At 70.9% G+C, this 56845-nt stretch carries 49 protein-coding genes and 2 tRNA genes (2 of these 51 running past the window's edge); 31 read left to right on the top strand and 20 right to left on the bottom strand.

All coding sequences use genetic code 11. The annotated features are described in order from the left end of the window. The 10 genes from ACZ7L6_RS29020 to ACZ7L6_RS28975 all read left to right on the top strand — a co-directional run. Positions 1-991 carry the 3' portion of a carboxyl transferase domain-containing protein gene (locus ACZ7L6_RS29020; protein WP_471928885.1) on the top strand. 626 nt of this gene lie to the left of the window's left edge, so only the last 991 of its 1617 coding nucleotides appear in the window; its start codon lies beyond the left edge, outside the window; the stop codon is at positions 989-991. Positions 992-1005: 14 nt separating this feature from the next. Beyond that, positions 1006-2958 carry an acetyl/propionyl/methylcrotonyl-CoA carboxylase subunit alpha gene (locus tag ACZ7L6_RS29015; RefSeq protein WP_471928883.1) on the top strand — a complete coding sequence of 651 codons (1953 nt, stop codon included), beginning with the start codon at positions 1006-1008 and terminating at the stop codon, positions 2956-2958. Continuing rightward, positions 2955-3908 (top strand): hydroxymethylglutaryl-CoA lyase, encoded by a 954-nt coding sequence (locus tag ACZ7L6_RS29010; RefSeq protein ID WP_471928881.1) that lies wholly within the window; start codon positions 2955-2957, stop codon positions 3906-3908. The genes ACZ7L6_RS29015 and ACZ7L6_RS29010 overlap by 4 nt, the downstream gene beginning before the upstream one ends. A 6-nt stretch (positions 3909-3914) precedes the next feature. Then, entirely contained in the window at positions 3915-5075 is a 1161-nt protein-coding gene (locus tag ACZ7L6_RS29005) for an acyl-CoA dehydrogenase family protein (protein ID WP_471928879.1), read from the top strand. Between the two features lie 200 nt (positions 5076-5275). Next, on the top strand, positions 5276-6322 hold the full coding sequence (locus ACZ7L6_RS29000; protein ID WP_471928877.1) for an ABC transporter substrate-binding protein: 1047 nt from the start codon (positions 5276-5278) through the stop codon (positions 6320-6322). 109 nt (positions 6323-6431) lie between these two features. Next, the gene (locus ACZ7L6_RS28995; protein WP_471928875.1) at positions 6432-7241 is read left to right on the top strand and encodes a siderophore-interacting protein; all 810 of its coding nucleotides are present in this window, start codon (positions 6432-6434) and stop codon (positions 7239-7241) included. A 138-nt stretch (positions 7242-7379) separates the two neighbouring features. Then, on the top strand, positions 7380-8822 hold the full coding sequence (gene desA, locus ACZ7L6_RS28990) for a lysine decarboxylase DesA (protein WP_471928873.1): 1443 nt from the start codon (positions 7380-7382) through the stop codon (positions 8820-8822). Beyond that, positions 8806-10083, top strand: coding sequence for a lysine N(6)-hydroxylase/L-ornithine N(5)-oxygenase family protein (locus ACZ7L6_RS28985; protein ID WP_471928871.1), 1278 nt, complete (start codon positions 8806-8808; stop codon positions 10081-10083). The genes desA and ACZ7L6_RS28985 overlap by 17 nt, the downstream gene beginning before the upstream one ends. Continuing rightward, positions 10080-10628, top strand: coding sequence for a GNAT family N-acetyltransferase (locus ACZ7L6_RS28980; RefSeq protein ID WP_471928869.1), 549 nt, complete (start codon positions 10080-10082; stop codon positions 10626-10628). Before ACZ7L6_RS28985 ends, ACZ7L6_RS28980 begins: the two co-directional genes overlap by 4 nt. Next, a complete protein-coding gene (locus ACZ7L6_RS28975) occupies positions 10625-12397 on the top strand; it encodes an IucA/IucC family protein (RefSeq protein ID WP_471928867.1) in 1773 nt (590 codons plus the stop codon). The genes ACZ7L6_RS28980 and ACZ7L6_RS28975 overlap by 4 nt, the downstream gene beginning before the upstream one ends. 89 nt (positions 12398-12486) lie before the next feature. On the opposite strand, the gene ACZ7L6_RS28970 is transcribed toward ACZ7L6_RS28975, so the two are convergent. Next, complete coding sequence (locus ACZ7L6_RS28970; RefSeq protein WP_471928865.1) at positions 12487-14082, bottom strand: beta-N-acetylhexosaminidase; 1596 nt, start codon at positions 14080-14082, stop codon at positions 12487-12489. A gap of 62 nt (positions 14083-14144) precedes the next feature. On the opposite strand from ACZ7L6_RS28970, the gene ACZ7L6_RS28965 reads away from it, so the two are divergent. Next, the gene (locus ACZ7L6_RS28965; protein WP_471928863.1) at positions 14145-15008 is read left to right on the top strand and encodes a DUF4429 domain-containing protein; all 864 of its coding nucleotides are present in this window, start codon (positions 14145-14147) and stop codon (positions 15006-15008) included. A gap of 12 nt (positions 15009-15020) precedes the next feature. Here ACZ7L6_RS28965 and ACZ7L6_RS28960 read toward each other — a convergent pair whose 3' ends face one another. Then, positions 15021-16595, bottom strand: a complete 1575-nt coding sequence (locus ACZ7L6_RS28960; protein ID WP_471928861.1) for a purple acid phosphatase family protein — start codon at positions 16593-16595, stop codon at positions 15021-15023. Positions 16596-16770: 175 nt separating this feature from the next. Here ACZ7L6_RS28960 and ACZ7L6_RS28955 point away from each other — a divergent pair, with 175 nt between their 5' ends. Beyond that, positions 16771-17028, top strand: coding sequence for a hypothetical protein (locus ACZ7L6_RS28955; protein WP_398828639.1), 258 nt, complete (start codon positions 16771-16773; stop codon positions 17026-17028). A gap of 14 nt (positions 17029-17042) precedes the next feature. After that, positions 17043-18860, top strand: coding sequence for a glutamine--fructose-6-phosphate transaminase (isomerizing) (glmS, locus tag ACZ7L6_RS28950; RefSeq protein ID WP_471928859.1), 1818 nt, complete (start codon positions 17043-17045; stop codon positions 18858-18860). Positions 18861-18913: 53 nt separating this feature from the next. Here the strand turns inward: glmS and ACZ7L6_RS28945 are convergent, their stop codons facing one another. From ACZ7L6_RS28945 to ACZ7L6_RS28925, 5 genes are all read right to left on the bottom strand, one after another. Continuing rightward, positions 18914-19420 (bottom strand): GNAT family N-acetyltransferase, encoded by a 507-nt coding sequence (locus ACZ7L6_RS28945; protein WP_471928857.1) that lies wholly within the window; start codon positions 19418-19420, stop codon positions 18914-18916. Between the two features lie 81 nt (positions 19421-19501). After that, positions 19502-19574, bottom strand: a tRNA-His gene (locus ACZ7L6_RS28940). 116 nt (positions 19575-19690) lie between these two features. Beyond that, positions 19691-20293, bottom strand: coding sequence for an oligoribonuclease (orn, locus tag ACZ7L6_RS28935; RefSeq protein ID WP_398828645.1), 603 nt, complete (start codon positions 20291-20293; stop codon positions 19691-19693). Positions 20294-20404: 111 nt separating this feature from the next. Next, on the bottom strand, positions 20405-21643 hold the full coding sequence (locus tag ACZ7L6_RS28930; RefSeq protein ID WP_471928855.1) for a helix-turn-helix domain-containing protein: 1239 nt from the start codon (positions 21641-21643) through the stop codon (positions 20405-20407). A gap of 377 nt (positions 21644-22020) precedes the next feature. Then, positions 22021-22335: a hypothetical protein gene (locus ACZ7L6_RS28925; RefSeq protein ID WP_471928853.1), complete on the bottom strand. Its 315-nt coding sequence runs from the start codon at positions 22333-22335 to the stop codon at positions 22021-22023. A gap of 318 nt (positions 22336-22653) precedes the next feature. Between ACZ7L6_RS28925 and ACZ7L6_RS28920 the strand changes: the two genes are divergently transcribed. Next, positions 22654-23181 carry a universal stress protein gene (locus ACZ7L6_RS28920; RefSeq protein WP_020277234.1) on the top strand — a complete coding sequence of 176 codons (528 nt, stop codon included), beginning with the start codon at positions 22654-22656 and terminating at the stop codon, positions 23179-23181. 150 nt (positions 23182-23331) lie between these two features. Continuing rightward, positions 23332-23898, top strand: a complete 567-nt coding sequence (locus ACZ7L6_RS28915) for a GPR1/FUN34/YaaH family transporter (protein WP_471928851.1) — start codon at positions 23332-23334, stop codon at positions 23896-23898. Between the two features lie 147 nt (positions 23899-24045). Here ACZ7L6_RS28915 and ACZ7L6_RS28910 read toward each other — a convergent pair whose 3' ends face one another. Both ACZ7L6_RS28910 and ACZ7L6_RS28905 read right to left on the bottom strand, forming a co-directional pair. After that, complete coding sequence (locus ACZ7L6_RS28910) at positions 24046-25077, bottom strand: sulfotransferase family protein (RefSeq protein ID WP_471928849.1); 1032 nt, start codon at positions 25075-25077, stop codon at positions 24046-24048. 68 nt (positions 25078-25145) lie between these two features. Beyond that, a complete protein-coding gene (locus tag ACZ7L6_RS28905) occupies positions 25146-26201 on the bottom strand; it encodes a LacI family DNA-binding transcriptional regulator (protein WP_471928847.1) in 1056 nt (351 codons plus the stop codon). A gap of 373 nt (positions 26202-26574) precedes the next feature. Here ACZ7L6_RS28905 and ACZ7L6_RS28900 point away from each other — a divergent pair, with 373 nt between their 5' ends. The 4 genes from ACZ7L6_RS28900 (at position 26575) to ACZ7L6_RS28885 (ending at position 31390) form a co-directional block, all read left to right on the top strand. Beyond that, entirely contained in the window at positions 26575-27900 is a 1326-nt protein-coding gene (locus tag ACZ7L6_RS28900; protein ID WP_471928845.1) for an ABC transporter substrate-binding protein, read from the top strand. Next, positions 27897-28925 carry a carbohydrate ABC transporter permease gene (locus ACZ7L6_RS28895; RefSeq protein WP_471928843.1) on the top strand — a complete coding sequence of 343 codons (1029 nt, stop codon included), beginning with the start codon at positions 27897-27899 and terminating at the stop codon, positions 28923-28925. The genes ACZ7L6_RS28900 and ACZ7L6_RS28895 overlap by 4 nt, the downstream gene beginning before the upstream one ends. Then, positions 28922-29824: a carbohydrate ABC transporter permease gene (locus tag ACZ7L6_RS28890; protein ID WP_471928841.1), complete on the top strand. Its 903-nt coding sequence runs from the start codon at positions 28922-28924 to the stop codon at positions 29822-29824. The genes ACZ7L6_RS28895 and ACZ7L6_RS28890 overlap by 4 nt, the downstream gene beginning before the upstream one ends. A gap of 147 nt (positions 29825-29971) precedes the next feature. Beyond that, positions 29972-31390 (top strand): GH1 family beta-glucosidase, encoded by a 1419-nt coding sequence (locus ACZ7L6_RS28885; RefSeq protein ID WP_471929067.1) that lies wholly within the window; start codon positions 29972-29974, stop codon positions 31388-31390. 305 nt (positions 31391-31695) lie between these two features. Here ACZ7L6_RS28885 and ACZ7L6_RS28880 read toward each other — a convergent pair whose 3' ends face one another. The 3 genes from ACZ7L6_RS28880 to ACZ7L6_RS28870 form a co-directional block, all read right to left on the bottom strand. Next, a complete protein-coding gene (locus tag ACZ7L6_RS28880; RefSeq protein WP_471928839.1) occupies positions 31696-33168 on the bottom strand; it encodes a glycoside hydrolase family 18 protein in 1473 nt (490 codons plus the stop codon). 111 nt (positions 33169-33279) lie between these two features. Beyond that, positions 33280-34683, bottom strand: a complete 1404-nt coding sequence (locus tag ACZ7L6_RS28875) for a sensor histidine kinase (protein WP_471928837.1) — start codon at positions 34681-34683, stop codon at positions 33280-33282. Next, complete coding sequence (locus ACZ7L6_RS28870) at positions 34680-35384, bottom strand: response regulator transcription factor (protein ID WP_433040820.1); 705 nt, start codon at positions 35382-35384, stop codon at positions 34680-34682. The genes ACZ7L6_RS28875 and ACZ7L6_RS28870 overlap by 4 nt, the downstream gene beginning before the upstream one ends. Positions 35385-35531: 147 nt before the next feature. Here ACZ7L6_RS28870 and ACZ7L6_RS28865 point away from each other — a divergent pair, with 147 nt between their 5' ends. Continuing rightward, on the top strand, positions 35532-36053 hold the full coding sequence (locus tag ACZ7L6_RS28865; protein WP_471928835.1) for a hypothetical protein: 522 nt from the start codon (positions 35532-35534) through the stop codon (positions 36051-36053). Between the two features lie 16 nt (positions 36054-36069). Here ACZ7L6_RS28865 and ACZ7L6_RS28860 read toward each other — a convergent pair whose 3' ends face one another. Beyond that, on the bottom strand, positions 36070-36939 hold the full coding sequence (locus tag ACZ7L6_RS28860) for a spermidine synthase (protein WP_471928833.1): 870 nt from the start codon (positions 36937-36939) through the stop codon (positions 36070-36072). 121 nt (positions 36940-37060) lie between these two features. Next, a complete protein-coding gene (locus tag ACZ7L6_RS28855) occupies positions 37061-37504 on the bottom strand; it encodes a hypothetical protein (RefSeq protein ID WP_471928831.1) in 444 nt (147 codons plus the stop codon). 266 nt (positions 37505-37770) lie between these two features. Here ACZ7L6_RS28855 and ACZ7L6_RS28850 point away from each other — a divergent pair, with 266 nt between their 5' ends. Then, positions 37771-39255 (top strand): hypothetical protein, encoded by a 1485-nt coding sequence (locus ACZ7L6_RS28850; RefSeq protein WP_471928829.1) that lies wholly within the window; start codon positions 37771-37773, stop codon positions 39253-39255. 124 nt (positions 39256-39379) lie between these two features. Here ACZ7L6_RS28850 and ACZ7L6_RS28845 read toward each other — a convergent pair whose 3' ends face one another. Further along, on the bottom strand, positions 39380-39976 hold the full coding sequence (locus ACZ7L6_RS28845) for a histidine phosphatase family protein (protein WP_471928827.1): 597 nt from the start codon (positions 39974-39976) through the stop codon (positions 39380-39382). A gap of 186 nt (positions 39977-40162) precedes the next feature. Between ACZ7L6_RS28845 and ACZ7L6_RS28840 the strand changes: the two genes are divergently transcribed. The 7 genes from ACZ7L6_RS28840 (at position 40163) to ACZ7L6_RS28810 (ending at position 46703) form a co-directional block, all read left to right on the top strand. After that, positions 40163-41173 carry a phosphatase PAP2 family protein gene (locus ACZ7L6_RS28840; protein WP_471928825.1) on the top strand — a complete coding sequence of 337 codons (1011 nt, stop codon included), beginning with the start codon at positions 40163-40165 and terminating at the stop codon, positions 41171-41173. Next, positions 41124-42308 carry a hypothetical protein gene (locus tag ACZ7L6_RS28835; protein ID WP_471928823.1) on the top strand — a complete coding sequence of 395 codons (1185 nt, stop codon included), beginning with the start codon at positions 41124-41126 and terminating at the stop codon, positions 42306-42308. Before ACZ7L6_RS28840 ends, ACZ7L6_RS28835 begins: the two co-directional genes overlap by 50 nt. Further along, complete coding sequence (locus ACZ7L6_RS28830; RefSeq protein ID WP_471928821.1) at positions 42299-43903, top strand: hypothetical protein; 1605 nt, start codon at positions 42299-42301, stop codon at positions 43901-43903. Before ACZ7L6_RS28835 ends, ACZ7L6_RS28830 begins: the two co-directional genes overlap by 10 nt. After that, positions 43900-45234 carry an AAA domain-containing protein gene (locus ACZ7L6_RS28825; RefSeq protein WP_471928819.1) on the top strand — a complete coding sequence of 445 codons (1335 nt, stop codon included), beginning with the start codon at positions 43900-43902 and terminating at the stop codon, positions 45232-45234. Before ACZ7L6_RS28830 ends, ACZ7L6_RS28825 begins: the two co-directional genes overlap by 4 nt. A 343-nt stretch (positions 45235-45577) precedes the next feature. Continuing rightward, the gene (locus ACZ7L6_RS28820) at positions 45578-45943 is read left to right on the top strand and encodes a hypothetical protein (RefSeq protein WP_471928817.1); all 366 of its coding nucleotides are present in this window, start codon (positions 45578-45580) and stop codon (positions 45941-45943) included. A gap of 120 nt (positions 45944-46063) precedes the next feature. After that, positions 46064-46639 (top strand): bifunctional DNA primase/polymerase, encoded by a 576-nt coding sequence (locus tag ACZ7L6_RS28815; protein WP_471928815.1) that lies wholly within the window; start codon positions 46064-46066, stop codon positions 46637-46639. Further along, positions 46630-46703, top strand: a tRNA-Lys gene (locus ACZ7L6_RS28810). The genes ACZ7L6_RS28815 and ACZ7L6_RS28810 overlap by 10 nt, the downstream gene beginning before the upstream one ends. 365 nt (positions 46704-47068) lie before the next feature. Here ACZ7L6_RS28810 and ACZ7L6_RS28805 read toward each other — a convergent pair. After that, positions 47069-48577 (bottom strand): M6 family metalloprotease domain-containing protein, encoded by a 1509-nt coding sequence (locus ACZ7L6_RS28805; protein ID WP_471928813.1) that lies wholly within the window; start codon positions 48575-48577, stop codon positions 47069-47071. A gap of 346 nt (positions 48578-48923) precedes the next feature. Here ACZ7L6_RS28805 and ACZ7L6_RS28800 point away from each other — a divergent pair, with 346 nt between their 5' ends. Beyond that, positions 48924-50756, top strand: a complete 1833-nt coding sequence (locus tag ACZ7L6_RS28800) for a putative bifunctional diguanylate cyclase/phosphodiesterase (RefSeq protein WP_471928811.1) — start codon at positions 48924-48926, stop codon at positions 50754-50756. A 7-nt stretch (positions 50757-50763) separates the two neighbouring features. Here the strand turns inward: ACZ7L6_RS28800 and ACZ7L6_RS28795 are convergent, their stop codons facing one another. From ACZ7L6_RS28795 to ACZ7L6_RS28785, 3 genes are all read right to left on the bottom strand, one after another. Beyond that, the gene (locus tag ACZ7L6_RS28795; protein WP_471928809.1) at positions 50764-51870 is read right to left on the bottom strand and encodes an LLM class flavin-dependent oxidoreductase; all 1107 of its coding nucleotides are present in this window, start codon (positions 51868-51870) and stop codon (positions 50764-50766) included. 305 nt (positions 51871-52175) lie between these two features. Further along, positions 52176-52907 (bottom strand): maleate cis-trans isomerase family protein, encoded by a 732-nt coding sequence (locus ACZ7L6_RS28790; RefSeq protein ID WP_471928807.1) that lies wholly within the window; start codon positions 52905-52907, stop codon positions 52176-52178. Between the two features lie 87 nt (positions 52908-52994). Next, positions 52995-53804 (bottom strand): maleate cis-trans isomerase family protein, encoded by an 810-nt coding sequence (locus ACZ7L6_RS28785; protein WP_471929065.1) that lies wholly within the window; start codon positions 53802-53804, stop codon positions 52995-52997. A gap of 316 nt (positions 53805-54120) precedes the next feature. Between ACZ7L6_RS28785 and ACZ7L6_RS28780 the strand changes: the two genes are divergently transcribed. Together ACZ7L6_RS28780 and ACZ7L6_RS28775 are read left to right on the top strand one after the other, a co-directional pair. Continuing rightward, on the top strand, positions 54121-55080 hold the full coding sequence (locus ACZ7L6_RS28780; RefSeq protein WP_471928805.1) for a D-2-hydroxyacid dehydrogenase: 960 nt from the start codon (positions 54121-54123) through the stop codon (positions 55078-55080). Positions 55081-55103: 23 nt separating this feature from the next. Next, the gene (locus ACZ7L6_RS28775; RefSeq protein WP_471928803.1) at positions 55104-56504 is read left to right on the top strand and encodes an amidase; all 1401 of its coding nucleotides are present in this window, start codon (positions 55104-55106) and stop codon (positions 56502-56504) included. Here ACZ7L6_RS28775 and ACZ7L6_RS28770 read toward each other — a convergent pair. Then, positions 56485-56845, bottom strand: the 3' portion of a protein-coding gene (locus ACZ7L6_RS28770; RefSeq protein WP_471928801.1) for a DUF3830 family protein. The gene runs 134 nt beyond the window's last position; 361 of the gene's 495 nt are visible here — the last part of the coding sequence; its start codon lies off the right edge, out of view — the gene reads right to left on this strand; the stop codon is at positions 56485-56487. The two genes, ACZ7L6_RS28775 and ACZ7L6_RS28770, sit on opposite strands and share 20 nt — an antisense overlap.

Below are 56845 nucleotides of genomic sequence, written 5' to 3'. Positions count from 1 at the left end.
CAACCAGGGCACGATCTTCCTCGGCGGTCCTCCGCTGGTGAAGGCCGCCACCGGTGAGGTCGTCACGGCCGAGGAGCTCGGCGGCGGCGACGTCCACGCGCGCGTGTCGGGTGTCACCGACCATCTCGCCGAGGACGACGCGCACGCCCTCCGTATCGTCCGGAACATCGTCGCCACGCTCCCCGCGCGCGGGTCCCTGTCGTGGGAGGTCCGGCCCGCCGTCGAGCCCAAGGTCGACCCCTACGGTCTCTACGGCGCCGTCCCCGTCGACTCCCGCACCCCCTACGACGTACGCGAGATCATCGCGCGCGTGGCCGACGGCTCCCGTTTCGCGGAGTTCAAGGCCGAGTTCGGCCAGACCCTCGTCACCGGCTTCGCCCGCATCCACGGCCACCCGGTCGGCATCGTCGCCAACAACGGCATCCTGTTCTCCGAGTCGGCCCAGAAGGGCGCCCACTTCATCGAGCTGTGCGACCAGCGCGGGATTCCGCTGGTGTTCCTGCAGAACATCTCCGGGTTCATGGTCGGCAAGGACTACGAGGCGGGCGGCATCGCCAAGCACGGCGCCAAGATGGTGACGGCCGTCGCCTGCACGCGCGTGCCGAAGCTGACGGTCGTGGTCGGCGGCTCGTACGGCGCGGGCAACTACTCGATGTGCGGTCGGGCCTACTCCCCCCGCTTCCTGTGGATGTGGCCCAACGCCAAGATCTCCGTCATGGGCGGTGAGCAGGCGGCCTCCGTCCTCGCGACCGTCAAGCGGGACCAGATCGAGGCGCGCGGCGAGTCCTGGCCGGTGGCGGACGAGGAGACCTTCAAGGCGCCGATCCGGGAGCAGTACGAGCGCCAGGGCAACGCCTACTACGCCACCGCCCGGCTCTGGGACGACGGGGTCATCGACCCGCTGGAGACCCGTCAGGTGCTGGGCCTCGCCCTGACCGCCTGTGCCAACGCGCCGCTGGGTGAGCCCCAGTTCGGCGTCTTCCGGATGTGAGGGGGACGGAACCCATGTTTGACACAGTGCTCGTGGCCAACCGGGGCGAGATCGCCGTCCGGGTCGTCCGGACGCTCCGCTCGCTGGGCGTACGCTCCGTGGCCGTCTTCTCGGACGCGGACGCCGACGCGCGGCACGTCCGGGAGGCCGACACGGCGGTACGGATCGGTCCGGCGCCGGCGGCCGAGAGCTATCTGTCCGTGGAGCGGATCCTGGAGGCCGCCGCACGTACCGGCGCCCAGGCCGTCCACCCCGGATACGGCTTCCTCGCGGAGAACGCGGCCTTCGCACGCGCGTGCGCCGACGCCGGGCTCGTCTTCATCGGGCCGACCGCCGACGCCATCTCCCTGATGGGCGACAAGATCCGCGCGAAGGAGACGGTGAAGGCGGCCGGGGTTCCGGTGGTGCCCGGCTCCAGCGGCAGCGGGCTGACGGACGCCGAACTGGCGGACGCGGCCCGGGAGATCGGCATGCCCGTGCTGCTCAAGCCCTCCGCCGGCGGTGGCGGCAAGGGCATGCGGCTGGTGCGGGACCCGGAGCGGCTGGCGGACGAGATCGCCGCCGCCCGCCGCGAGGCCCGCGCCTCCTTCGGCGACGACACCCTCCTCGTCGAGCGCTGGGTCGACCGGCCCCGGCACATCGAGATCCAGGTGCTGGCCGACGGCCACGGCAATGTCGTCCACCTCGGCGAGCGCGAGTGCTCCCTCCAGCGCCGGCACCAGAAGATCATCGAGGAGGCGCCCAGTGTGCTCCTCGACGAGGCCACGCGCGCGGCGATGGGCGAGGCCGCCGTGCAGGCGGCCCGCTCGTGCGGCTACCGGGGCGCCGGCACGGTGGAGTTCATCGTGCCGGGCGGGGATCCCGCTCAGTACTACTTCATGGAGATGAACACCCGCCTCCAGGTGGAGCACCCGGTCACCGAGCTCATCACCGGCCTCGACCTGGTGGAGTGGCAGCTGCGGGTGGCGTCCGGCGAGCGACTCGGCTTCACACAGGACGAGATCCGGCTGACCGGTCACGCCATCGAGGCCCGCGTCTGCGCCGAGGACCCCGCTCGCGGATTCCTCCCGGCGGGCGGCACGGTCCTCAAGCTCCATGAACCCCAGGGCGACGGCATCCGCACCGACTCCGGACTCAGCGAGGGCACGGAGGTCGGCTCGCTGTACGACCCGATGCTGTCCAAGGTGATCGCGTACGGGCCGGACCGGGAGACGGCGATCCGCAAGCTCCGGGCGGCCCTCGCCGAGACGGTCACGCTGGGCGTGCAGACGAACGCCGGGTTCCTGCGGCGGCTGCTCGCGCATCCGGCGGTGGTGGCGGGCGAGTTGGACACGGGGCTGGTCGAGCGGGTAGTGGACGGCCTGGTCTCCACGGACGTACCCGACGAGGTCTACGAGGCGGCAGCGGCCGTACGCCTGGAGGCGCTGCGGCCGCGGGGCGACGGCTGGACGGACCCGTTCTCGGTGCCGAGCGGCTGGCGGCTCGGCGGGGCGGCGAAGCCCGTCGGCTTCCACCTCCGTGTGCAGGACCCGTTGGAGTACGTCCCGCGGGGCTCCGCCGCCGTCACGGACGACCAGGTGTCCGTCACCCTCGACGGCGTCCGCCACACCTTCCACCGCGCCACCCTGCCGGACGGCACCTGGCTCGGCCGCGACGGCGACGCCTGGCACGTGCGGGACCACGACCCGGTCGCCGCGTCCCTCACGCGCGCGGCGCACGCCGGGGCCGACTCGCTCACGGCGCCCATGCCGGGGACGGTGACGGTGGTGAAGGTCGCCGTAGGGGACGAAGTGACGGCGGGCCAGAGCCTGCTGGTGGTGGAGGCGATGAAGATGGAGCACGTCATCTCCGCCCCGCACGCCGGCACGGTCGCCCAACTGGACGTGACGCCGGGCACGACGGTCGCCATGGACCAGGTGCTCGCCGTCATCACGCCCGCGGAGTCCACGGAGGAGGAGACGGCATGAGCAGCACGCCCGAACTCGGCCTCCCCATGGCCGTACCAGCGACCCCGGCTTTGCCCGCCCGCGTCCGCATCCACGAGGTCGGCGCCCGCGACGGCCTGCAGAACGAGAAGTCCACGGTGCCGACGGAGGTGAAGGCGGAGTTCGTCCGCCGCCTGGCCGACGCCGGCCTGACGACGATCGAGGCGACGAGCTTCGTCCACCCCAAGTGGGTGCCCCAGCTCGCCGACGCCGAGCAGCTGTTCCCGCAGGTCTCCGACCTCCCCGTGGACCTGCCCGTCCTCGTCCCCAACGAGCGCGGACTGGACCGGGCGCTCGCCCTCGGCGCCCGCCGGGTCGCCGTCTTCGCCAGCGCCACCGAGTCCTTCGCGAAGGCCAACCTCAACCGCACGGTGGACGAGGCGCTGGCCATGTTCGAGCCGGTGGTCGCCCGGGCGAAGGCGAGCGGGGGCCATGTGCGCGGGTATCTGTCCATGTGCTTCGGCGACCCCTGGGAGGGTCCGGTGCCGGTCCCTCAGGTCGTGCGCGTGTGCCGGGCCCTGCTGGACATGGGCTGCGACGAGCTCAGCCTCGGCGACACGATCGGCGTCGCGACACCGGGGCATGTCCAGACCCTGCTCACCCGACTCGACGAGGCCGGGGTGCCGACCTCCGCACTCGGCGTCCACTTCCACGACACCTACGGCCAGGCCCTTGCCAACACCCTGGCCGCACTCCAGCACGGCGTCACGACCGTCGACGCCTCCGCCGGCGGCCTCGGCGGCTGCCCGTACGCCAAGTCCGCCACCGGCAACCTCGCCACCGAAGACCTCGTGTGGATGCTGCGGGGCCTCGGCATCGACACCGGAGTCGACCTCGGCCGCCTCGTCGCCACGAGCGCGTGGATGGCCGAACAACTGGGCCGACCCAGCCCGTCCCGCACCGTCCGAGCCCTCTCCCACAAGGAGCGCTGAACAGCCATGGACCACCGTCTCTCCCCCGAACTGGAGGAACTCCGCCGCACGGTGGAGGCGTTCGCCCACGATGTCGTGGCGCCGAAGATCGGCGAGTTCTACGAGCATCACGAGTTCCCGTACGAGATCGTGCGGGAGATGGGCCGCATGGGTCTGTTCGGCCTGCCGTTCCCGGAGGAGTACGGCGGCATGGGCGGCGACTACCTGGCGCTCGGCGTGGCGCTGGAGGAGCTGGCCCGGGTGGACTCCTCGGTCGCCATCACGCTGGAGGCCGGTGTATCACTGGGCGCCATGCCGGTCCATCTCTTCGGCACGGAGGAGCAGAAGCGGCAGTGGCTGCCGCGGCTGTGCTCCGGCGAGATCCTGGGCGCCTTCGGGCTCACGGAACCCGACGGCGGCTCCGACGCGGGCGCGACCCGTACGACGGCCCGCCTCGACCCCGACACGAACGAATGGGTGATCAACGGCACCAAGTGCTTCATCACCAACTCCGGTACGGACATCACGGGTCTGGTCACGGTCACGGCGGTCACCGGCCGCAAGCCCGACGGCAGGCCGCGGATCTCCGCGATCATCGTCCCGTCCGGCACCCCCGGCTTCACGGTCGCGGCCCCCTACTCCAAGGTCGGCTGGAACGCCTCCGACACCCGCGAGCTGTCCTTCGCGGACGTCCGCGTCCCGGCGGCCAACCTCCTCGGTGAAGAGGGCCGCGGCTACGCGCAGTTCCTGCGCATCCTGGACGAGGGCCGCATCGCCATCGCTGCGCTGGCGACGGGCCTGGCACAGGGCTGCGTCGACGAGTCGGTGAAGTACGCCAAGGAACGCCACGCCTTCGGCCGCCCCATCGGCGCCAACCAGGCCATCCAGTTCAAGATCGCCGACATGGAGATGAAGGCCCACACGGCCCGCCTGGCCTGGCGCGACGCGGCCTCGCGTCTCGTGGCCGGGGAACCCTTCAAGAAGGAGGCGGCCCTGGCGAAGCTCTACTCGTCGACGATCGCCGTCGACAACGCCCGCGACGCGACCCAGATCCACGGCGGCTACGGCTTCATGAACGAGTACCCGGTCGCCCGCATGTGGCGCGACTCCAAGATCCTGGAGATCGGCGAGGGCACGAGCGAGGTCCAGCGGATGCTGATCGCGCGGGAACTGGGGCTCGTGGGCTGAGCCCACCGTTCACCGGAGCGAGGCTCAACAACCCTTGATTGCAAGGGGGTTGGGCCTCGCCGGTCGTATATGGCGGCTGCACAGTCCGCGCACAACTTCGATCACAAGGGCCCCCACCCCCTGGACATCAGCTGAGGTTAGGCTAACCTACCTTCGAATTGTCCGACGGGTGATCCGCCCTGTTCGAAAGCAGCGTACCCATGCCCAACGCCAGAGCCACCCACCTCACCCGCCGCGGCATCCTCGCCGCGGGCGGCGCCCTCGGCCTCGGGGCCGTGCTCGCGGCCTGCGGAGACGACGACGCGAAAAGCGAGGGCGCCGGCGAGGCCACGACTGCTGCCAAGTCCGGCCCCTGGACGTTCAAGGACGACCGCGGCACCACCGTGAAGCTCGACAAGGTCCCGACGAAGATCGTCGCCTTCGTCGGTGTCGCGGCCGCCCTCTACGACTACGGCATCGAGATCAAGGGCGTCTTCGGCCCCACCAAGACGCAGGACGGCAAGGCCGACGTCCAGGCCGGCGACATGGACGTCAGCAAGCTGACGGTCTTCGGCAACGTCTGGGACCAGTTCAACGTCGAGCAGTACGCGGCGTTCGCCCCCGAGGTCCTCATCTCCACGACCTTCGACAGCGCCGGCACCCTCTGGTACGTCCCCGAGGCGTCCAAGGACAAGATCGCCAAGCTCGCTCCGAGCGCCGCGATCTCCGTCTACGACCGCCAGCTGACCAAGCCGCTTCAGCGGATGTGGGAGCTGGCCGAGTCCCTCGGCGCGGACATGAAGGCCGACAAGGTCGTCCAGTCCAAGAAGGACTTCGAGGCGGCGGCCGAGCGGCTGCGCAAGGCCGCGAAGGCCCGTCCCGAGATCAAGGTGATGGCCGGTTCCGCCAGCCAGGACCTGTTCTACGTCTCCGGCACCAACCTCTCCATCGACCTGGAGTACTTCAAGGCGCTCGGCGTGAACTTCGTCGAGCCGCCGGAGAGCGCGAAGAAGCAGGGCGGTGGCTGGTTCGAGTCGCTGAGCTGGGAGAACGTCGACAAGTACCCGGCCGACGTCATCATGATGGACGACCGGTCCTCGACGATTCAGCCCGCTGACATCACTGAGGCGACCTGGAAGAAGCTGCCGGCGGTGAAGGCGGGGCAGGTTATTGCTCGGTCGCCGGAGCCGATTCTGTCTTACGACAAGTGCACGCCGCTGCTGACGAGCCTTGCCGAGGCCATCGAGAAGGCCAAGAAGGTCGCCTAGACAAGGGCCACTTGAGGTGGTGGGGCGACTGCGGGCCAAGTTGTGGCTGGTCGCGCAGTTCCCCGCGCCCCTAGGTAGGCGCACCTGACGTCGATTCAGGAGTTATCCCATGACTACGGCCGTGGCCGCCCCGTTCCGTTTCTTTGCCCTGCAGGTTGTACGGACCCGGCGGCTCGGGCCGTCCATGGTGCGGGTCACCTTCGGCGGGGACGATCTGCAGTACTTCTTCTCCGAGGGACGGGACCAGTCCCTCTCGCTCTTCCTGCCACACCCGGGCCAGACCGAGCCGCAGGTCCCCCTCGAGCTCGGCGACGGATGGTGGCAGGGCTGGCGTGAACTGCCCGACGATGTACGGGCCGTGATGCGGTCGTACACGCTTCGGGCCCTGCGCCGGAACCCCGACGAGATCGACATCGACTTCGTCCTGCACACCCCGGCCGGCCCCGCCTCCCGGTGGGCCTCCCGAGCCGTCGCCGGCGACCGGGTCCTGCTGCTCGGGCCCGCGATCGCCGACAACCGGGCCATCAGGTTCCGGCCGCCGGAGGACGCCGACCTGGTGGTGATCTGGGGCGACGAGACCGCCGTACCCGCCGTCTCCGCCATCCTCGAGTCCCTGCCCGCCGGGACGCGAGCCCGGGTCTGGCTGGAGGTGCGCGACGCCGGGGACATCCAGGATCTGGCGAGCGAGGCGGACGCCGAGATCACCTGGCTCGTACGGGAAGACGGGCTCGACGCCATCCGCGCCGCCCAACTCCCGCCCGCCGAGCGGCCGTACGTCTGGATCGCCGGTGAGTCCGGCTGCGTGAAGGCGCTGCGCCGGCACTTCATCGGTGAGCGCGGGATCGACCGTCGCCGGGTGAAGTTCGTCGGCTACTGGCGGCATGGGATGACCGAGGAAGAGCTGCGCGCCGCCGAGTAGTTGACTCTGGGACCGGAGTGATCACGGTCACGGTCGAGGCTACCCTCATTCCGAGTTGCTTAGGTTAGGCTAACCTAAGTTGCACCCCTCAAGCTGCACCCCGCACTTCACGGCCCGTCCCCACCGGAGGACCTCCCCATGCGCTCGCACCTGCTCAATGACACGACCGCGGAGCAGTACCGCCGCTCCGTGACCGAAGGAATCGAGCGGGTGGCCGCCAAACTCGCCGCCACCGACCGTCCGTTCACCGGCGTCACGGTCGACGCCCTCGCCCCCGCCATCGACGCGATCGACCTCGACAAGCCGCTGCTCGACACCGCCGCGGTCCTCGACGAGCTGGAGGACGTCTACCTCCGGGACGCGATCTACTTCCACCACCCCCGCTACCTCGCCCACCTCAACTGCCCGGTCGTCATCCCGGCCGTACTCGGCGAGGCGGTCCTCTCCGCGGTCAACTCCTCCCTCGACACCTGGGACCAGTCGGCCGGCGGCACCCTGATCGAGCGCAAGCTCATCGACTGGACGACGGCCCGAATAGGTCTCGGCGAGAACGCCGACGGTGTCTTCACCTCGGGCGGCACGCAGTCCAACCTCCAGGCGCTGCTGCTGGCCCGCGAGGAGGCCAAGACCGACTCGTTCGCCAAACTGCGCATCTTCGCCTCCGAGGTCAGCCACTTCAGCGTGAAGAAGTCCGCGAAACTGCTGGGCCTCGGCCAGGACTCCGTGGTCTCCATCCCGGTCGACCACGACAAGCGCATGCAGACCGTCGCCCTCGCCCGCGAACTGGAGCGCTGCCGCCGCGACGGCCTCGTCCCCATGGCCGTCGTCGCCACCGCCGGCACCACCGACTTCGGCTCCATCGACCCGCTGCCCGAGATCGCCGAGCTGTGCGAGCAGTTCGACACCTGGATGCACGTGGACGCGGCGTACGGCTGCGGGCTGCTCGCCAGCCTCAAGTACCGGGACCGCATCGACGGCATCGAGCGCGCCGACTCGGTCACCGTCGACTACCACAAGTCCTTCTTCCAGCCGGTGAGTTCCTCGGCCGTGCTGGTCCGCGACGCCTCGACCCTGCGGCACGCCACCTACCACGCGGAGTACCTCAACCCGCGCCGGATGGTGCAGGAGCGCATCCCCAACCAGGTCGACAAGTCCCTGCAGACCACTCGCCGTTTCGACGCGCTCAAGCTGTGGATGACCCTGCGGGTGATGGGCGCCGACGGCATCGGGCAGCTCTTCGACGAGGTCTGCGACCTGGCCGTGGAGGGCTGGAAGCTGCTGGCCGCCGACCCCCGCTTCGACGTCGTCGTCGAGCCGACCCTGTCCACCCTGGTCTTCCGCTACATCCCGGCGGCCGTCACCGACCCCGCCGAGATCGACCGCGCCAACCTCTACGCCCGCAAGGCCCTGTTCGCCTCCGGCGACGCGGTGGTCGCGGGCACGAAGGTCCAGGGCCGCCACTACCTGAAGTTCACCTTGCTCAACCCCGAGACGACGACCGAAGACATCGCCGCCGTCCTCGACCTGATCGCCGGCCACGCCGAGCAGTACCTGGGAGAGTCCCTTGACCGCGCGTCCTGAAAACCCGACCAGAACCCATGACTTCGTGGGGATCGGGCTCGGCCCGTTCAACCTCGGCCTCGCCTGCCTGACCGAGCCGATCGACGAGCTCGACGGCGTCTTCCTGGAGTCGAAGCCCGACTTCGAGTGGCACGCCGGGATGTTCCTGGACGGCGCCCACCTCCAGACCCCGTTCATGTCGGACCTGGTCACCCTCGCCGACCCGACCTCGCCGTACTCCTTCCTCAACTACCTGAAGGAGAAGGGCCGGCTGTACTCGTTCTACATCCGCGAGAACTTCTATCCGCTGCGGGTCGAGTACGACGACTACTGCCGCTGGGCCGCGAACAAGCTGAGCAGCATCCGCTTCAGCACGACGGTGACGGAGGTGACGTACGAGGACGGCGTCTACGTCGTGCAGACCGCCGCCGGTGACACGTACCGCGCCCGCCACCTCGTCCTCGGCACCGGCACCCCGCCCCACATACCCGAGGCGTGCCAGGGTCTGGGCGGCGACTTCATCCACAACTCCCGCTATCTGCAGCACAAGGCGGAGCTGCAGAAGAAGGAGTCGATCACGCTCGTCGGCTCGGGCCAGTCGGCCGCAGAGATCTACTACGACCTGCTCAGCGAGATCGACGTCCACGGCTACCGGCTGAACTGGGTCACCCGCTCCCCGCGCTTCTTCCCGCTGGAGTACACCAAGCTCACGCTGGAGATGACGTCGCCGGAGTACGTCGACTACTTCCGCGAGCTGCCGGAGTCCACCCGCTACCGGCTCACCGCCGAGCAGAAGGGCCTGTTCAAGGGCATCGACGGCGACCTGATCAACGAGATCTTCGACCTGCTCTACCAGAAGAACCTCGGCGGCCCGGTCCCGACCCGGCTGCTCACCAACTGCTCGCTGAACAGCGCGCGGTACGAGAACGGCACGTACACCCTGTCCTTCCGCCAGGAGGAGCAGGAGAAGGACTTCGACATCGAGTCGCAGGGCCTGGTGCTGGCCACCGGCTACAAGTACGCCGAGCCGGAGTTCCTGAAGCCCGTGCGCGACCGCCTGGTCTACGACTCCCAGGGCAACTTCGACGTCGCCCGCAACTACGCCATCGACGTCACCGGCCGCGGCGTGTTCCTGCAGAACGCCGGAGTCCACACGCACAGCATCACCAGCCCGGACCTGGGCATGGGCCCGTACCGGAACGCGTACATCATCCGCGAGCTGCTCGGCACCGAGTACTACCCGGTCGAGAAGACGATCGCGTTCCAGGAGTTCGCCGTATGAGCACCACCGACACAGGCACCTTCACCTTCCGCCTCCTCGACCCTCTCAAGGACGCCGAGCTGCTGCACCACTGGGTCACCCACCCCAAGGCGGCCTTCTGGATGATGCAGGACGCGAGCCTGGTGGACGTCGAGCGCGCCTACATGGAGATCGCGGCAGACGAGCACCACCACGCGCTGCTCGGCCTTCAGGACGGCGAACCGGCCTTCCTGATGGAGTACTACGACCCCGCCCACCGCGAACTGGTCGGCCTGTACGAGCCGCAGCCGGGCGACATCGGCATGCACTTCCTCACGCCGCCCACCGACAAGCCCGTCCGCGGCTTCACCCGGTCCGTCATCACCGCCGTGATGGCGCACCTCTTCGAGGACCCCGCGGTGCAGCGGGTCGTCGTCGAGCCGGACGTGGCCAACAAGGCCGTGCACGCCCTGAACGAGGCCGTCGGGTTCGTGCCCGAGCGGGAGATCCAGAAGCCGGAGAAGAAGGCGCTGCTGAGCTTCTGCACGCGTGAGCAGTTCCTGGCCGCCATAGGAGTAGCCGTATGACCCTGTCCGACGCCGTAGCGCATCTGTCCCCCCACCGCTGGGCGCGGGCCAACCGCCTCCTGATCCGCAAGGCGCTCGCCGAGTTCGCGCACGAGCGCCTCATCACGCCGGAGGCCACCGGCGACGGCACGTACGTCGTCCGCAGCGACGACGGCCTGACCCGGTACGCCTTCACGGCCGTGCTGCGCGCCCTCGACCACTGGCAGGTCGACGCCGACTCGATCACCCGCACCCGCGACGGCGCCGAACTCCCGCTCGCCGCCCTGGACTTCTTCATCGAGCTGCAGAAGTCCCTGGGCCTGAGCGACGAGATCCTGCCGGTCTACCTGGAGGAGATCTCCTCCACCCTCTCCGGCACCTGCTACAAGCTCACCAAGCCGCAGATCCCGGTCGCCGAGCTGGCGAAGTCCGGCTTCCAGGCCATCGAGACCGGCATGACCGAGGGCCACCCCTGCTTCGTCGCCAACAACGGGCGGCTCGGCTTCGGCATCCACGAGTACCTGTCGTACGCCCCCGAGACCGCGAGCCCGGTCCGGCTCGTCTGGCTCGCGGCCCACCGCTCGCGTGCCGCCTTCACGGCCGGTGTCGGCATCGAGTACGAGTCCTTCGTGCGCCAGGAGCTCGGCGAGGAGACCGTCGAGCGCTTCTACGACGTCCTGCGCGACCAGGACCTCGATCCCGCCGACTACCTCCTCATCCCTGTCCACCCCTGGCAGTGGTGGAACAAGCTCACCGTCACCTTCGCCGCCGAGGTCGCCCAGCAGCATCTGGTCTGCCTGGGCGAGGGCGACGACGAGTACCTGGCCCAGCAGTCCATCCGGACCTTCTTCAACCGGACCAGCCCCGAGAAGCACTACGTCAAGACGGCCCTGTCCGTCCTCAACATGGGCTTCATGCGCGGACTGTCGGCCGCCTACATGGAGGCCACACCCGCCATCAACGACTGGCTGGCCCAGCTCATAGACAACGACCCGGTCCTGAAGTCCACCGGCCTGTCGATCATCCGCGAGCGCGCCGCCGTCGGCTACCGGCACCTGGAGTACGAGAAGGCGACGGACCGCTACTCGCCGTACCGCAAGATGCTGGCGGCCCTGTGGCGCGAGAGCCCGGTCGCCTCGCTCCAGGACGGCGAGTCGCTGGCCACCATGGCCTCCCTCGTCCACGTCGACCACGAGGGCGCGTCCTTCCCGGGCGCGCTGATCGAACAGTCGGGTCTCACGCCGACGGAGTGGCTGCGCCGCTACCTGCGCGCGTACTTCACCCCGCTCCTGCACAGCTTCTACGCCTACGACCTGGTGTTCATGCCGCACGGCGAGAACGTCATCCTCGTCCTCAAGGACGGCGTCGTCGAGCGCGCGATCTACAAGGACATCGCCGAGGAGATCGCCGTCATGGACCCGGACGCGGTGCTGCCGCCGACGGTCGAGCGGCTGCGCGTGGACGTCCCTGAGGACAAGAAGCTCCTGTCCATCTTCACGGACGTCTTCGACTGCTTCTTCCGCTTCCTCGCCGCGAACCTCGCCGCCGAGGGGATCCTGGAGGAGGACGACTTCTGGCGGACGGTCGCGGACGTCACCCGCGAGTACCAGGAGTCGGTGCCCGAACTCGCCGACAAGTTCAAGCAGTACGACATGTTCGCCCCCGAGTTCGCCCTGTCCTGCCTCAACCGCCTCCAACTGCGCAACAACAAGCAGATGGTGGACCTGGCGGACCCGGCGGGCGCCCTCCAGCTGGTCGGCAACCTGAAGAACCCCATCGCAGGGCTGTAGCGGGCCCTTCACAAACAGGCGGACGCCCCGGAGTACGGTCCTCCGGGGCGTCCGTCAGCACATCCGGACCCGCAGACGAATCACCGCGCCTACGCCGTAGGCCAAGGCACCTGCGGCGATCGATAGAACCCGATCCCCAACGCCTCCCACCGCGGCCCCTGCGCAGCAAGCCGCACCTTGTAGGCGTCCCAGTCGTGCGTGGCAGCCGGCGACCAGCCCAGCTCGGCGGCGCCCGCCAGCCTCGGGAAGGCCATGTACTCGATGTCGGCGGACTTCGTGATCGTCTCGGTCCACAGCGGCGCCTCGACACCACGGATCGCCGAAGAAGGCGCACCCGGCAGGTAGTTCCCCGGATCCCAGTCGTACGACCGCTTCACCTCGACCAGGCCCGCCCAGTCCAGGCCCAGCGGAGTGTCGGCCGTGTACTTCATGTCGAGGTAGAGCCGGTCGGCCGGGGACAGGATGATCCCGGTCCCGCTCCGCGCCGCCGCCGCGACCCGCGCCTTCTCCTCCGCACTCGTCCCGTCCAGCCCCCAGTACTGCGCCAGAGCCCCCCGCGAGGGGTTCGCGCCGGTCAGCTGATGCCAGCCGACCACCGTCTTGCCGTACTCGGCGACGATCGGCTGCACCCGGTCCATGAACTTCACATAGTCCTCGTGGCTGGTGGAGTGCGCCTCGTCGCCGCCGATGTGGAGATAGCGGCCCGGCGTGAGCGCGGCGAGCTCCCGGATCACGTCGTCCACGAAGTCGTACGTGATCTCCTTGCCGACACACAGCGAGCTGAAGCCGACGTCCGTGCCGGTGTAGAGCGGGGGTGCCACGCCGTCGCAGTTGAGCTCGGCGTACGAGGCCAGCGCGGCGTTCGTGTGGCCCGGCATGTCGACCTCGGGGACGACCTCCAGGTAGCGCGAGGACGCGTACCGGACGATCTCCTTGTAGTCGGCCTTCGTGTAGAAGCCCCCGGGGCCGCCGCCGACCTGCGTCGAGCCGCCGTAGGCCGTGAGGCGCGGCCAGGAGTCGATGGCGATGCGCCAGCCCTGGTCGTCGCTGAGGTGCAGATGCAGCTTGTTGATCTTGTAGAGGGCGAGTTGGTCGATGTAGCGCTTGACCTGGTCGACGGTGAAGAAGTGCCGGGAGACGTCGAGCATCGCGCCGCGCCAGCCGTAGCGCGGGGTGTCGGTGATCGTGCCGCCCGCGACCAGCCAGGGGCCGGGCTGGACGGACTTCTTCTCGACGGCCGCCGGGAGGAGTTGGCGCAGGGTCTGGACGCCGTGGAAGAGACCGGCGGGCTCGGCCGCCGTGATGGTGACGCCGCTGCGGCCGCTGTCGAGGCGGTAGCCCTCGGCGCCGAACGGGCCCTTGGCGAGGCGCAGTCGCAGGCCGCCCCGGCCGTACGAGGTGACCGGCAAGGGGTAGCCGGTGGAGGGCCGCAGGACGCCCGCGAGGTACTCGCCGACGCGCCGGGCCTCGCGGGAGTCGTCGACGAGGATGCGGGTGCCGTCGGTGATGCGGTACGGGGATCCGCCCGGCGTCACCGACGCGGGCGCCGGGACCACCCGACCCAGGGGTGTCGCCTCGCCGGGCGCCGGTGCCGCGCCGGCCGTGAAGGCGCAGGCCGCAGCCACGAGCAGCAGGGATCCGAGGATCCGGGTCATGCGGGGAGTCGTTCTGTGGTGCCGTCTCACATGCGCTCCCTTCAGGATTGGTAGAGACCACTCTCCCGCAGAACCGATGAAACAATCCCCCCATGGCGGAAATCATCCAGAAGGACGGCACGTGGGTCTTCGACGGCGACGCCCTGCGGCTGACTCCCGGACGGGACAAGAACGTCAGCCTGTTCCGCAAGACGCTGGGTGAACTGGTCGTCCCCCTGGGCGCGTTGGCGGGGGTCTCGTTCGAGCAGGGCAAGAAGGCCGGGCGGCTGCGGCTGCGCCTGCGCGACGGCGCCGACCCGCTGCTGCACGCCACGGGCGGCCGGCTCACCGAGCCCAACGACCCGTACCAGCTGATCGTCGAGTCCGACCGGTACGGCGTCGCCGAGTACTTCGTGGACGAGGTGCGCAACGCCCTGCTGCTGGACGAGGTGCCGGCCGACCCGGTCGACAAGTACCTGCTGCCGGGCCCGTCCCTGCCCCTGTCGGTCTCCGCCGGGGACGGCACCGCCGGCTTCGACGGCGAGCACGTGCGCCTGGAGTGGAACTGGAAGACGGAGGACGCCAAGGCCGCCGCCGGCCCGCGCTCCCTCCCGCTCACCGACATCGCGGCCGTGGAGTGGCATCCGGCGGCGGGCCTGGAGAACGGCTACCTCCGCTTCACCGTCAGGAACGCGCCCACCAAGGCCCCGCCCAAGTACGACCCCAACTCCGTGGAGCTGTGGGGCTTCAAGAAGGACCCGCTGATGGCCCTGGTCGCGGCGGCGGTCCAGGCGCGCCTCCCGCACCCGACCGCCCCCACCCCTCATGCCGCCGCGAGCATGCCGCAGGACGACGTGGCCCAGGACCACGACGCCCTGCTGCGCCGCCTGCGCGAACTGGGCGAACTCCACCGCACGGGTGTGCTGACGGACGAGGAGTTCACGATGGCCAAGCAGGCGGTGCTCAAGCGGATGTAGCGCGTACGGCGGCTACTTGGCCCGGCGGGCCACCGTGAAGTGGTCGATCCGGTCGCCCGTCTCGGCGATGCCCTGGACCTTCAGGGTGGTGTACCGGCCGCGCGGCGCGGGCGTGACGTCCACGCGCAGGAACGAGTAGTTCAGGTAGCGCACCCGGGACCAGGCGACCGTCTCGTTCTGCTTGCCGTCCTTGAGGTTGACGAACGAGGCCACGGAGTCGACCTCGCGCTCGTGCCCCTCGTACGAGTCCGGCGCGCTGAACGCGTACAGGCTGCGGCCCGCCGCACCCGCCGTCACGTACACCACGCCCTCGGTCTCGGGGTAGGCCGTGCCGCCGATCGGCAGCTTCTTGGCGACCTGGTCGCCCTTGATGACGTCGGTGCGCTCGTACTGGTGGTTGTGGCCGTTGATGACCAGATCCACCTGGTACTTCTCGAACAGCGGCACCCACTCCTGTCGCACGCCGCCTTCCGAGGCGTGCGCCGTGGAGGTGCAGTACGCGCAGTGGTGGAAGAAGACGACGACGAAGTCGATGTCCTCGGCCGCCCGGTACTTCTTCAGCTGCGCCTCGAACCACCTGGTCTGGGTGCCGCCGGAGATACCGAGGTTGGCCGGGATCTCGAAGGAGACGTCGTTGGGGTCGAGCGAGATGACCGCCGTGTTGCCGTAGACGAAGGAGTAGACGCCCGGCAGGTTCTTCTTGTCCGGCCCGTTGTCGGGGAGCGTGAAGCGGGCCTCCTCGCCGCCGTAGCCGTTGGGCGAGTACCAGGCCTCCATGTCGTGGTTGCCGTAACTCACCATCCATGGCACGGACTTGGCGACCGACTCGGTCTGCGCGAGGAACTGGTCCCACACGCGCGAGTCGAAGCCGGTGTCGGCGGTCTTGCCCGCGCCGGAGGGGTCGGCGTAGGCGATGTCGCCCGCGTGCAGGTGGAAGACCGGGTTCTGGCCCAGGATCAGGCTGTCGTTGGCGAGGCCGTGGTAGCTGACGCCCTGGTCGCCGAAGGCGGTGAAGGTGAAGGGCGTCTTGTGGGCGGGCGCGGTGGTGAAGGTGCCGAGGGTGCCCAGCAGATTCGGCTCGGCGGGGTCGAAGCCCTCGTGGCCGACGCCGTAGTAGTAGGTGCGGCCGGGGCGCAGGTGGGTCAGCTTGGCGTGCAGGTAGTACTGCGTGTGATCGGCGCTCGCGCCGACACCGGCCGGCGTGTAGAGGGTGCGGACCTCGGCCTCGATCTTGCGGGAGAGGTCCCAGGGGTGGGCGCCGATGCGGACGAACGGCTTCTTCACGGCGACCGGGACCTGCCACGAGATGGTCATCTCGGTGCGCGGGTCGTTGCCGTAGGCGAGGTGGCGGCCGAACGGGGCGACCAGGGCGCCGTCGACGGTCTCGGTGCGCGGCGCCGTCTGTGTCGGTACGGCCTGCGCGGTGGCTGCCTGTGCGGTGCCGCCCGGCATGAACGCGCCACCCGCGACGGCGCCGAGCGTGACGGCGCCGCCTCTGATCATGTTGCGCCGCGAGAACTTGGCGCGCAGGTACTCGTGCTGCTCGGCCATGCTCATGCGGTCGGCCAGCTGCTGGGGTACTCCCATGCGAGGAATGTCCATGGCGCCACAAGGTGCTCGCTGCACACATCCCCCCGCGGAACAACCGCCCAACGAACACCCATGGGCGTTCCATAACTCTCCCAAAGCCCCTTGACACGCCCTTGCCCGAAATCGGGCAGAATTCTTGCGAACCAGTCCCCCATACCCCAGGATCTACCGAGTGCACGACGACCTTGTTGATCACCTGACCCGCACCACACCCCTCAACCGGGGCGAGGCGCTGCGTGTGATCCAGGACGTGCTCGCCTACTTCGACGAGACGACCGAGGAGTACGTCCGTCGCCGCCACCGCGAGCTCCAGGCCCAGGGCCTGGTGAACGCGACGATCTTCGAACGGATCGAGGCGGACCTGAAATACCGGGCGGTGGCCCCGGCGGAGCTCACGCTCCGCCAGCTGCGCCGGATCGTCTACGGCTAGGGATACCTATATATATGTGCGGAATCGTCGGATACATCGGGAAGCGTGACGTAGCGCCCCTGCTGCTGGAGGGCCTCCAGCGCCTGGAGTACCGCGGCTACGACTCGGCGGGCATCGTCGTCACGTCCCCGAAGGCGGCGGGCCTGAAGACGGTCAAGGCCAAGGGCCGGGTCCGTGACCTGGAGGCCAAGGTCCCGGCGCGCTTCAAGGGCACGACCGGCATCGCCCACACCCGCTGGGCCACCCACGGCGCCCCGTCCGACGTGAACGCCCACCCGCACCTCGACGCCGAGGGCAAGGTCGCCGTCGTCCACAACGGCATCATCGACAACGCCTCCGACCTGCGCCGCAAGCTGGAGGCCGACGGCGTCGAGTTCCTCTCCGAGACCGACACCGAGGTCCTCGTCCACCTCATCGCCCGTTCGCAGGCGGAGAAGCTGGAGGACAAGGTCCGCGAGACGCTGCGCCTCATCGAGGGCACGTACGGCATCGCGGTCCTGCACGCCGACTTCCCGGACCGCATCGTCGTGGCCCGCAACGGCTCCCCGGTCGTCCTCGGCATCGGCGAGAAGGAGATGTTCGTCGCCTCGGACATCGCCGCGCTGGTCGCCCACACGCGGCAGATAGTGACGCTGGACGACGGCGAGATGGCCACCCTGAAGGCCGACGACTTCCGCACCTACACGACGGAGGGCACCCGTACGACGGCGGAGCCCACGACCGTCGAGTGGGAGGCCGCCTCCTACGACATGGGCGGCCACGACACCTACATGCACAAGGAGATCCACGAGCAGGCCGACGCCGTGGACCGCGTGCTGCGCGGCCGCATCGACGACCGCTTCTCCACCGTGCACCTCGGCGGCCTCAACCTGGACGCCCGCGAGGCCCGCCAGATCCGCCGCGTGAAGATCCTCGGCTGCGGCACCTCGTACCACGCGGGCATGATCGGCGCCCAGATGATCGAGGAGCTGGCCCGCATCCCCGCGGACGCCGAGCCGGCCTCCGAGTTCCGCTACCGCAACGCGGTGGTCGACCCCGACACCCTCTACATCGCCGTCTCCCAGTCCGGTGAGACGTACGACGTCCTGGCGGCCGTCCAGGAGCTGAAGCGCAAGGGCGCGCGGGTCCTGGGCATCGTGAACGTGGTGGGCTCGGCGATCGCCCGCGAGGCCGACGGCGGCATCTACGTCCACGCGGGCCCCGAGGTCTGCGTCGTCTCGACGAAGTGCTTCACCAACACCACGGTCGCCTTCGCCCTCCTCGCCCTCCACCTGGGCCGCACCCGCGACCTCTCCGTCCGCGACGGCAAGCGGATCATCGAGGGCCTGCGCAAGCTCCCCGCCCAGATCGCCGAGATCATGGAGCAGGAAGAGGAGATCAAGAAGCTGGCCGAGCAGTTCGCCGAGGCCCGCTCGATGCTCTTCATCGGCCGCGTCCGGGGCTACCCGGTGGCCCGCGAGGCCTCCCTGAAGCTCAAGGAGGTCTCCTACATCCACGCCGAGGCCTACCCGGCCTCCGAGCTCAAGCACGGCCCCCTGGCCCTGATCGAGCCCGCCCTCCCCACGGTCGCGATCGTCCCCGACGACGACCTCCTGGAGAAGAACCGCGCCGCCATGGAGGAGATCAAGGCCCGCAGCGGCAAGATCCTCGCGGTGGCCCACCAGGACCAGGAGAAGGCCGACCAGACGATCGTGGTCCCGAAGAACGAGGACGAACTGGACCCGATCCTGATGGGCATCCCGCTGCAACTCCTCGCCTACCACACGGCATTGGCGCTGGGCAGGGACATCGACAAGCCGAGGAACCTCGCCAAGTCGGTGACCGTCGAGTAGAAGCTTTCAGGGAACGGCCCCCCGTGTTGACACCCAACACGGGGGGTCCGTTTTCATGTGCGCCGCCACAGCCTCTCCCCGTCCCGCTCCTCCTCCGTCACGGTCAGCCCGGCCGCCGCGGCAACCGAAGCCGAGGCCAGGTGATCGGGACGGACATGCGCAACGACCGTACGGACGCCCCGTCCGCCGAGCCACCCGACCAGCCCCCGCGCCGCCTCGGACGCGAACCCGCGCCCCTGCCACGGCGTACCGACTATCCAGGCGATCTCGGCGTCATGGCCCCCGGCCACCGTGGCCTGGACCGTGCCCACGAGACACGACTCGGCGCGCAGCCACAGCACCCAGTTGCACCAGGAGACGCCCGGGTAGGGGGCTCCGGCGACGAGCCGCTCGTAGCGGGCGTGCAGCTCGCCGGGTGAGAGGGGAGCGCCGCCGATGAAGTGGTGCAGCGCCGGGTCCGACAGGACGACGGCCATCTCCTCGGCGTACTCCACGCGCAGCGGAAGGAGATCGAGGCGGGCGGTGGTGATGGGCTCGGCGTGTATGCGGGGCTCGGACATCGTCCGCAGCCTAGGGCCCGCCGGGCTCCGGAAATGCTTCAGCCGGTGACTTCGTCCTGAAGTCACCGGCTGAGCGGTGAGGGTGAGTGACGGGACTCGAACCCGCGGCATCCTGGACCACAACCAGGTGCTCTACCAGCTGAGCTACACCCACCATGACCGGCGATCGACTTTGTGGAGTCCCCGACCGGCCGAGAAAAAGTGTACAGGGTCCGAAGGGGTGCTCGCGCACAGCTTTTGCGGCGCCCCTGGGTGACCCCCCTCACCCGCCTACTGAGCAGGCAGAACGTGCTTTGCGGCGATCGACTTGGCGGTGTCCGAGTCGGGGCCGGGCTGCGGTACGAAGATGGCCTCGCGGTAGTAGCGGAGTTCGGCGATGGACTCGCGGATGTCGGCGAGGGCGCGGTGGTTGCCGTTCTTCTCGGGGCTGTTGAAGTAGGCACGCGGGTACCAGCGGCGGGCCAGCTCCTTGACCGACGAGACGTCGACGATCCGGTAGTGGAGGTAGTCCTCCAGCGTCGGCATGTCGCGGAGCAGGAAGCCGCGGTCCGTGCCGACGGAGTTGCCGCACAGCGGGGCCTTGCCGGGTTCCTTCACGTGCTCGCGTACGTACGCCAGGACCTGCTCCTCGGCGTCCGCCAGCGTCGTGCCGCCGGCGAGCTCGGCGAGCAGTCCGGACGCGGTGTGCATCTGACGCACCACCTCCGGCATCGTCTCCAGCGCCTGCTCCGGCGGGCGGATGACGATGTCCACGCCCTCGCCGAGGACGTTCAGCTCGGAGTCGGTGACGAGGGCGGCAACCTCGATGAGCGCGTCGTCGGACAGCGAGAGGCCGGTCATCTCGCAGTCGATCCACACCATGCGATCGTTCATGCGACCACCCTAAAGCTGACGTCCGCTTTTGGTACGCCCGGTGTCGCAGCCGGCCTGCGCGGACGCCGGACGGGCTGAGTCGATCAGCTCGTCCGGCGTCACAAGGTCACGTCACGACCCGCTGCGCTGCCCCGGCAGACTCGCCCGGCTCGCCGCATACGCCTCGCGGCCGTGGTCCGACGCCACCGACAGCGGCGCTGACGTGCCCACGGGCGCCGGAGTGCGGCGGGTCTGGAGCGGGACCGGGCCACCCTCGGGGTACGGGGACGGCGGTGGACCCGACGGTGCCGGAGCCTGGCCCACCGACTCCGTGTCCGTCGGCCGGTCGCTCTGGGGGCGCCGCGCCCGGTACGCCGCCCGGTACGCGGCCGGCGAGGAGCCGAGCTGGCGGCGGAAGTGGCCGCGCAGCGCCACCGGCGAGCGGAAGCCGCAGCGGCCCGCGACCTCGTCCACCGAGTAGTCCGACGTCTCCAGCAGACGCTGCGCCTGCAGCACCCGCTGGGTGATCAGCCACTGCAGCGGCGCGCTCCCGGTCAGGGAGCGGAAGCGGCGGTCGAAGGTGCGGCGCGACATGTACGCGCGCGCGGCCAGCGTCTCCACGTCGAACTGCTCGTGGAGATGCTCCAGCGCCCAGGCGACGACCTCGGCCAGCGGGTCGGCGCCGATCTCCTCCGGTAAAGATCGGTCGAGGTAGCGCTCCTGGCCGCCGGATCGGCGCGGCGGGACGACGAGACGCCGGGCCAGCGCGCCCGCCGCCTCGTTGCCGTGGTCCGTCCGCACGATGTGGAGACAGAGATCGATTCCGGCCGCCGTACCCGCCGACGTCAGCACGTCCCCGTCGTCCACGAAGAGCTCTCGTGGATCCACGTGCACCGACGGATAGCGCTTGGCCAGCGTCGGTGCGTACATCCAGTGTGTCGTCGCCGGGCGGCCGTCCAGCAGGCCCGCCGCGGCGAGGACGAAGGCGCCGGTGCACAGCCCGACTATGCGGGCGCCTTCCTCGTGCGCCCGGCGCAGTGCGTCGAGCGCCTCCTCCGGCGGCGGCGAGGTGATCGAGCGCCAGGCCGGCACGACGACCGTGCCCGCCCTCGATATCGCCTCCAGGCCATGCGGTGCGGAGAGTTCCAGGCCCCCTGTGGTCCGCAGTGGGCCTTCCTCGCCGCCGCACACCAGCAGTCGGTAGCGCGGCACGCCGGCGTCCTGGCGGTCGATCCCGAACACCGACAGCGGTATGGAACTCTCGAAGATGGGGCCGCCGCTGAACAGCAGCACCGCGACGATCTCCTTGCGACGTCGCCCGGAAAGCTTCCGGGCCGCGGCTTCCGGCGCGGCAGTGGAGTCGTGGCTCATACTGCTAAGCCCCCCTCGGTGGTCGCGGCTCCTCGGTTGTGTCGCTCCTGCACGTTTCCCCTCGGTCCTGCACGAGTCCCCCGCCGTAGACAGTCAAGATCGAATCTACTGTGTCGCGTCGTGCCGCAGTGGCCGGTTCGGCACTCGGCACATTGTCGACTTGGCAACTTGGCGTGAAGCATTCGATCACGAAGCGTTGCACTCACGGGCCGTGCAGGGAAGTGCGCCTTGTCGCAGTGGCCAATCCACGTAGGGTGCGCAGACCCCCTGAGGCCCTTTCCGTGCAGGTGGAACGGGGGGTGGAGGGTGTTCTGGGCGGGGGATGCGCGGACGCCAGAAGTTGGCTGAAAAGCAGCGCCCCCGTGCGCGGAAACCGGTCAGCCGACCGGTGTATTTCCCCCAGTGTGACGTCCGCCTCGGTGGGCCCCGGTTCCGGTCCTGTGGTGGCGTCCGCGTCGCGAGGGCGACGGGCCGGTGCGTTCGTCGTCCTTCATGCGCGCCGCGCCGCGTTCCGATTCACGCAGCAGCAGCCGGCAGACCGCCGTCACGGCCGCGAGGCCGAGGGCCGTGCCGGTGGCGCCGGCCAGCGAGGTGCCGTACCAGAGGAGGACCACGGGGACCAGGACACAGGAGAAGACCGCCCACCGGACCACGGTGGCGCTGTCCTCGTACGGGGTGCGGGGTCCTGGCATGAGTGTGTGCTCCCTGGGCTCCCTCGGGGGTGGATCACGGGGATCAACGCCCGTTCGAGCGGTCGGTCACCGTGAATCCTGCACAAACAGCCTGTACACCGCAGCAACCATTGCGTTACGGGCGTCCCCTCGTGCATGCTCCCTGGAACCCGCACCGACCGTGAGCGGGTATCTGGGCTAAGGAGGCGTGCCGCCGTACCCTTGGGGTATGGGGTTGGGAAGACCATTCCCGGACACAGCTCCGCCGCACACGACTGTATCCATCAACGAGCTCCGCTCGCGGGCCCCCCATATAAGGATCACAACGCCGAGACAGCCATGGCCGGTCACGAATTCTTCGAACCCGCGGACCGCAAGCGGCCGGTCGCCGACCCGACGGCGGCCGAGCCCCTGGCGGCGGAAGAGCCACGCCATTCCTGCGACCCCGCCTTCAAGCACGGCGTCGTCGTGGGCTTCGACGGCTCCACCTCCAGTGAGCGCGCCCTCGCGTACGCCATCGGCATGGCTCATCGCTCCGGGTCGGGCCTGATCATCGTCCACGTCGCCAACCGGCTGCCCACCACGGTGTGGGCGGGCTGCGAGCCGCCGGTCTTCGTGGACGTGCCGGACCACCGCACCGAGGTGCTCGGCCTCGAACTCGCCTGCGCCGACTATCTCGCCGAGGTGCCCTGGATCCTCGTCGAGCGCGGCGGCGACATCTGCCACGAGCTCGAAGAGGTCGGGCGGGAGTACGAGGCGGACGCGATCGTCGTCGGCTCCACGCACGGCATCGTCGGGCGGATCTTCGGCTCCGTCGCCGGGCGGCTGGCCAAGCGCGCCAAGCGTCCCGTCGTTGTCATTCCGTAACTCGTCGTTGTCCCAGGTGAGATGAGCCGTTCGGGACATCGGGCTCCTTTGTGCGATGCGTGAATTTACTCGCGCGTAGAGGTGTTTGTGCCTTTGTGAAGGGCATATAACGCTCACCGCACAACTGCACATGCAAGAAGGGAGCCCGCCGTGGACAACGACGTCTCTGCGGGAAGCGGAATCACCACCGTGGTCGGCCGACTCGCCCTGGGCATCACCCTGTTGGCCTTCGGGCTGGGGTACACCGAAGTGCTCGACGGTGTGTCGGCTGCTGACGCCGTATCAATCGCCCAGTACGTGGGCGGCATAGCCCTCTTCGTCGCCGGCCTGATGGCCCTGCGCGACCGTGACGGCGCGAACGGGACCGCGTTCGTGGCGCTCGGCGCCCTCTGGTTCACCTGGGCCGTGTCCGCGGACGCGGCGGTCTCCGACAACGCGGCGGGGCTCTTCCTGCTGCTGTTCGCCCTGGTGGCGCTGTCCCTCACCCTCGCCGGTGGTGACCAGCTCGGTCAGGGCGCGTACGGGCTGTTCTTCGTCTCCCTGCTGCTGATGGCGATCGCCCAGTTCGCCGGCAATGACGGGCTCACCAAGGTCGGGGGCTGGTTCGCCGTCGCCGCGGGTGCGGTGGCCTGGTACGCCGCGACCGCCGCGTTGGCCCACTGGCCGACGGCCCTTCCGCGACGCGCTGCCGGCCGGGGAGTGACGGCCACCGGTTAGCTGCGCAGGCCGGGGAGTTGGGCGGCTCCCCGGCGTTCAAGAACGGACCCCCCGTGAATGGTGGCATCACGTGGGGGTCCGTCCTCTTGTTTGGCCTCTGCGGGTTCGTGGGGGCTGGTCGCGCAGTTCCCCGCGCCCCTTGGGGCGTCACCGGAGCCGTTGCCCCATCAAGGCGCGGGTGCCCGGGGCGCAGCTCGCCGTCAGTTCGGCGAGTTGAGCGGTCGACAGCTTCCGGGCTGAGCCGCGTCGGGTGTGGTCCAGCGTCTCGGATGCCGTGTGGAGCCACTGGGGCAGGGGGGCGACGCCGATGAACTCGGCCAGGCGGGTGAGTTCTTCGGTCGGGTTGTCCAGGAGGTCCTCGTAGGCGAGCGTGGTGCCTTGGTCGGTGGGCAGGCGGGTGAGGAACTGCGTGCCCTCGGTGACCAGTTCGGACCACAGGGCGCCGAACCTCCGCAGGGGGAGGTCCCGGTCGCGTACGAGGGCGGGGTCGAAGCGCTCGGCGAGCAGGGGGGCCAGGTCCGGGGGCAGGGCGCGCACGTGGTCGTCGGTCAGGTCGGCGAAGCTGTCGATGCCGGCTCGTTCCTTGATCTCGCGCAGCAGCAGGATCGTGCAGTAGCCGGGGTGGCGGCTCATGGACAGGGCGCAGTCCGGACCGTCTCTGAACAGGTGCACGAACCGCGCGTCCGGGAACGCGTCGCGCAGCCCTGGTGCCCAGCCGGTCGAGTAGCCGGACCGCTCCACGACGGCGGTCCGCCCGAACCGCCCGCAGAGCAGGTCGAACAGCGCCCGGTGGTGCTCGGCGACGGTGCGTTCGGGCCAGCGGACCACCTCCGCCGCGAGCTCGTCGAGAAGCCCGTCCGGGTCGTCGGTGAGGTGCGGCAGCACCATCAGGGAGAGCGCGGGAATGCCGGTCTCCGCCGTGTATCTGCCGGGTCGGCGTGTGTAGAGGAACTCCGGCAGCGGCAGCCCGCTCCGGATCATCCGCTCGAAGTGCGGGGCGGGCCGGAAGAGCGCCTGCCAGAACTCGTCACCGGTCAGCGTCCCTTCGGGAAAGGCGGCGTCGCCCACCGAGGCCATGAACTCGTTGAGGCTCAGGACGTCCGGGTGGGCGTTGAGGATGCGCGACAGCGCGGTCGAGCCGCTACGCCCCGTGCCGATGACGAAGGTCAAGGAACGCATGGTCGCCTTTCGCGTGCTGTCCGACTCCGGCTCTGCCCGGCCCACCGGGCTGCGTACCCAGCCTGCCCTCAGGACGAAGCCCTCATCACCAGTTCCGTCGCCAGCACCACCTGCGGCCGCTCCAGCCCCCGCGACACCGCCGGGCGGCGGTCCGCGATCTCTCCGAGGAGCAGGTCCAGCATGCGGCGGCCCATGTCCTCGATGGGCTGGCGGACGCTGGTGAGGGGCGGCTCCATGTGGCGGGCGATGGCCGAGTCGTCGTAGCCGACGAGGGCCACGTCGTCGGGGATACGGCGGCCCGCCTCGCGCAGGGCCTGGCGGGCGCCCGCCGCCATCACGTCCGATCCCGCGAAGACCGCGTCCAGGTCGGGGCGGCGCGCGAGCAGGGCCTGCATCGCGCTGACGCCGCCCTCCTCGGTGAAGTCGCCCGGCTCGATCAGGCCCTCGTCCACCTCGTGGCCGGCATCGCTCAGGGCGTCGCGGTAGCCGTCGACGCGGCGCTGGGCGCCGTAGACGTCCAGGCGGCCGGTGATGTGGGCGATCCGGGTGCGGCCGCGGGCCAGCAGGTGCTCGACGGCCGAGCGGGCGCCGCCGTAGTTGTCGGAGTCCACCGAGGTCAGCGTCTCCGCGGCCGACCTGGGGCCGCTGATCACCGCCGGGATCTCCAGCTGGGCCAGCAGGTCCGGCAGGGGGTCGTCCGCGTGGACCGAGACCAGGAGCACGCCGTCCACGCGGTGCGCCGCCAGGTACTGGGCCAGGCGGCGTCGCTCCCGGTCGCTGCCCGCGAAGATCAGCAGCAGCTGCATCTCGGTGTCGGAGAGCCCGGCGCCCACCCCCTTGAGCATGTCCGAGAAGTACGGCTCGGCGAAGAAACGCGTCTCGGGCTCGGGCACGACCAGCGCGATCGCGTCCGTGCGGTTCGCCGCCAGGGCGCGGGCCGCCGTGTTGGGGACGTAGCCGAGCTCGGCGACCGCCGCCTCCACCGCGGCGCGGGTCGCGTCGCTGACGCGGGGCGAACCGTTGATCACCCGGGAGACGGTGCCGCGGCCGACGCCCGCGCGCGCCGCCACCTCTTCGAGGGTGGGCCGGCCGCCGCTCCGGCCCCGCGTTCCGTGGGTTGCCATTGGCTCCGCCTTCCCCGCCGATCCTTGCGTCGGCCTGGAATCTAACAGTCCCGTCCGCTGCGGTGACCCCACCTGCGGGTTGCCGCCTCCAGACCCCCGCTTCGGCCTGAAATGGCCTCGTCCTCGAGCGCCGGACGGGCTGAGCTGAGTCCAGTTAACGTCCCGATAACTGAACGCATCTCTCCGCGCCGACTCCCTTGACACCCCCGCTCGGACCGACGACCCTTCAACACATCACCTGTGGGAGCGCTCCCACAGTACCTGACACATACACATCCCGCACGTTCCCCGCCCGAGCCGCAGCGTGAACAATGAACGGGCCCAACAGTGCAGTTGGCCGGGGGGTCGGCACGTCAGGCAACAGGAGGACGCAATGCGCACGAGTACCCGCGGGTCCCGCCGGCTGATGGCCCTCGCGGCCGTCGCCGCGCTGACGACAGGGCTGCTCGCCGGCTGCGCCGAGGACTCGGACGACGGCTCCGCGAACGAGGGCGGTGGCAACGGCGGCGGTGGCAAGACCACGCTCACCGTCGGCACGTTCGGCACCTTCGGCTACAAGCAGGCCGGCCTCTACGACGAGTACATGAAGCTGCACCCCGACATCTCCATCAAGGAGAACGTCACCACCCGCACCGACGTCTACTGGCCCAAGGTCCTCACCCGACTGCAGGCCGGCTCCGGTACCGACGACATCCAGGCGATCGAGGTCGGCAACATCACCGAGGCCGTGCAGACGCAGGCCGACAAGTTCGTCGACCTCGGCAAGGACGTCGACAAGTCGCAGTGGCTGGACTGGAAGAACCAGCAGGCCACCACGAAGGACGGCAAGCTGATCGGGCTCGGCACCGACATCGGCCCGATGGCGATCTGCTACCGCAAGGACCTGTTCGAGAAGGCCGGCCTGGAGACCGACCGCACCAAGCTCGCCGAGCAGTGGAAGGGCGACTGGGGCAAGTACGTCGACCTCGGCAAGGAGTACATGAAGAAGGCGCCGAGCGGCACCAAGTTCGTGGACTCCGCCTCCTCCGTCTACAACGCGGTCCTCAACGGCGAGAGCGAGCGGTACTACGACAAGGACGGCAACGTCATCTGGGAGAAGTCCGCGGGCGTGAAGAAGTCGTGGGACATCGCCATGGAGGTGGCGACCAGCGACATGTCGGCGAAGCTGAAGCAGTTCGACAAGCCCTGGGACCAGGGCTACGCCAAGGGGTCGTTCGCCACGGTGGCCTGCCCGGCCTGGATGATCGGCTACATCCTGGAGAAGTCCGGTGAGTCCGGCAAGGGCAAGTGGGACGTGGCCGCGGCGCCGACCGCGGGCAACTGGGGCGGTTCGTTCATCGGCGTGCCGACGGCGAGCAAGCACCAGAAGGAGGCCATCGCGCTGGCGAAGTGGCTGACGGCACCCGAGCAGCAGGCGAAGGTCTTCGCCAAGCAGGCCAGCTTCCCGTCGACCCCGTCGGCGTACTCGACGCTGAAGCCGGCGGCCGCCACCACCGAGTACTTCTCGAACGCTCCGATCACGGAGATCTTCTCCGACTCCGCGAAGACCATCCCGACGCAGTACTTCGGCGTCAAGGACCAGCCGATCAACACGGCGCTGACCGACATCGGCATCCTCCAGGTCGAGCAGAAGGGCAAGTCCCCCGACGAGGGCTGGGACGCGGCCACCAATGAGGTCAAGGACGTGCTCGGCCAGTGACCAGCCCCAAGCAGGCCCTCGCGCATCCCGCGTCGAGCGCCGACGCCGCGCCCGGTGAGCAGCCGGGCGCGGCCGGCCGCGCGCACGGTCGCGGTACGCCTCCGCCGGGAAGCGACTCCTGGCGGAGCCGGCTGTACCGCTGGGACATGAAGGCGTCGCCGTACGCGTTCATCGCCCCCTTCTTCATCGTCTTCGGGGCGTTCTCGCTCGTCCCGCTGCTCTACACGGCCTGGTACTCGCTGCACAACGTGCAGCTGGCCAATCTGGACGGCCAGACCTGGGCCGGCCTGGACAACTACAAGAACCTGCTGTCCTCGGACTTCTTCTGGAACGCGCTGTGGAACACCTTCACCATCGGCGTGATCTCCACGGTGCCGCAGCTGCTGATGGCGATCGGCCTGGCGCATCTGCTCAACTACAAGCTGCGCGGCTCGACCGTGTGGCGGGTCGTGATGCTCACCCCGTACGCCACGTCGGTCGCGGCGGCGACGCTGGTGTTCGTGCTGCTGTACTCCTGGGACGGCGGCATGATCAACTGGCTGCTGGACTTCGTCGGCATCGACCCGGTCAACTGGCGTGAGTCCGACTGGGGTTCGCAGTTCGCGGTGTCGTCGATCGTGATCTGGCGCTGGACGGGCTACAACGCGCTGATCTACCTGGCGGCGATGCAGGCGATCCCGGCCGACCTCTACGAGTCCGCGGCGATCGACGGTGCCAACCGCTGGCAGCAGTTCCTCCACGTCACGATCCCGCAGTTGCGGCCGACGATCCTGTTCACGGTGGTCGTCTCGACGATCGGCGCGACCCAGCTCTTCGGTGAGCCCCTGCTGTTCGGCGGGGTGAGCGGTTCCAAGGGCGGCTCCGAGCACCAGTACCAGACGCTCGGCCTGTACATGTACGACCAGGGCTGGATCATCGGCAACCTGGGCAAGGCGTCCGCGATCGCCTGGACGATGTTCCTGCTCCTGCTGATCGTCGCCGTGATCCAACTGCTGGTCTCCCGACGGCTGAGGAAGTCCCAATGAGCACTACTGAACTGACGCTCCCTCAGGCGAAGCAGGGCAAGAAGCCCAGGCGCGAGCGGCCTCGGGTGATGGGCGCGGGCAAGCAGCTGCACGCCGGCCCGGTCACCTACGTCGTGCTGAGCGTCTTCGCGCTGGTGTCGCTGGCCCCGCTGGTGTGGACGGCGATCGCGGCCTCGCGCACCGACCGGCGGCTCGCGGAGACTCCGCCGCCGCTGTGGTTCGGCGGGAACCTGTTCAAGAACATGGAACGGGCGTGGGAGGAGGGCGGGCTCGGCACCGCGATGTTCAACACCACGTTCGTCGCGGCCACGATCACCATCAGCACGGTGCTGTTCGCCACGCTCGCCGGCTTCGCCTTCGCCAAGCTCCGTTTCCGGTTCTCCGGTCTCCTGCTGATGCTGACGATCGGCACGATGATGGTCCCGCCGCAGTTGGCGGTCGTACCCCTGTATCTGTGGATGGCGGACCTCGGCTGGTCGAACCAGCTCCAGACGGTGATCCTGCCGACGCTGTGCACGGCCTTCGGTACGTTCTTCATGCGGCAGTACCTGGTGCAGGCGCTGCCGACCGAGCTGATCGAGGCGGCGCGGGTGGACGGCGCGAGCAGTCTGCGGGTCGTCTGGCACGTGGTCTTCCCGGCGGCCCGGCCCGCCATGGCCGTCCTGGGCCTGCTGACCTTCGTGTTCGCCTGGAACGACTTCCTGTGGCCGATCATCGCCCTGAACCAGGAGAACCCGACCGTCCAGGTCGCTCTCAACTCCCTCGGCACCGGCTATGTCCCCGACCAGGCGGTGATCATGGCGGGCGCGCTGCTCGGCACGCTGCCGCTGCTGATCGCCTTCCTGCTGTTCGGCAAGCAGATCGTGGGCGGCATCATGCAGGGCGCGGTCAAGGGCTGACGCCCGCCCGCTCCGCCTCAGTCGTACGACTCCCGGGGGCCGGGTCAGCGCCGCCTCGGCCCCTGTACCACCTCCTCCTCCCCCCGCCGGCCCCTCTACCCGTCGGTCTCCACGACCCCCAATGGGAGCGCTTCCATGCCTGAGCCCATGTCCTCCGTGTCCTTTCCCCCCGCCTTCCTCTGGGGCGCCGCGACGTCCGCGTACCAGATCGAGGGAGCGGTGCGGGAGGGCGGCCGTACGCCGTCCATCTGGGACACCTTCAGTCATACGCCGGGCCGGACGGCCGGCGGCGAGCACGGTGACATCGCTGTCGACCACTACCACCGCTACCGCGAGGACGTGGCGCTGATGGCCGAGCTCGGCCTGACCGCGTACCGCTTCTCGGTCTCCTGGCCGCGCGTGCAGCCGACGGGCCGGGGCCCGGCCGTGCAGGTGGGCCTGGACTTCTACCGCCGCCTGGTCGACGAGTTGCTGTCTGCCGGCATCAAACCCGCCGTCACCCTCTACCACTGGGACCTCCCGCAGGAGCTGGAGGACGCGGGCGGCTGGCCCGAGCGTGACACGGCGTACCGGTTCGCGGAGTACGCGCAGATCGTCGGCGAGGCGCTCGGCGACCGCGTGGAGCAGTGGATCACGCTCAACGAGCCCTGGTGCAGCGCGTTCCTGGGCTACGGCTCCGGTGTGCACGCGCCGGGCCGCACGGAACCGGCGGCCACCCTGCGAGCGGCCCATCACCTCAACCTCGCCCACGGCCTTGCCACCTCGGCCCTGCGCTCGGTGATGCCGGCCCGCAACTCGGTGGCGCTCAGCCTCAACTCCTCCGTGGTACGGCCGCTGTCGCAGGACCCGGCGGACCTGGCGGCGGCCCGGAAGATCGACGACCTGGCCAACGGGATCTTCCACGGCCCGATCCTGCACGGGGCGTACCCGGAGTCGCTGTTCGCGGCCACCGAGCTGGTGACGGACTGGTCGTACGTGCTGGACGGCGACCTGGCGGCGATCAACCAGCCGTTGGACGCGCTGGGCCTGAACTACTACACCCCTTCGCTGGTCTCGGCGGCGGAACCCGACGCCGCCGGCCCGCGTGCCGACGGACACGGGGCGAGCGAGCACAGCCCCTGGCCGGCCGCGGACGACGTCGCCTTCCACCAGACGCCGGGCGACCGCACGGAGATGGGCTGGACGATCGACCCGACCGGCCTGCACGAGCTGATCATGCGCTACACGCGGGAGGCGCCGGGCCTGCCCCTGTACATCACCGAGAACGGCGCGGCCTACGACGACAAGCCCGACCCCGACGGCCGCGTCCACGACCCGGAACGCATCGCCTACCTGCACGGCCACCTCTCGGCGGTCCGCCGCGCCATCGCCGACGGCGCTGATGTCCGCGGCTACTACCTGTGGTCCCTGATGGACAACTTCGAGTGGGCGTACGGCTACGAGAAGCGGTTCGGAGCGGTGTACGTCGACTACTCGACGCTCGTCCGGACGCCGAAGTCGAGCGCGTACTGGTACGGGGAGGCGGCTCGGACGGGGGCGTTGCCGGCGATCGAGTCGGGGGTGTAGCGGAGGGGTCCCACCGGGGGCGGGGCGCGGCAGGGGGCGTGCCGCGCCCCGCGGTTCGCCGGGGCCATCCGCGAACCGGTCGGTCTCAGACAGGCGACGGCGCCCGGTTCCCCGCTGCTCGCACCCAGGAGGGGCCGGCCCCTGCGCTGATCGCCCTGGGCTGGGTGCTGACGGCGGCCTTCATCGCGGGCGTGGCCCGCCCCCTGCAGAAGAGCTGACCACCGCCGACGTGACGATGCGCGCCCCGGCCGGATGGGGGAGGCCGGCCGGGACGCGCTCCCCCGTTGTCCCGAGGGCGGCCTGCGTCAGTTGTAGGCCGCGAACGCCTTCGAGAACGCGAACTTGTCCTGGTCGATGGAGCTGCAGGTCGCGTCGGCCGACGGCTTCGGGCCGCCCGCGCAGGCCTTGTCCCGGGTCGCCGACCACATCGACAGCCAGCCGAGACCCTTGGACTTGGCGAAGTTCACCAGCTGGGTGGCGTCGTCGACCTTGAAGATCTCGGACACGACGTCGTTGACGCCGATCATCGGGGTGACGGCGACCGTCTTCCAGGCCGCGCTGTCGGAGAGGCCGAGGACGCTCTTGACCTGGGCCTGGGTGGCGGTGGCCGCCTGCTCGGCGTAGGTGCCCATGTCGCCGCTGTACGCGGGGCCGTAGTCCATCGCCATGATGTTGACGGTGTCGATCTTCACGCCGTTCTTCTTGGCGTCGGCGAGGAGGTCGACGCCCGGCTGGGTCAGGCCCTCCGGCATCACGGGGAGGGTGAAGGAGACGTCCAGGTTCGGGTGCTGCTGCTGGAGCTTGGCTATCGCCTGGGCGCGGCGGGTGTTGGCCGCCTTGTCGGGCAGGGCGCCACCTTCGACGTCGAAGTCCACCTTGGTCAGCTTGTAGGCGTCCACGACCTTGCCGTACGCCGCCGCCAGCGCGTCCGCAGACGAGCAGGTCGTCGCCAGCTCGCTGCCGGCCGCGCCGCCGAAGGAGACGCGGACGTCGCCACCCTTGGCGCGCAGGTCGCCGATCTGGGCCGCCACCGCGTCACTCGCCAGGTCCGTCACGCCGCCCCACTTCGGGGTGCAGCCGCCGCCGTCGGTGACGAAGGCGAGGTTGTAGTCCTTGACGCCCGTCGCCTGCGCGCTCGCCAGGAGGTCGAACGCCGGGTAGAGGGAGGTGTCGATGTACGGGGCGAAGCCGGCGGTGGTGCCTGTTCCGGTGCCGGGGGTCTCCGAGGGCTTGGCGGTCGGGGTCGGGGTCGCGCTCTGGGTGGGGGGCGCGCTCTGGCTGGGGGTCGCCGTCGGCTTCGGGGTGGCGGACGCGGTGGACGTCGGCCGGCCGCTCGGCTCGGGCGTCGCGCTGTCGTCCGTGGAGCACTTCGCGGCGTCGATCAGACAGCCCGTCGGTGCGCCCGTGCCGTTGACCACGAAGCCGACCGTGACCGACTCACCGGCGGCCAGCCCGTCCGTGTCCCACTTCGGCGGCGTGACGGTGACGTGCTGTCCGCTCACGCTCGACTCGGCGTTCCACAGGGAGCTGAGCTTCGAGCCCGACGGCAGGTCGAACTCGAGCGTCCAGTCCTTGTCCCTCTGACCGCTGTTGTTGGTGACGACGTACTGCGCGGTGTACCCCGTCGACCATTCGCTCGTCTTCGTGTACGCCGCGCCGATTCCGGCCGCCTGGGCAGTACCGGTGAACACGATCGCGCCGCCGCCGACGACGGCCGCGGCCACCAGGCCGCCGATCGCCTTGTTCCTGCCACTGACCTTGCGCCGGTGTGTCCTCATCGCGTGCCTGCCTTCGCTGTTCACCAGGGGGTGGGGTGCGGCAGCACGCTAGCGATCTCGAATCGGGCAAAGCGCCTGATCCGGGCGGCAGTTGGGGACCTTAGGGTGCGCTTAAGGAAGAGATCGGGGACGGTTAAAGGTCGAGACCAATCTGCCGGGACGGCGCCGGCGAACCGACCCGCGATGCCCCCTGCGCACCGGTTCTCTCCCGTCCAGCTGGATCCAGATCCGCACCTCGGCCCCGCCGAGCACCGACGATCCGATCCGCACGTCCCCGCCGGTCGACTCCGCGAGCCGACGCACGATGTCCAGCCCGAGCCCGGTCGAGCCGGTGCTGCCCGAACCCCGGCCGCGGGCCATCGCCGCCTCGGGGTCGGATATGCCGGGCCCGGCGTCCGAGACGAGCACGATCACCGCGTCCTCGCCGTTGTGCACGTCGACCGCGAACGCCGTGCCCTCGGGGGTGTGCCGGAAGACGTTGCCGAGCAGGGCGTCCAGCGCGGCCGCCAGATCCGCCCGGGCCACGGGTATGCGCACCGGCCGGTCCACGCCGGCCACCCGCACCTTGCGGCCCTCGTCCTCGGCCAGCGCCGACCAGAACGCCATGCGCTCGCGGACCACTTCGGCCGCGTCGCACCCGGCGCCCGGACCGGCCGCCGCCGTCTGCGGCTTGGCCTCCCGTGCCGTGCGGATGATGGTGTCGACCTCGCGCTCCAGCTGGGCGACGGCGGCCCGGGTCTGCTCGGCGGCCGGACCGTCCCCGAGCGAGGCCGCGTTCAGCCGCAGCACGGTCAGCGGGGTGCGCAGCCGGTGGGACAGGTCGGCCGCCAACTCGCGCTCGTTCGCGAGGAGTTGCACGACCTGGTCGGCCATCGAGTTGAACGCGACCGCCGCCAGCCGCAGTTCGTTCGGCCCCTCCTCGGGCACCCGGGCGCCCAGCTTGCCCTCCCCCAGCTCGTGCGCCCCCTCGACCAGGCGCTGCGCGGGCCGCACCATCCGCACCCCCAGCCGGTCGGCGACCGCCACCGTCCCCACGATCAGCGCGACCCCGACTCCGGCGAGCACCGCCCAGGCGGTGGCGAGGCCGTTGGTGACCTCGCCGTCGGGGACGTACACCTCTACGACGGCGATCTCGCCGGAGCTCAGCGCGACCGGCTGGAGCAGCGTGGATCCGCCGGGCACCTCGGTGGTCGAGGCCCGGCCCAGCCGCCGTACGGTCGCGATGTCACCGTCGGCGGCGCGCTGCCGGCCGAGGTCGACGGCGGCCACGTCACCGGCGGCCGGTATGTGCACGGCCATGCCCGCCTCCGACCCGGCCGAGGCGACGACCCGCTCCAGCTGGTCCCGGTCGGTGGTGATGGACAGCGCCGGGGCGACGGCCGCGGCCTCCCGCTCGGCGTTGGAGAAGGCACGGTCGCGGGCCATCTCCCGGATGACGAGCCCGAGCGGGACGGCGAAGGCGACCACGACCATCGTGGTCACCGCCAGACAGACCTTGACCAGTGCCCACCTCATAGCGGCGGCTCCCCCACGGGTGGTTCCAGCTTCACGCCGACGCCCCGCAAGGTGTGCAGATAGCGGGGGTTGGCGGCGGTCTCGCCCAGTTTGCGGCGCAGCCAGGACAGATGGACGTCGATGGTCTGGTCGTCGCCGTACGACTGCTGCCACACCTCGGCGAGCAGTTCCTTGCGCGGTACGACGACACCGGGCCGCCCGGCGAGGAAGGCGAGCAGGTCGAACTCGCGGCGGGTGAGGTCCAGGCGGGCACCGTCCAGCTCGGCCTGGCGGCGCAGCGGGTCGACGGTCAGGCCGCCGACGCGGAGGACGCTGGACGGGGCGGCCTCCGCGCTGCCCGACCGGGCGCGGCGCAGGACGGCGGCCATCCGGGCCGACAGGTGCTCGACCGAGAACGGCTTGGTCAGATAGTCGTCCGCCCCGGCGTTCAGCAGCCGGACGATCTCCGCCTCGTCGTCCCGTGCCGTGGCGATGATCACAGGCACGTCCGTGATGCCGCGCAGCATCTTCAGGGCCTCGGAGCCGTCCAGATCGGGCAGTCCGAGGTCCAGGATCACCACGTCGAAGCGGAAATGGGCGACCTCGCGCAGCGCCTCCAGCGCCGTGCCGACACTGCGCACCGTGTGGGCGGCGTCGGTCAGGTGCCGGATGAGCGCCGAGCGTACGAACTGGTCGTCCTCGACCACGAGCACACTTGCCATGCGCCGCACCGTACGCCATGCGAGCGAGGCCGGTCCGGGCCTGTGGACAACTCACCCGCTGTGGACAACTCCGTCACCCGTGGGCCATTTCACGCCTGTGGACAACCGCGCGACACGTCCGGGACGCGTGAGGCAGTATGGCCCGCGATGCGCAGAGGACTCGTACACGTACTCGCTTGGTCGCTCGCCACGGGCGCGGCGGTCACGCTGTCGTGGTGGGGTGTCCACACGGTGATGGCGGGCACGGTGTACGACCGGCCGCGCGCCCTGCCCATCACCGCGGCCGACGCGACCACGCAGGAGTCGAAGCCGCTGGCGTCGTCGACGAACCGGCCGACCCCGTCGAAGAGTCCCTCGCCCTCCTCCCCGAAGCCGACCGGGCAGCCCCGCACACCGGCCCCCTCGAAGCCGCCGGCGAAGAGCCCCAGCCCCTCTCCCACCAGGTCCGGGCAGGTCAAGAGCTACGACACCGACGGCGGCCGCGTGGTCTTCGACATCGGCGAGAGCTCCGCGGCGCTGGTCTCGGCCACTCCGGGCGCGGGCTGGTCGATGCAGGTGTGGAAGACGGAGACGTGGATCCGGGTGGAGTTCGGCTCGGGCGCGGACCGGGTGTCGGTGTTCTGCACCTGGCATGACGGGCCGCCGCGGGTGGAGATCGGGAACTACTGACCCGACCCGCGCGCCCTCACCGGAACACGGACGCGGGCGGAGCCGGGGAGGCCACCGCCGCAAGGTCGGTCACGGGGACGGCCCCGCCGGTGAAATCGGTGAGCGCCTTGCCGTGCTCGACGCGGGCCGGATGGGGGTCGGAGGCGGCGCGGCGGGTCAGTTCGGCGAGCGGGAGCGGGCCGTCGGAGGCGACGAGGACGGCGTTGCCGAAGCGTTTGCCGCGCAGTACGGCCGGGTCGGCGACCAGGGCGAGTTCCGCGAAGCGGTCGGCGACGGTGGCGATCTGACCGCGCAGATGCGCGAGGGGAGGTCCGTCGGCGAGGTTGGCGGCGTAGACGCCGCCGGGCCTGAGGGTTCTGCGTACGTCGTCGAGGAACTCCGTCGAGGTCAGGTGGGCGGGCGTACGGGCCCCGCTGAAGACGTCGGCGATGACGAGGTCGGCCCACGCGTCGGGCACCTTGGCGAGTCCGTCCCGGGCGTCCATCGACCGCACCCGGATCCGGGCGTTCGGATCCAACGGCAGCTCGCGCCTGACCAGTTGGACGAGGGTGGCGTCCCGCTCGACGACCTGCTGGGTGGAGCGGGGGCGGGTGGCGGCGACGTACCGGGCGAGCGTGAACGCACCGCCGCCGAGGTGGACGGCGTGGACGGGCTTGCCGGGCGGGGCGACGAGGTCGATGACGTGCCCCAGGCGCCGCTGGTACTCGAAGGAGAGGTACGCCGGGTCGTCCAGATCGACGTGCGACTGAGGAGCCCCGTCGATGAGGAGCGTCCAGGCCCTCGCCCGCTCCCGGTCGGGTATCAGCTCGGCGAGCCCACCGTCGACGCGCTCGACGACGGCTTCCGCTGCGGCCGGCCGACGCCGGGCGTTCCTGGACCTTCCCATTGGGTCATTGTCGCAAGCGCGAGACGGTGCCGCCCGGGCAGACGGGGCAACGGCAGTTCCCGGGCGGACAAGGCCGCGGCAGATCCCGGGCGACCACATCAGCGCCAGTTCCGGCAACCGGTCAGCGGCAGTTGTCCGCGGCCTCGATCAACCGTGCCGCCTCCCCCAGCGCGGCCCGCAGCGCCGCGGGATCCGTCGCCAGGTCCGCCTCGCCGGGCGGCAGCAGCCAGTCCGAGCCCTCGACCGGCGGCTCGGGGTCCGGGTCCAGGTTCAGGCTCAGCCCCCGGCCGTCGGTCTCCGTACAGGTGCTGCCCGGGACGTCCCAGGCGGCCGCCGTGCCCGGCGGGACCACGAAGCCCAGCGTGTCGCCACCGTCGTCGTGCAGAACGGGCCCCACCGCGTCCCCGGCCCCGCGCCGCAGGATGTCGACCGCCTCCAGCCCCTGCCGCGCCGGAACCGTCACCACGTCGCAGCCCGCACCCGGCGGCTCGCTGCACTCTGCGGTCGGCGCATGCCCCGCCGCGGTCGACGGCGCATGAGGAACGATGCTCTGGCTGGTCTCCATCTCGACCTCCACCACGGAACCCCTTTTGCAGTCCGAAGAGTTCAACGCGGCGCGGCGTCAACGGCTACGGCGGAAGTCAGCCGCAAAGGATGGCAGTTCATGGCAGATCCCGTATGAGATATCCGGTTTGTAGCCAAACCCTGCGTCGCGGGTTCGCTACAGCAGGTACGTTCTTGCCCGCCGGAGACAAGGGCACAGACGGATTTTTCGGTCCAACTCGTCCTCGCTCCGGCATGGTTCGACGGTTCGCACGAGAGGACCCGGCCATGGCGTCGTCAGAGCTGACCTCGTCCCCGCCCCCCAGGCCGCCGCGGCCGAATCTCGCGTTCCGGCAGTTGCGCGGACAGCGCTCGCCGGCCGAGTTCGCCGCTGCGGTACGACGGGCCGCCCGCGAGATCGGCGAGCGGGTCAGCTGTGACGCGCGGTACGTCGGCCGGGTCGAGGCCGGCGAGATCCGCTGCCCCAACTACGCGTACGAACGGGTGTTCCTGCACATGTTCCCCGGCCGCACGCTCGCCGACCTCGGCTTCGCGCCCCGCTCGTCCGTACGCGGACGCCGGGCGCGCACCGACGAGGACACGCCCCCCATGCACACCACGATCCCGGCGCACGCCTCAAGTGAGACGAGGGGGACCCGGGAGCCGTATGACCCACTGAACCCTCAGGACCCGTACGACCCGAACGACCCGTTCGGCACACAGCAGAACCACCAGAACCACGAGATCCACGAGGAGAGCGACGTGCTGCGTCGCGCATTCATGACCGGCGGCGCCACGGTGGCCGCCGCCTCGCTGAGCCCTCTGGGGCTCGCCTTCGACGCCGCGGCCGCGGAGCGTCCCGTCCGACGTGTCGGGGGCCGCGAGGCGGACGCGCTCGAAGAGGCCGTACGCCGCATCCGGCTGCTCGACGACCGGCACGGCGCCGACGGCCTCTACCGGCGCGCGGCCACCCCGCTGCGCGCCGCCTACGCGCTGCTCGACGCCGGTACGACCCGGCAGGCGGTCGGCGACCGGCTGCACTCGGGCGCGGGGGAACTGGCCATCTCGGTGGGGTGGCTGGCGCACGACTCGGGGCGGTTCGACGACGCGCGCTCGCACTACGCGGAGGCGCTGGCGACGGCCCGGATGGCCGGGGACGCGGCCCTCGAGGCGCACGCCTTCTGCAATACGTCCTTCCTCGCGCGGGACGCGGGCCGGCCCCGCGAGGCGGTGCGGGCGGCGCAGGCCGCGCAACGCGTCGCCCGTCCTCTGGGCTCCCCCCGCCTGATGTCCCTGCTCGCGCTGCGCGAGGCGGGCGGCTGGGCGGGGCTCGCCGACCGCACCGGCTGCGAACAGGCCCTCGTGCGCGCGCAGGCCCTCTTCGAGCGGGGCCACTCGGACGCCGACCCCGAGTGGATGAGCTTCTACGGCGAGGCCGAGCTGGAGGTCCTGGAGGCGCAGTGCTGGTCGACGCTGGGCAACTGGCAGCGGGCGGCGCGGCATGCCGGGCGGGCGGCGCAGCTCCAGGATCCGCACTTCACTCGCAACATCGCGCTGTACACGGCGGAGCTGGCGGACGACCTGGCGCGGGGCGGGCGTCCTGACGAGGCTGCCGCTGCGGGGATGCGGGTGCTGGATCTGCTGGACCAGGTGCAGTCGTCGCGGGTGCAGACGATGCTGGCGGGGACGGCGCGGGTGCTGTTGCCGCATCGGCGGGCGAGCGGGGTGTCGGCGTTCTTGGAGCGGCATGCTTCGGTGCCGCGGGCGGTGTGAAGTCACGCAGCCTGCGGGCAGTCGTGCCGCTGTGGCGGCTCCTGACCCAGAGAAGGGCGGCACCCCGCGAGCGCGGGCGAGCGATCCAACCCGCGCGCCGGCACCAACGCCGGGCATCAAACAGCTATCCGGCCAGATGTCCGAGGTCGTTCCAGCTCTCGATCGCCGGCTCCCCGTAAGCCCAGCCCAGTACCGACAGCGACGTCGGGTTCAGGCGGATGCGGGCCGCGAAGTCGAGTGGCAGGCCCAGCCAGCGCGCGCCTATGGACCGGAGTATGTGCCCGTGCGCGAACACCAGCACATCCCGGTCCTCCTCGCGCGCCCACGCCACCACCTCGTCGGCCCGGGCCGTCACCTCGGACAGGCTCTCGCCCTCGGGCACGCCGTCGCGCCAGATGAGCCAGCCGGGCCGCACGGCCTGGATGTCCGCCGGTGTCATGCCCTCGTAGGCGCCGTAGTCCCACTCCATGAGCGTGTCCCAGGCACGCGCGCGTTCACCGAAGCCAGCGAGTTCGCACGTCTCACGCGCGCGTGAGAGAGGGCTGGTGCGCACCTCGACACCGGCCAGCCCGCCGTACGGCGGCCGGTGCAGACGCTCGCCCAGCAGCTTCGCGCCCCGTCGGCCCTCCTCCAGGAGCGGCACATCGGTCCTGCCCGTGTGCTTGCCGGACAGCGACCATTCCGTCTGTCCGTGCCGGGCCAGCAGGATGCGCGGAGCCATGAAGGGGCCTTTCCGGGAGAAATGAGAGGCGGAGCACGTCCATCATCGCGCACGCTGTTCGAGGGCAACCCCGGGGGCGATCTCTGCGTCTTGAGGGCCGGGGCGCCCGACGGGGGCGCGCGCGTACACCGTAAAGTGGCACGACCGGTCCACCGGGCGCCGTGACGAGAAGGGGGAGGCGATCGGATGCCGCACGCCGACATAGCTGGCGTGGAGGCGACGCCGCGGACCCGCCTGCGCTGGTGGACCGAGCTGCCGCTGATACTCCTGGTCTACGCCTGCTACTCGGCGGGCCGACTCCTCGCCCGGGGCGATGTCAGCCACGCCGTGGACCACGGCCTGGCGATCCTGGACATCGAAAAGGCCCTGCACCTCAACGCGGAGCACCCTCTCAACCGTCTCTTCACCCGCGAGCCCTGGCTGGGCGTCCCGGCCGACTTCTGGTACGCGTCGCTGCACTACCTGGTCACGCCCGCCCTCCTCGTCTGGCTCTTCAGATCGCGCACCGTGCACTACCGCGCGGCCCGCACCTGGCTGATGACGTCTACCTTCATCGGCCTGATCGGCTTCACCCTGCTGCCCACCTGCCCGCCCCGGCTGCTGGACGGCAGCTACGGCTTCGTGGACACGATGGCCCAGTACAGCTCGTACGGCTGGTGGGGCGGCGAGGCGAGCGCTCCCCGGGGCATGGGCGGCATGACGAACCAGTACGCGGCCATGCCGAGCCTGCACGTCGGCTGGGCGCTGTGGTGCGGAGTGATGCTGTGGCGGTACGGCGGGACGCGACTGGCGAAGGCGGCGGCCGTCGCCTATCCCCTGATCACCACCATCGTGGTGATGGGCACCGCCAACCACTACTTCCTCGACGCGGCCGCGGGCGCCGCCGTGATGGGCGTCGGGCTGCTCCTCGCGCCGGTCGTCATGCGGACCGCCGACCGGGCTCGGGCCCGGTTCGGGGTGCGGACCGCGCCGGTCGCGACGGCCGGCACGGCCTCCGGCGGCACGCTCGCGACGGTCTCCGGCGGCACCGTCCCGATGGGCTCTGCCGACGCAACTTCCTCAATTGTCAGTGGCGGATGCCAGACTTCCGCGGGTGAGCGAATTCCACGGCAGCGCGAGTCCCGGGTCGGATCCGGAGCCGAGCCGAGTGCCTCTCCCCAGGACGCGGGGGACGGCGCTCCGGCACCGGCTCGCTGAGCTGCGCGGTCCCGACGTACCGGCCAAGGCGCTCGACGCGCGCGCCCTGGCCGCCCTCGCCGCCAACCCCGGCTGCAAGCGGCGCGCGATCCTGGACGGCGCCGGGGTGAACAAGGCGGCACTGGCGAGCGCGCTGGGCTCGCCGTCGGTGTTCGGGCAGTCGCAGTTCGCCTTCACGCGCGGCAACGCCTTCGAGGCCAAGGTCAAGGCGGACGGCGGCGCCGAACTGCTGCGGCTGGTGCACGAGAAGCTCGACCGCAGAGCCGAACCACCCGCCCACGCGCGCGTGCCCGAACTCGCCGCGATCGGCCCCGAGGGACGCACGGCCCGTACGGCACTGGCGCTGCGCGAGGCCACCGAGGCGCGCGGCGAGTGGACCCTGCTCGACCACCCGATGCTCGCCCTGGACGTCGCCGGATCGCCCGCCTTCCTGGAGCCGGACGCGGTCGTCGTGCACCCGGACGGCAGCTGGACGGTCGTGGAGATCAAGTCCTTCCCCATGCTGGACGGCTCGGCGGACCCGGCGAAGGTGGGCGCCGCGGCACGTCAGGCAGCGGTGTACGTGCTGGCGCTGGAGCAGATCGCCGACCGCCTGGGCGACGGCGACGCCGCCCCGCGCGTGCGCCACCGGATCCTCCTCGTCTGCCCCAAGGACTTCTCCAACCTGCCCACCGCCTCGGCCGTCGACATCCGCAAGCAGCGCGCGGTGACCGCCCGCCAGCTGGCCCGCCTCACCCGCATCGAGGACATCGCCGACACGCTCCCCGCCGGCACCTGCTTCTCCCCCGACCTGCCCGCCGCAGACCTGACGGCCGCCGTCGAGTCCGTCCCGGCGACGTACGCGCCCGAGTGCCTGTCCGCCTGCGAGCTGGCCTTCCACTGCCGCGCCCGCTCCCGCGAGTCCGGCGCGGTGACATCGCTGGGCCGTTCGGTACGGGCCGAGCTGGGCGGCCTGACGACCGTGGAAGACGTCCTGTCGGCGGCCCGCGGCGATTCAGGCGACCCCGACGATCCGGCGGTGGCCGCCCTGCGCAGGGCGGCACGACTGCGCGCCGAGGCCCTCGGCCGGGAAGCCCAGGCTCACGGGCAGGACGTCACGGCCCGCGACCCGGAGGCGGTGGCCCCGTGTCACTGATCTCCACCCTCGCCCGCATGGAGGCGGTCAGCACCGGCCGCGCCCAGCCCGCCGCCACCGTCCGCCACCGGCACCTGTCCGACCGCCCCCTGGTCTTCGTGCCGCTCACCACCGCCGGTGAGGCCGGCGCCCCGCTCGGCGCGCTGGTCGGCACCGACCGGGACGCCCCGCACCTGCTGGTCGTACCGCAGCCCCGCGACCGCGATCTCAGGTTCGCGTTCCTGTCCGAACTGGCGGACGTCGTCCTGCCGTACATCGACACGTACGCCGACGACGTCGAGGCGGCCGAGCGCAACGAGACCGATCCGGAGACCGGCAAGCGGGTCAAGGTCGAGTTCGAGCTGTGCGCGGACGCCCCGCAGCTGATCGTGCCGAGCCGCGCGGGCGTCGACTTCGTACGGCTCCTGGGCCGCTCCATGCGCTTCAGGCGTACGGCGGAACAGGACCCCGAGGCCCCCTACCCCGCGCCCCCGCGCGTGCCGTTGCTCGGCCGCTGGCTGACCCACTTCGGCGAGCGGGCCCGCGTGCCCGGCTCCTCGCTGCTGCTGGCCATGACCGACGTACTGGCCCGGCACTGGGCGACCGGCCAGTCCACTCTGGAGGACCAGCACCTGGGCGCACTGCTCGCGTGGATCGACCCCCCGGAGGGCGAGACGGGCGCCGAGGCGGCCCTGCGCGCGGAACTCGCACGCGACCGGGAGGGCCAGCTGCTGTGCCCGCCCGCCGGTCCCGCCACCGACCCGGCGTTCGACAACAAGCTGCTGGCCCCCGCCATCGAGCGCTACGACCGCGCGCGTACGGCCCTCGCCGCCGCCGAGGACGGTCTTCAGGCCGACGACCGGCTCGGCGACCTCACCGCCGCCGAGCGGGAGATCCGCGCCCTCGTCGAGAGCCGGACCCGCCCCACCTGGGACGCGGTGTGGCGCGGCCTCGACCTGCTGCGGGAGCTGCCCGAGGCCGGGCGGGTCGAGGAGCGGTGGACCCGCGACCGCTGGTCGTTCACCGGTCACCGCGACCGCGTCCTCGCCGGTGAGCCCCCGCAGCCGCGCCGCGACGACGCGGTCACCGCCGCGAACAAGCTCGCCGCGCGCGAGCGCGAGCAGGCCCGCCTGGAGGCGCAGGAGGCCCTCGACGACCCGCTGGTCATGGCGGGGCGGCGACTGGCCGGGGAGGCGTTCGCGGGTGAGGTCACCGAGGTCGTCATGGCGTACAGCGAGGGCAAGCGGCCGAGCCCGCGCCCGCTGGTCACCGTCCGCACGGACGACCGGCCGCATCTGGGCGAGCGGGCCAAGGTGTACCGGTCGCTGGGCGGGAAGCCGCAGTCGGCGGAGTTCGTCGGCTACGAGGAAGCCCCGGACGACGGGGGCGCACTGCTGGTGTTGCGGGTGCTCGACAAGATGGGCCGCGGAAAGGAACCGGAGGACGGATCCGTGCCCGAGAAGGGCGACCTGATCTGCTTCACGCTCTTCGAGCACGAGCAGCGGGGCGGCGCGAAGCTGCCCGACCCGGAGGAGACGCCGTGGACGCACGGCGGACCGCCCGGGGAGCAGGTCTCCGAGGCCGCCGACCCGCTGACCGAGGAGGACGTCCTGTGACCGGCGTGTTCGACCCGGGCGCGGCGGCGGCCGAGGCCACCGACGCGATCCTCGCCGACACCCTGCACGGCACCGCGCGCGGTGTCGTCGTCGACTCCCCGCCCGGTGCCGGCAAGTCCACGCTCGTCGTTCGCGCGGCCCTGGAACTGGCCGATGCCGGACGCCCGTTGATGGTCGTCGCGCAGACCAACGCCCAGGTCGACGACCTGGTGCTCAGGCTCGCCGAGAAGAACCCCGAGCTGCCGGTGGGCCGCTTGCACAGCAGCGACGCCGACCCGTACGACAAGGCGCTGGACGACCTGCCGAACGTACGGAAGTCGGCGAAGGCGGCGGAGCTGACCGGCCTCCCGGTGGTCCTCTCCACGGCGGCCAAGTGGGCGCACGTCAAGGTCGACGAGCCCTGGCGGCACGCGATCGTGGACGAGGCGTACCAGATGCGCTCGGACTCGCTGCTCGCGGTGGCCGGGCTGTTCGAGCGGGCGCTGTTCGTGGGCGACCCGGGTCAGCTGGACCCGTTCGCGATCGTGGGCAGCGAGCAGTGGGCCGGGCTGTCGTACGACCCCTCGGCGTCAGCCGTGACGACCCTCCTGGCCCACAACCCGGACCTGCCCCAGCACCGCCTGCCGGTGTCCTGGCGCCTCCCCGCGTCCGCCGCACCCCTGGTCTCCGACGCCTTCTACCCGTACACCCGGTTCCGCAGCGGCACGGACCACGGCGATCGCCACCTGTCCTTCGCGGTCCCCTCGGACGGCTCGGGCCCCGACCGGGTGATCGACGAGGCGGCGGAGTCGGGCTGGGGCCTGCTGGAGCTGCCCGCCCGGCACACCCCGCGCACGGACCCCGAGGCGGTACGCGCGGTGGCGACGGTCGTACGGCGCCTGCTGGACCGGGGCGGCGCGGCGACGTCGGAGCGCTCACCCGATCCCACGCCCCTCACCGCCGACCGGATCGCGGTCGGCACGGCCCACCGCGACCAGGCGGCGGCGGTGCGGGCCGCCTTGGCCGAGCTGGGCGTGACAGACGTCACCGTCGACACCGCGAACCGGCTGCAGGGCCGCGAGTACGACGTGACGGTCGTCCTGCACCCCCTCTCCGGCCGCCCCGACGCCACCGCCTTCCACCTGGAGACGGGCCGCCTGTGCGTCCTCGCCTCCCGCCACCGGCACGCATGCATCGTGGTGTGCCGGGCCGGGGTGAGCGAGTTGCTGGACGACTATCCGTCGACGGAGCCGGTGCAGCTGGGGACGCTGGTGAAGTTTCCCGATGGGTGGGAGGCGAATCACGCCGTGCTGGCGCGGCTTTCCGAACACCGGGTGGGGTGGCGGCCGTGAAGGAAACAGAACCCACGCAATCGACGCCGACTCCTACGCCGCCCCGCCCGCCGGACGGAGTCCGGCACGCCGCCGGAGGCGGCCATGAATACAGCCCCGATGAGTGGGAGGCCAACCACGCCGCGCTGGCGCGGCTCGCGGAGCATCGGGTGGGGTGGCGGCCGTGAACGGGCGGCGGGGTGGCGGGCCAGTGGAGCAACGTCCGATTGAGCTGCGTCATATGCCTACTTGCGCGGGCGCGGGACAATGGACGGTGGACCGGTCCGCAGGGGGCGCCGGTGAGCTACGAGATCGGTGACGTGCACCGGTGCGGTACATCGGTGACGTACGAGGAGGAAAAAGCATGGCGGAGCCCACGCCGCGTCCGAACGAACCGCGGCTACGCCCCGCGCCCCTGCTCTTCGAGCCCGCGCAGGTGGCCGCCGACCCGGAGCACTTCTTCGACCTGGAGTCGATCGACGACCCCCGCGCGCTGCTGGCCCGGGCGACCGAGCTGACGCAGGCGTTCAGGGCGGCGACGGACCGTGCGGTGGAGTTCCAGGCCATCGCCGCGGCCCAGCTGGCGGACCCCCGGCGGTTCGACCGGCTGACGCCCGCCGCCATCGCCGAGCAGGCCGAGTGGACCGAGGACTACGCCAAGAAGATGGTGGAGTTCGGCCGGGATCTGATGCGGGGGGTCGAGGGGCGGGGACACGTCGACCCGGTCTGACCGGGCGGGTACCTGTTGGGCATATGCCAGGCGGGCAAGATACGCCCTGCCACCCCGCCCTGTCCCAATTTCCGGGAACTCTGCGGAGCGAAGTGTTCACGGTCGGTAGATGTACCTGCCATGAGCAGCACACACGACGCCCCGTTCTCTCCCGCCTCCCTCACCGCGGACGGTGCCGCCTGGCTCGCCTCCGCAGAACCGTATCCGCGCAGCACCCGGGCGCTCTGGGACGAGCGGCCGGAGGCCCCCGTCGTCCTGGCCTGCGGTTCCGCCTTCGACGTCGTGAGCGCGCCCGCGATCTTCGGGCGCCGGATGGTCGACCAGCTGTGGGAGGAAGGCCCCGGATCGGGACCGGTGGCGATGTACCGGGGCCGGATGCTGCTGTTCGCCGCGCCCGGCACGGCCCAGCGGCTGCCGTCGCTGCTGCGGTGGGAGGAACTCGGCCGCGTGGGCGACGTACCGCCCCTCCTCTTCCACGGCACGGGAGACGCGGTGACCGTCCCGGCGCGGTCGGACGCCGCGAGCCGCTCCGCCTCCCGCTGGCTGGTCGCCCCGGACACGCGTAATCCCTGGTTACCGGGCCCCGAGATCCTGCTCTGGGCGGCCGTGCGGGCGGCTCGCGCGGCCGTTCGGATATCGATTTTTCCCCACGCCGACCAGGATGCTAATGTCTACGACGTCAGCAGGCGCCGCTAGCTCAGTTGGTTAGAGCAGCTGACTCTTAATCAGCGGGTCCGGGGTTCGAGTCCCTGGCGGCGCACAGACAGTGGAAGCCCCTCGCGGAAGCGGGGGGCTTTTCGCATGGAACCCGGCGCACGGAGATCACCGCCGTGCACGGGTACACCGCCGTGCACGGGTACACCGCCGTGCACGGGTACACCGCCGTGCACGGGTACACCGCCGCGCCTCGTACCACCGGGGCACACGACACCGCCGCCGGGCACAGCTGTCACACCCCCGGCCGGCCATCACCACCCAGCGCCCCGCCACCACCCAGCCAGCGCACCGCTCCCACCACCCAGCAACCCCGCCATACCACCAGCCCTGCCACCGCCACCACCAGGCGTACCGCCACCCCCCGGCGCACCGCCCACCCGCCACGCGACCCCCCACCCGGCGCGGGCGCTACCTCACCGTCGCGATCTTCACCGTCCACGCCCCCGATGCCGTACGCCCCTCCACCTCCACGCGCACGCCCTCCCCCGGCACCGTGAAGCTCTCCCCGAGCGCGACCGGCGCGTCCGCGAGCGGCGGATAGACCGACTCCTCCCAGCAGGCCTCGGTGCGCGGGTGGGCGTCGATCACCTCGACCGGGCCGCCCCCGGACTCGGTCCGGCTGCGCACCCGGTACACCAGGACACCCTGCCGGCAGGCCTGCACGTCGTTGCCCACGGGGCCGCGCACCTCGAAGGCCAGGGCGCTCTCGGGTCCGGTGCGGAGTACGGCGAGCTTGATGCCGTTGCCCAGCCCGAACCCCGGCACACCCCCGACCGAGCCGGATCCGCCGAATTCACCGGGCCCACCGAGCCCGCCTACCCCGCCGGAGCCACCGAACCCAGGCCCACCGAACCCGCCGGATCCACCGAACCCGCCGGATCCACCCAACCCGCCGGATCCACCGAATCCAGCGGACCCCCCGAATGCCCCACGCGCCCCGGCCGCGACGCCCGGCTGCACCGGCACGCCGGGTCCCACCGCCAGCGGCTCCAGCGTCAGCCGCACGCCCTCGGCCCGCGCCCCCTGCACGCACGCCACCTGCCGCGACTCCAGCCAACCCAGCTTCCACTTGTGCCAGCCGAACAGGTCCGGCGCCATCCCGAACTGGCTGCCCATCAGGTCCCAGTCACCGACGTACGTGTCCCAGTCCCCCTTGCCGTCCACCGGGCGGTGGTAGAGGTCCGGCAGGTCGAAGACGTGACCCGTCTCGTGGGCGAGGACCAGCCGGTCCGGCGGATGGTTCTCGAACACCGTGACGACGCGCCGGATGTCCGTACCGTCGGCCCGCAGCGGGGTGTCCAGGTTGACGACCTTCGTGGCGTCGGAGTCGACGCCGGGCGCGTCGGGGTCGGCGACGAAGTAGACGACGTCGTAGCGGGAGAAGTCCACCTCCGGGTCCGCCGCGGCCAGCGCGTCGCGCAGATAGGCGGCCCGGTGGGACATGTTCCAGTCGCGCTGTATGGCGTACGCCGTCGACGGGCGCGGCATCCGGAGCCAGTGCCGCAGCGGATGCGGGCGCAGGGTGAACCTGCCGTAGGAGGCGCGTTCGAAGAAGTGGGTGGTGAGCGGGAAGTGGTCGGCCGTCAGTTCGGCGGGTGTCGCCGCGGGGACCGAGTCCGGGAAGGACAGGAACACCATGACCGCGTCGAGTTGCCGGGCCGGGCGCGGATAGGCGGCGTTCCAGGTGTCGAGGCCCTCGGAGTGGTGGGCCTCGGTGCGTTCGAGGGCGCAGGGTGCCGTGTCGAAGGGTTCGGCGACCGAGGGCGCCGCGATCAGGGAGGTCGCGGCGAGCGCGGACATCGTGGTGAACACCGCGGCGACACTGCGCAGTCGGGGCCATTCCCGCAGCCGACCCATGCAGGGGAGCAGGGGGAACTGACGCGGCACGTGGACCTCCGGGTGCGGTTCGCGGGACACCGCACCCAGCCTGGGTCATATTGTCGTACTACGCCCTGTTTGCCTGCACCGGACGGGTGACAGGCCCGAGGAATCGCCAGAACCGACATCCCCGAATCGCTCACGGAACGTCACAACTGGTCGAGGGCTCGAAGAAGCCGTCCAGGTGCGGGCAGAAACGATCTGTCAGAAGGTCGGGTCAGGTGGGAACACTGAACAGTAGGTGGAAGGCCCCTGAACCAGCCTCTATGATCGGCACACTTTCCTGACACTTTCCTGCACGGACACGGCCTGGCGGCCGACCGCCCCCCGGCCGGCCATTCCGATGAGACCCATCCGAAGAACGAGTGCACTGCGGGAGCGAGCGGTGAGCGGAACGTCCGAAGGGCCGACGCCCGCGGCAGACCTCATCCGGCCAGCCGTCACAGAGAGTAACCTACAGCCATCGCCGGGTACCGGCGTGCCGCCCTACTCGTCCGCCTTCTCCGCCGCGCCCCTCGCCATGGCCGTGGTGAACCGCGAGGGCCTGGTCACCGGCGCCAACGCCGCCCTCGCCGACCTACTCGGCACGGCGCCCGGGGAGTTGGCCGGGGCGGTCGCCGCCGATCTGGTGGACCTGGCCTCCGACGCCCGTACTTGGCACGCGTACCTGGAGGTCCTGCGCGGCCGTCAGGCCAGACTGCGCTGCACACGCCGCCTCAAACACCCTGACGGGCACTCGCTGTGGGCCCATGTCACGGTCGCGCCCCTGCCCGGCGATGAGCACGGCGGCGTCCTGCTGTCCGTCGCCGACATCAGCGCCCACCGCGAACTCCAGGCGCGGCTGCGGCACTTGCAGATGCACGACCCGGTGACCCGGCTGCCCAACCGCACCCTGTTCTTCGAGCGCCTGTCGGCGGCGCTGGAGGAGGAGTCGTACGAGGAGAGCGGCACCACCGGCCGAATCGGCCTGTGCTACCTGGACCTTGACGGTTTCAAGGCGATCAACGACACCCTCGGCCACCGCGTCGGCGACAAGCTGCTGGCCGCCGTGGCCGAACGGCTCACGCGCTGCGCCGAGGAGGCGGGCTACGCCAGATCGAGCCCACCCCTGGTGGCCCGGCTCGGCGGTGACGAGTTCGCCCTGCTCGTCGAGGACTCGACCGGCACCGAGCAACTGGCCGACCTCGCCGAGTCGGTGCTCGAATCGCTGCGGGCGCCCTTCGACCTCTCCGGCCGGCGCCTGTCGGTGTCGGCGTCGATCGGTGTCGTGGAACGTCAGGCGAGCGGCACCACCCCCACCGCCCTGATGGCGGCCGCCGACACGACGCTGTACTGGGCGAAGGCCGACGGCAAGGACCGCTGGACGCTCTTCGACCCCGAACGCAACGCCCACCGCATGACCCGCCAGGCGCTCGCGTCCACCCTCCGCCCCGCCATCGACCGCGGCGAATTCGCTCTCGAATACCAGCCGTTGGTGAGCATGGAGGACGGGCTGCTGCGCGGCGTCGAGGCGCTCATCCGCTGGAATCATCCTCAGTTCGGCGTACTGGCGCCGAATCGGTTCATCGGACTGGCCGAGGAGGACGGCTCGATCGTGCCGCTCGGCCGCTGGATCCTGGCGACCGCCTGCCGTCAGGCGCGCGCATGGCAGGTGGCCCATCCCGACGAGCCGCCGATCTTCGTGAGCGTGAACGTGGCGGTACGTCAGGTCTGGGACTCCGACCTGGTGGCGGACGTGGCTCGCATTCTCGGCGAGACGGAACTCGCCCCGCACCTGCTTCAGTTGGAACTCACCGAATCGGCGGTGATGGGCTCGGCGGGAAGACCCCTCCAGGCCCTCCAGGCGCTCAGCGACATGGGCGTACGCATCGCGATCGACGACTTCGGCACCGGTTACTCGAACCTCGCCTACCTCAGCCGCCTGCCCGTCTCCGTCCTGAAGCTGGACGGCTCCTTCGTACGGGGCTTCCAGTACGAGAGCGACAACAACAGCGACAGCACCACCGCCCTCCCGCCGAACCCGGCCGACGAGGTCGTCGTCGAGGCGATGATCCAACTCGCCCATCGGCTGGGCCTGACGGTCACGGCCGAGTGCGTGGAGACGCTGGCGCAGGCGTCCCGGCTGCGCAGCATCGGCTGCGACACCGGCCAGGGATGGCTGTACTCGCGGCCGGTGCCGCCGGATCGTATCTCCGAGTTGCTGGGGGTGCGGGTGTGAGGGGTCTTCAGTCCGCGTCGGGCAACCCGTAGGCGTCCGCGATGAGTTCGTACGAGCGCAGGCGTATGTCCATGCCGGGGGCGTTGCTCGTGATCATCAACTCGTCGGCGCCGGTGCGCTTCTGGAGGTCGTCGAGGCCGGCGCGGACCTCGTCGGCGGTGCCGTGAACGACGTTGGCGTTCCAGGAGTCGGCGAACTCGCGCTCCAGCGGGGTGAATTCGTAGGCCTCGGCCTCCTCGGGGGTGGGGATGAGGCCGGGGCGGCCGGTGCGCAGGCGGATCATGCTGAGCGCGGCGGCCCTGACCTGGCGGCGGGCCTCCTTCTCCTCGTCCGTGGCGAGGGCGGACACGCCGATGAGGGCGTACGGCTCGTCGAGGACGGCGGAGGGCTGGAAGGACTCCCGGTACAGGTCCAGGGCCGGGACGGTGTTCCGTGCCGAGAAGTGGTGCGCGAAGGCGAAGGGCAGGCCGAGGACGGCGGCGAGGCGGGCGCTGAAGCCGGAGGAGCCGAGCAGCCAGATCGGGGGGCGGTGCGGGGACTGGACGCCGCCGGGTGACGTCGCCTGGACGGGGCCGGGGACGGCGTGGATACGGCGGTAGGGGTGACCGTCCGGGAAGTCGTCGTCGAGGAAGCGGGTGAGCTCGGCGAGCTGCTCGGGGAAGTCGTCGGCGCCTTCGTTGAGGTGGTCCGTGCGGCGCAGGGCGGCCGCTGTGGCGCCGTCCGTGCCGGGGGCGCGGCCGAGGCCGAGGTCGATACGGCCCGGGGCCATCGCCTCCAGGGTGCCGAACTGCTCCGCGATGACCAGTGGGGCGTGGTTGGGGAGCATCACGCCGCCGGACCCGAGGCGGATGCGGGTGGTGTGGGCGGCGAGGTGGGCGAGGATCACGGCAGGGGAGGAGGAGGCCACGCCCGGCATGGAGTGGTGTTCGGCGACCCAGTAGCGGTGGAAGCCGCGGGACTCCGCGAGGCGGGCCAGGGCGACGCTGGTGCGGAGGGCGTCGGTGGCGGTGTGGCCGGTGCTGACCGTGGCCAGGTCCAGTACGGAGAGGGGGACGGGGGCGGTGCCGTGGGTGGTGCCGCGGATCTCGTCGGCCTGGGTTTTGTCTGCCGCCACGGTGGGTGCCTCCTGGTGTGATGCCGTGCGCTGTCCTGCCCGGCGTTAACAGGAGGGGGGCTCCGGTTTATTCCCCACCGATCTTCCTCGCCCCCGCCGCCCCTACCCGTCCCTGGGGGCTGCCGCCCCCAGACCCCCGCTTCGGCCCTGAAGGGGCCTCGTCCTCAAACGCCGGACGGGCTGAAAAACCAGCCCCTCCGGCGTTTGAGGAGCGGGGGTCCAGGGGGCAGAGCCCCCTGGCGGGGTCGAAGGGGCTCCGCCCCTTCAAGGATGGGACGGGTAGGGGCGGCGGGGGCAAAAGAGCTCTACACCTGCACGATCGGTTCCTTCGTGAACAGGGACCCCAGTTCCGGCGCGTTCACCCGGCGGTCCGTCAGCCTCAGGGCCTCCCAGACCGTGACCTGGTTGGCGGTGAGGACCGGCTTGCCGACGTGTTGTTCCAGGGCGGGGAGGTAGGAGGCGGTGTGGAGGGCCGTGTCGGGGAGCAGGATCGCCTCCGCGTCGGGATGGTCCGCCTCCCTCGCCAGGGCGAACACTTCCTTCTCGCCCCAGGTCCCGACCTCCGCCGCGGTGATGATCCCCGAGCCGCGGACAGACACCACCTCCAGCCCCGCGGCACGCAGGAAGTCCGCGAAGAGCTCCGCCACGTCGTCGGGGTACGTCGCCCCGACCGCCACCCGCCGCACCCCGAGCTCCCGCACCGCGTGCACGAAGGCGAAGGACGTCGACGACGCCGGCATGCCCGCGGTGACTGCGAGGGTGCGCACCTGCTCATGGGCGCCCTCCCAGCCGTAGACGAAGCTGCCGGACGTGCATGCCCACACCACCGCCTCGGCGCCCGACAGCCGCAGCGCCTCCACGCCCGCCGCGAGGCGCTCGGCCGAGCCCATCCGGCGCAACGCGTCCACCCGGTGCGCGTCCTCGCCGATGTCGGTGTGCACCAGGTCGACCCGGATGTCGCTGGCCAGCAGTTGCTCGATGCGTGGGTAGTCGTCCTCGGCGGAGTGGCCCGGGTAGAGAAATCCGAGTGCGGTCATGTCAGCCTTTCTGCTGCTCGCTGCTGTTGCGCCTGCTGCTCGCTGCTCCTGCTGCTCGTGCTGCTGTTCCCACTGCTGTTCCTGCGCCTACTGCTGCTCCTGCTCAGGAACATCCGGTACATCCGGAAGCACGGGACCGCCCCGCGCCGCCGGATCGATCCGTGCCGCCGGATCGATCAGCGCCTGATACGGCCCCACCGCTCGGGTACCCAGTCGGCGCAGGGCCGCCCACATCGTGACCTGGTTGGCCGAGAGCACCGGTATGCGCAGCTCGGCCTCCAGTTGGGGGATCACGTCGTAGGTGGGGAGATTGGTGCAGCTGATGAACAGCGCGTCGGTGGCCCCCCGCACCGCCCTGCGCGCCATGTCGGCCACATCCCGGTACGGCACCTTCCAGATGTGCCGGGTCAGCCCCATGAACGCGCACCCGGTGACCAGGATCCCCGCCTGCGCCACGTAGTCCTCCAGCGCCCGCGTCACCGACACGGTGTACGGCGTCACCAGCGCCACCCGCCGTACGCCCAGCTCGGCGAGCGCCTCCAGCAGCGCCCCGGACGTGGTGACCGCCGGCACCGCCCCCGCCAGGGTCATCGCCGCGCACATCGCCCGCTCGCCCGCGATGCCGCCGACGAAGCTGCCGGACGTGCAGGCGTAGGCGACGACCTCCGGCGCGATCGCGGTGAGGGTGCGCACGCCGTCGCTCAGCGTCTCGTGCTCGCTGACCAGGCGGGCCAGATCGAGGCTGACCTCGACCGGAACGTACGGGGTACGGGTGAGGTGCAGGGACACCTCGTCCGGCACCCAGCGCCACAGCTCCCGGTCCAGCGCGAAGTCGAAGGGGGCGACCACGCCGACACCGCGCTGCGGACGGGGGCCGCCGAGGAAGGAGATGTCCATGGCGTCCATGGCAGGCACCGCCCTCACTAGGAGAAACAGGTGAGCAACGGACCGTACGTACGCCCGTGTTGACGAAGGTAGGTTCGGGTGCGAGCGTGGTCAAACCTCGCATGTCAGACGGCCATCCCTTCCAGTAAAACTCCGAGGAACACCCCTCGCACACTCCTGAGAGACGACCCGCGCACTGCCGAGAGACGACCCGCGCACTGCCGAGAAACAACCCCGCACACTCCCGAGAATCGGCCCCGCAGACTCCCGAACACCGGCCCCGCACACTCCCGAGATCGCCCCCGCACCCCCCGGAGAAGCGACCCGTATGACCTCTGCCGACCCCCCACCCACCCTCCTGGTCCTCGACGCCGACCCCCTCCCCCGCCTCGGCCGCCTCACCGGCCGCGCCCGCATCCAGCACGCGGACGAGTCGACCCTCGCCGAGCGGCTGCCCCATGCCGACGTGCTGCTGGTCTGGGACTTCACCTCGCATGCCGTGCGCCACGCCTGGCCCGGCGAGGGCCCGCGGCCGCGGTGGGTGCACACGGCGAGCGCGGGTGTGGACCACCTGATGTGCCCGGAGCTCACCGAGTCCGACACCGTGGTCACCAACGCGCGCGGGATCTTCGACGAGCCGATCGCCGAGTACGTCGCCGCGCTGGTCCTGGCGATGGCGAAGGACCTGCCGAGGACCCTGGAGCTGCAGCGCTCCCGCGAGTGGCGGCACCGCGAGGGGCAGCGTGTGGCCGGCACGCGCGCGTGCGTGGTCGGGTCCGGGCCCATCGGCCGTGCGATCGTCCGCACGCTCAAGGCCCTCGGCGTCACCACCGCGCTGGTCGGCCGGGTCCCGCGCACCGGCATCCACGGCCCCGACGACCTCGACCGGCTGATCGCACGCGCCGACTGGGTGATCTCGGCCGCACCGCTCACCGAGCAGACGCAGGGCATGTTCGACGCCCGCCGTTTCGGTGTCATGCAGCCGTCCGCCCGGTTCGTCAACGTCGGGCGCGGGCAGCTGGTGGTGGAGGAGGCGCTGGCCGAGGCCCTCGGCAAGCGGTGGATCGCGGGCGCGGCGCTGGATGTCTTCGAGCACGAGCCCCTCACCCCGGACAGCCCGTTGTGGGAGGTCCCGAACCTGATCGTGTCCCCGCACATGAGCGGGGACACCGTCGGCTGGCGCGATGAACTCGGCAGGCAGTTCGTGGAGTTGTACGAGCGATGGGAGGCGGGCAGACCGCTGCTGAACGTGGTCGACAAGCAGCGCGGGTACGTACCGGGACGCTGATATCCACGGCTGGAGGGCGACGCATGACGGATCTCACCGAACTGACCGCCGTACAACTCCTCGACGGCTACCGCAAAGGAGAGTTCAGCCCCCTCGACGCCACCCGAGCCGCCCTGGAGCGGGCCGAGCGGATCCAGCCGGAGGTCAACGCCTTCGTACGCCTCACCGCCGACGAGGCCCTCGCGCAGGCGGGCGAGTCGGCCGAGCGCTGGCGGCGCGGCGAACCGGCCGGTCTGCTCGACGGCGTTCCGGTCACGGTGAAGGACATCCTGCTGCTGCGCGGCGCACCTACGCTCCGCGGCTCGAAGACCATCTCCGAGGGCAGGAAGTGGGACGAGGACGCCCCGTCCGTGGCCCGTCTGCGCGCGCACGGCGCCGTCTTCCTCGGCAAGACGACCACGCCCGAGTTCGGCTGGAAGGGCGTCACCGACTCGCCCCTGTCCGGCGTGACCCGCAATCCGTACGACCCGACCCGCACCGCGGGCGGCTCCAGTGGCGGCGCGGCGGCGGCCGTGGCGCTCGGCGCGGGGCCGCTCGCGCTCGGCACGGACGGCGGCGGCAGTGTCCGTATCCCGGCGGCCTTCTGCGGCATCTTCGCCCTGAAGCCGACGTACGGCCGTGTCCCGCTCTACCCGGCCAGCGCCTTCGGCACCCTGGCGCACGTCGGCCCGATGACCCGTGACGCGGCCGACGCGGCCCTGCTCCTCGACGTCATCGGCGCCCCCGACTCCCGTGACTGGTCGGCGCTGCCGCCGCCGTCCGGTCCCTTCGCCTCCGCCCTGTCCGGCGGTGTGCACGGCCTGCGTGTCGCCTACTCGCCCTCCTTCGGCGGCCAGGTGGCGGTGCGTCCGGCGGTCGCGGCGGCGGTACGGCGGGCGGTGGAGCGGCTGGCGGGGCTGGGGGCGTACGTCGAGGAGACCGACCCCGACTTCACCGACCCGGTGGACGCCTTCCACACTCTGTGGTTCACCGGGGCGGCCCGCGTGACCCAGCATCTGGGGCTGCACCAGCGGGAGTTGCTCGACCCGGGCCTGAGGGAGATCTGCGACGCCGGGGCACGCCTGAGTGCCCTCGACTACCTGGCCGCGGTGGACGTCCGGATGGAACTCGGCCGCCGCATGGGCCGCTTCCACGACACCTACGACCTCCTGGTCACCCCGACCCTCCCCCTCACCGCCTTCGAGGCGGGCGCGGAGGTCCCCAAGGGCTCGGGGTATCGCAGGTGGACGGGCTGGACGCCGTTCACCTACCCCTTCAACCTGACCCAGCAGCCGGCGGCGACCGTCCCCGTCGGCGTGGACGGGGACGGCCTGCCGATCGGCCTCCAACTCGTGGCCGCCCGGCACCGGGACGAACTCGTCCTGCGGGCGGCGCACGCGCTGTACGAGGCCGAAGTCGCCGGGCTCACACCCTCCGGAAGCTGAGCGACTCCCCCAGGGCTCCCGACCGCCACAGGTCGTTGCAGCCCTGGGCCATCTCGTCCAGGCCCTCCACGACCTGGCCCCAGACGATGCCGGGCACCCAGCCCACGTCGCCGTTCAGGAGCAGGTTGTTGCGCTCGTAGAACAGGGCCAGGTCGACCACCGTGGTGCCGGGGCGGACCTCGCGGTCGTAGCCGTAGGACTTGGTGCCGAGCTCCGTGCCGGCGAAGGCGAAGTAGCAGAGGTCTCCGGGGATGGGGGTGACGGTCGGGTTCTCCAGCGGCGGCTCCGTTTCCGCGAAGGGCGGGAAGAGGGCGTAGATCTCGTTGCGGGCGTATTTGGCG

The sequence above is a fragment of the Streptomyces sp. NPDC107522 genome (assembly GCF_055657525.1).
Note: the sequence above shows the minus strand (reverse complement) of the source record. Positions and strands in the feature narration are given on the sequence as shown.

Coding starts and splice junctions, on each gene's coding strand:
- glmS (WP_471928859.1), top strand. CDS start 17,043: ATGTGCGGAATCGTCGGATACATCGGGAAGCGTGACGTAGCGCCCCTG.
- ACZ7L6_RS28790 (WP_471928807.1), bottom strand. CDS start 52,907: ATGACCGCACTCGGATTTCTCTACCCGGGCCACTCCGCCGAGGACGAC.
- ACZ7L6_RS28885 (WP_471929067.1), top strand. CDS start 29,972: ATGTCCTCCGTGTCCTTTCCCCCCGCCTTCCTCTGGGGCGCCGCGACG.
- ACZ7L6_RS28840 (WP_471928825.1), top strand. CDS start 40,163: ATGCCGCACGCCGACATAGCTGGCGTGGAGGCGACGCCGCGGACCCGC.
- ACZ7L6_RS28920 (WP_020277234.1), top strand. CDS start 22,654: ATGGCCGGTCACGAATTCTTCGAACCCGCGGACCGCAAGCGGCCGGTC.
- ACZ7L6_RS28845 (WP_471928827.1), bottom strand. CDS start 39,976: ATGGCTCCGCGCATCCTGCTGGCCCGGCACGGACAGACGGAATGGTCG.
- ACZ7L6_RS28850 (WP_471928829.1), top strand. CDS start 37,771: ATGGCGTCGTCAGAGCTGACCTCGTCCCCGCCCCCCAGGCCGCCGCGG.
- ACZ7L6_RS28775 (WP_471928803.1), top strand. CDS start 55,104: ATGACGGATCTCACCGAACTGACCGCCGTACAACTCCTCGACGGCTAC.
- ACZ7L6_RS28780 (WP_471928805.1), top strand. CDS start 54,121: ATGACCTCTGCCGACCCCCCACCCACCCTCCTGGTCCTCGACGCCGAC.
- ACZ7L6_RS28900 (WP_471928845.1), top strand. CDS start 26,575: ATGCGCACGAGTACCCGCGGGTCCCGCCGGCTGATGGCCCTCGCGGCC.
- ACZ7L6_RS29015 (WP_471928883.1), top strand. CDS start 1,006: ATGTTTGACACAGTGCTCGTGGCCAACCGGGGCGAGATCGCCGTCCGG.
- ACZ7L6_RS28960 (WP_471928861.1), bottom strand. CDS start 16,595: ATGGGAGTACCCCAGCAGCTGGCCGACCGCATGAGCATGGCCGAGCAG.
- desA (WP_471928873.1), top strand. CDS start 7,380: ATGCGCTCGCACCTGCTCAATGACACGACCGCGGAGCAGTACCGCCGC.
- ACZ7L6_RS28925 (WP_471928853.1), bottom strand. CDS start 22,335: ATGCCAGGACCCCGCACCCCGTACGAGGACAGCGCCACCGTGGTCCGG.
- ACZ7L6_RS28905 (WP_471928847.1), bottom strand. CDS start 26,201: ATGGCAACCCACGGAACGCGGGGCCGGAGCGGCGGCCGGCCCACCCTC.
- ACZ7L6_RS28785 (WP_471929065.1), bottom strand. CDS start 53,804: ATGGACATCTCCTTCCTCGGCGGCCCCCGTCCGCAGCGCGGTGTCGGC.
- ACZ7L6_RS28945 (WP_471928857.1), bottom strand. CDS start 19,420: ATGTCCGAGCCCCGCATACACGCCGAGCCCATCACCACCGCCCGCCTC.
- ACZ7L6_RS28875 (WP_471928837.1), bottom strand. CDS start 34,683: ATGAGGTGGGCACTGGTCAAGGTCTGTCTGGCGGTGACCACGATGGTC.
- ACZ7L6_RS28815 (WP_471928815.1), top strand. CDS start 46,064: ATGAGCAGCACACACGACGCCCCGTTCTCTCCCGCCTCCCTCACCGCG.
- ACZ7L6_RS28910 (WP_471928849.1), bottom strand. CDS start 25,077: ATGCGTTCCTTGACCTTCGTCATCGGCACGGGGCGTAGCGGCTCGACC.
- ACZ7L6_RS28995 (WP_471928875.1), top strand. CDS start 6,432: ATGACTACGGCCGTGGCCGCCCCGTTCCGTTTCTTTGCCCTGCAGGTT.
- ACZ7L6_RS28880 (WP_471928839.1), bottom strand. CDS start 33,168: ATGAGGACACACCGGCGCAAGGTCAGTGGCAGGAACAAGGCGATCGGC.
- ACZ7L6_RS28865 (WP_471928835.1), top strand. CDS start 35,532: ATGCGCAGAGGACTCGTACACGTACTCGCTTGGTCGCTCGCCACGGGC.
- ACZ7L6_RS28965 (WP_471928863.1), top strand. CDS start 14,145: ATGGCGGAAATCATCCAGAAGGACGGCACGTGGGTCTTCGACGGCGAC.
- ACZ7L6_RS28855 (WP_471928831.1), bottom strand. CDS start 37,504: ATGGAGACCAGCCAGAGCATCGTTCCTCATGCGCCGTCGACCGCGGCG.
- ACZ7L6_RS29010 (WP_471928881.1), top strand. CDS start 2,955: ATGAGCAGCACGCCCGAACTCGGCCTCCCCATGGCCGTACCAGCGACC.
- ACZ7L6_RS28975 (WP_471928867.1), top strand. CDS start 10,625: ATGACCCTGTCCGACGCCGTAGCGCATCTGTCCCCCCACCGCTGGGCG.
- ACZ7L6_RS28930 (WP_471928855.1), bottom strand. CDS start 21,643: ATGAGCCACGACTCCACTGCCGCGCCGGAAGCCGCGGCCCGGAAGCTT.
- ACZ7L6_RS28980 (WP_471928869.1), top strand. CDS start 10,080: ATGAGCACCACCGACACAGGCACCTTCACCTTCCGCCTCCTCGACCCT.
- ACZ7L6_RS28870 (WP_433040820.1), bottom strand. CDS start 35,384: ATGGCAAGTGTGCTCGTGGTCGAGGACGACCAGTTCGTACGCTCGGCG.
- orn (WP_398828645.1), bottom strand. CDS start 20,293: ATGAACGATCGCATGGTGTGGATCGACTGCGAGATGACCGGCCTCTCG.
- ACZ7L6_RS28860 (WP_471928833.1), bottom strand. CDS start 36,939: ATGGGAAGGTCCAGGAACGCCCGGCGTCGGCCGGCCGCAGCGGAAGCC.
- ACZ7L6_RS29005 (WP_471928879.1), top strand. CDS start 3,915: ATGGACCACCGTCTCTCCCCCGAACTGGAGGAACTCCGCCGCACGGTG.
- ACZ7L6_RS28890 (WP_471928841.1), top strand. CDS start 28,922: ATGAGCACTACTGAACTGACGCTCCCTCAGGCGAAGCAGGGCAAGAAG.
- ACZ7L6_RS29000 (WP_471928877.1), top strand. CDS start 5,276: ATGCCCAACGCCAGAGCCACCCACCTCACCCGCCGCGGCATCCTCGCC.
- ACZ7L6_RS28820 (WP_471928817.1), top strand. CDS start 45,578: ATGGCGGAGCCCACGCCGCGTCCGAACGAACCGCGGCTACGCCCCGCG.